44 protein-coding genes and 6 pseudogenes (1 of these 50 only partly in view) are annotated in these 57,671 nt (G+C 42.4%); 38 read left to right on the top strand and 12 right to left on the bottom strand.

What is annotated here, in order from left to right:
* From KVT34_RS26360 to KVT34_RS26315, 10 genes are all read left to right on the top strand, one after another.
* Positions 1-625, top strand: the 3' end of a protein-coding gene (locus KVT34_RS26360) for a non-ribosomal peptide synthetase (RefSeq protein ID WP_217562689.1). Its footprint begins 2,972 nt before the window's first position; 625 of the gene's 3,597 nt are visible here — the last part of the coding sequence; its start codon lies off the left edge, out of view; it ends in the stop codon at positions 623-625.
* Positions 622-2,211 carry an aminotransferase class V-fold PLP-dependent enzyme gene (locus KVT34_RS26355; protein WP_309244135.1) on the top strand — a complete coding sequence of 530 codons (1,590 nt, stop codon included), beginning with the start codon at positions 622-624 and terminating at the stop codon, positions 2,209-2,211. Before KVT34_RS26360 ends, KVT34_RS26355 begins: the two co-directional genes overlap by 4 nt.
* Positions 2,212-2,245: 34 nt before the next feature.
* Positions 2,246-2,437: an MbtH family protein gene (locus KVT34_RS26350; protein WP_217562685.1), complete on the top strand. Its 192-nt coding sequence runs from the start codon at positions 2,246-2,248 to the stop codon at positions 2,435-2,437.
* Between the two features lie 67 nt (positions 2,438-2,504).
* Positions 2,505-2,753: an acyl carrier protein gene (locus KVT34_RS26345; RefSeq protein WP_217562683.1), complete on the top strand. Its 249-nt coding sequence runs from the start codon at positions 2,505-2,507 to the stop codon at positions 2,751-2,753.
* A 177-nt stretch (positions 2,754-2,930) separates the two neighbouring features.
* Positions 2,931-3,731 carry a type III secretion system chaperone family protein gene (locus tag KVT34_RS26340; protein WP_217562681.1) on the top strand — a complete coding sequence of 267 codons (801 nt, stop codon included), beginning with the start codon at positions 2,931-2,933 and terminating at the stop codon, positions 3,729-3,731.
* 44 nt (positions 3,732-3,775) lie between these two features.
* Positions 3,776-9,775: a non-ribosomal peptide synthetase gene (locus KVT34_RS26335; RefSeq protein WP_217562679.1), complete on the top strand. Its 6,000-nt coding sequence runs from the start codon at positions 3,776-3,778 to the stop codon at positions 9,773-9,775.
* Between the two features lie 26 nt (positions 9,776-9,801).
* Positions 9,802-10,854, top strand: a complete 1,053-nt coding sequence (locus KVT34_RS26330) for a MupA/Atu3671 family FMN-dependent luciferase-like monooxygenase (RefSeq protein ID WP_217562677.1) — start codon at positions 9,802-9,804, stop codon at positions 10,852-10,854.
* Positions 10,855-10,888: 34 nt separating this feature from the next.
* Positions 10,889-12,862, top strand: a complete 1,974-nt coding sequence (locus KVT34_RS26325) for a CocE/NonD family hydrolase (RefSeq protein WP_217562675.1) — start codon at positions 10,889-10,891, stop codon at positions 12,860-12,862.
* A gap of 13 nt (positions 12,863-12,875) precedes the next feature.
* Positions 12,876-14,186, top strand: a complete 1,311-nt coding sequence (locus tag KVT34_RS26320) for an ABC transporter substrate-binding protein (RefSeq protein WP_217562672.1) — start codon at positions 12,876-12,878, stop codon at positions 14,184-14,186.
* A 35-nt stretch (positions 14,187-14,221) separates the two neighbouring features.
* Positions 14,222-15,811, top strand: coding sequence for a discoidin domain-containing protein (locus KVT34_RS26315; RefSeq protein ID WP_217562670.1), 1,590 nt, complete (start codon positions 14,222-14,224; stop codon positions 15,809-15,811).
* Between the two features lie 50 nt (positions 15,812-15,861).
* On the opposite strand, the gene KVT34_RS26310 is transcribed toward KVT34_RS26315, so the two are convergent.
* Positions 15,862-16,557: a DNA alkylation repair protein gene (locus KVT34_RS26310; RefSeq protein ID WP_217562665.1), complete on the bottom strand. Its 696-nt coding sequence runs from the start codon at positions 16,555-16,557 to the stop codon at positions 15,862-15,864.
* 349 nt (positions 16,558-16,906) lie between these two features.
* The gene (locus KVT34_RS26305) at positions 16,907-17,770 is read right to left on the bottom strand and encodes a galactosyltransferase-related protein (RefSeq protein ID WP_217562663.1); all 864 of its coding nucleotides are present in this window, start codon (positions 17,768-17,770) and stop codon (positions 16,907-16,909) included.
* Between the two features lie 1,517 nt (positions 17,771-19,287).
* On the opposite strand from KVT34_RS26305, the gene KVT34_RS26300 reads away from it, so the two are divergent.
* The 3 genes and pseudogenes from KVT34_RS26300 to KVT34_RS26295 all read left to right on the top strand — a co-directional run bounded on the left by KVT34_RS26300 (position 19,288) and on the right by KVT34_RS26295 (position 21,009).
* Positions 19,288-20,001, top strand: coding sequence for a thioesterase II family protein (locus KVT34_RS26300; protein WP_217562661.1), 714 nt, complete (start codon positions 19,288-19,290; stop codon positions 19,999-20,001).
* 97 nt (positions 20,002-20,098) lie between these two features.
* A pseudogene (locus KVT34_RS33025) lies at positions 20,099-20,215 on the top strand (transposase); the annotation flags it as partial.
* 68 nt (positions 20,216-20,283) lie between these two features.
* Positions 20,284-21,009: a polysaccharide deacetylase family protein gene (locus KVT34_RS26295; RefSeq protein WP_217562659.1), complete on the top strand. Its 726-nt coding sequence runs from the start codon at positions 20,284-20,286 to the stop codon at positions 21,007-21,009.
* A 636-nt stretch (positions 21,010-21,645) separates the two neighbouring features.
* Here KVT34_RS26295 and KVT34_RS26290 read toward each other — a convergent pair.
* Complete coding sequence (locus KVT34_RS26290) at positions 21,646-22,134, bottom strand: DinB family protein (protein WP_217562657.1); 489 nt, start codon at positions 22,132-22,134, stop codon at positions 21,646-21,648.
* A 188-nt stretch (positions 22,135-22,322) separates the two neighbouring features.
* Positions 22,323-22,604, bottom strand: coding sequence for an IS66 family transposase (locus KVT34_RS26285; protein WP_309244137.1), 282 nt, complete (start codon positions 22,602-22,604; stop codon positions 22,323-22,325).
* Positions 22,605-23,313: 709 nt separating this feature from the next.
* Between KVT34_RS26285 and KVT34_RS26280 the strand changes: the two genes are divergently transcribed.
* The 4 genes from KVT34_RS26280 (at position 23,314) to KVT34_RS26265 (ending at position 28,999) form a co-directional block, all read left to right on the top strand.
* Positions 23,314-23,982, top strand: a complete 669-nt coding sequence (locus KVT34_RS26280; protein WP_217562653.1) for a stalk domain-containing protein — start codon at positions 23,314-23,316, stop codon at positions 23,980-23,982.
* Between the two features lie 37 nt (positions 23,983-24,019).
* Positions 24,020-26,503, top strand: a complete 2,484-nt coding sequence (locus KVT34_RS26275) for an S-layer homology domain-containing protein (RefSeq protein WP_217562651.1) — start codon at positions 24,020-24,022, stop codon at positions 26,501-26,503.
* 26 nt (positions 26,504-26,529) lie between these two features.
* The gene (locus KVT34_RS26270; RefSeq protein ID WP_217562649.1) at positions 26,530-27,363 is read left to right on the top strand and encodes a hypothetical protein; all 834 of its coding nucleotides are present in this window, start codon (positions 26,530-26,532) and stop codon (positions 27,361-27,363) included.
* Positions 27,364-27,460: 97 nt separating this feature from the next.
* A complete protein-coding gene (locus KVT34_RS26265; protein ID WP_217562647.1) occupies positions 27,461-28,999 on the top strand; it encodes a PIN-like domain-containing protein in 1,539 nt (512 codons plus the stop codon).
* Positions 29,000-31,979: 2,980 nt separating this feature from the next.
* Here KVT34_RS26265 and KVT34_RS26260 read toward each other — a convergent pair.
* Both KVT34_RS26260 and KVT34_RS26255 read right to left on the bottom strand, forming a co-directional pair.
* A pseudogene (locus tag KVT34_RS26260) lies at positions 31,980-32,348 on the bottom strand (NADPH-dependent FMN reductase); the annotation flags it as partial.
* A 328-nt stretch (positions 32,349-32,676) separates the two neighbouring features.
* The gene (locus KVT34_RS26255) at positions 32,677-32,865 is read right to left on the bottom strand and encodes a tyrosine-type recombinase/integrase (protein WP_254635168.1); all 189 of its coding nucleotides are present in this window, start codon (positions 32,863-32,865) and stop codon (positions 32,677-32,679) included.
* A 25-nt stretch (positions 32,866-32,890) separates the two neighbouring features.
* Between KVT34_RS26255 and KVT34_RS26250 the strand changes: the two genes are divergently transcribed.
* Positions 32,891-33,031 carry a hypothetical protein gene (locus tag KVT34_RS26250; RefSeq protein ID WP_217562702.1) on the top strand — a complete coding sequence of 47 codons (141 nt, stop codon included), beginning with the start codon at positions 32,891-32,893 and terminating at the stop codon, positions 33,029-33,031.
* Positions 33,032-33,179: 148 nt separating this feature from the next.
* Here KVT34_RS26250 and KVT34_RS26245 read toward each other — a convergent pair whose 3' ends face one another.
* Complete coding sequence (locus KVT34_RS26245) at positions 33,180-33,848, bottom strand: helix-turn-helix transcriptional regulator (RefSeq protein WP_217562643.1); 669 nt, start codon at positions 33,846-33,848, stop codon at positions 33,180-33,182.
* A 160-nt stretch (positions 33,849-34,008) separates the two neighbouring features.
* On the opposite strand from KVT34_RS26245, the gene KVT34_RS26240 reads away from it, so the two are divergent.
* The 5 genes from KVT34_RS26240 to KVT34_RS26220 all read left to right on the top strand — a co-directional run bounded on the left by KVT34_RS26240 (position 34,009) and on the right by KVT34_RS26220 (position 39,868).
* The gene (locus KVT34_RS26240) at positions 34,009-35,403 is read left to right on the top strand and encodes an MFS transporter (RefSeq protein ID WP_483311457.1); all 1,395 of its coding nucleotides are present in this window, start codon (positions 34,009-34,011) and stop codon (positions 35,401-35,403) included.
* 1,087 nt (positions 35,404-36,490) lie between these two features.
* On the top strand, positions 36,491-36,802 hold the full coding sequence (locus KVT34_RS26235) for an ArsR/SmtB family transcription factor (protein ID WP_217562640.1): 312 nt from the start codon (positions 36,491-36,493) through the stop codon (positions 36,800-36,802).
* 59 nt (positions 36,803-36,861) lie between these two features.
* Positions 36,862-38,289, top strand: a complete 1,428-nt coding sequence (locus tag KVT34_RS26230; RefSeq protein ID WP_217562638.1) for an NAD(P)-binding domain-containing protein — start codon at positions 36,862-36,864, stop codon at positions 38,287-38,289.
* A gap of 106 nt (positions 38,290-38,395) precedes the next feature.
* Positions 38,396-39,319, top strand: coding sequence for a thioredoxin-disulfide reductase (gene trxB / locus KVT34_RS26225; protein ID WP_217562636.1), 924 nt, complete (start codon positions 38,396-38,398; stop codon positions 39,317-39,319).
* 66 nt (positions 39,320-39,385) lie between these two features.
* Positions 39,386-39,868, top strand: a complete 483-nt coding sequence (locus KVT34_RS26220; RefSeq protein WP_217562634.1) for a hypothetical protein — start codon at positions 39,386-39,388, stop codon at positions 39,866-39,868.
* 1,328 nt (positions 39,869-41,196) lie between these two features.
* On the opposite strand, the gene KVT34_RS26215 is transcribed toward KVT34_RS26220, so the two are convergent.
* Positions 41,197-41,871, bottom strand: a complete 675-nt coding sequence (locus KVT34_RS26215; protein WP_217562632.1) for a GntR family transcriptional regulator — start codon at positions 41,869-41,871, stop codon at positions 41,197-41,199.
* A gap of 259 nt (positions 41,872-42,130) precedes the next feature.
* On the opposite strand from KVT34_RS26215, the gene KVT34_RS26210 reads away from it, so the two are divergent.
* The 12 genes and pseudogenes from KVT34_RS26210 to KVT34_RS26155 all read left to right on the top strand — a co-directional run bounded on the left by KVT34_RS26210 (position 42,131) and on the right by KVT34_RS26155 (position 50,906).
* Complete coding sequence (locus KVT34_RS26210) at positions 42,131-42,619, top strand: OsmC family protein (protein ID WP_217562630.1); 489 nt, start codon at positions 42,131-42,133, stop codon at positions 42,617-42,619.
* A 99-nt stretch (positions 42,620-42,718) separates the two neighbouring features.
* Complete coding sequence (gene trxA, locus KVT34_RS26205; RefSeq protein ID WP_217562628.1) at positions 42,719-43,036, top strand: thioredoxin; 318 nt, start codon at positions 42,719-42,721, stop codon at positions 43,034-43,036.
* Positions 43,037-43,118: 82 nt separating this feature from the next.
* Positions 43,119-43,241: pseudogene (locus KVT34_RS26200) on the top strand (Rrf2 family transcriptional regulator); the annotation flags it as partial.
* Positions 43,242-43,266: 25 nt separating this feature from the next.
* Entirely contained in the window at positions 43,267-43,584 is a 318-nt protein-coding gene (locus tag KVT34_RS26195) for a thioredoxin family protein (RefSeq protein WP_217562624.1), read from the top strand.
* A gap of 40 nt (positions 43,585-43,624) precedes the next feature.
* Positions 43,625-44,563, top strand: coding sequence for a thioredoxin-disulfide reductase (gene trxB / locus KVT34_RS26190; protein ID WP_217562622.1), 939 nt, complete (start codon positions 43,625-43,627; stop codon positions 44,561-44,563).
* Between the two features lie 110 nt (positions 44,564-44,673).
* Complete coding sequence (gene trxA / locus KVT34_RS26185) at positions 44,674-44,997, top strand: thioredoxin (RefSeq protein WP_254635157.1); 324 nt, start codon at positions 44,674-44,676, stop codon at positions 44,995-44,997.
* Between the two features lie 204 nt (positions 44,998-45,201).
* Positions 45,202-45,351: pseudogene (locus tag KVT34_RS26180) on the top strand (IS1595 family transposase); the annotation flags it as partial.
* A 137-nt stretch (positions 45,352-45,488) separates the two neighbouring features.
* Entirely contained in the window at positions 45,489-46,031 is a 543-nt protein-coding gene (locus KVT34_RS26175) for an NADPH-dependent FMN reductase (RefSeq protein ID WP_217562620.1), read from the top strand.
* Between the two features lie 568 nt (positions 46,032-46,599).
* Positions 46,600-46,839, top strand: a complete 240-nt coding sequence (locus KVT34_RS26170) for a hypothetical protein (RefSeq protein WP_217562618.1) — start codon at positions 46,600-46,602, stop codon at positions 46,837-46,839.
* A 117-nt stretch (positions 46,840-46,956) separates the two neighbouring features.
* On the top strand, positions 46,957-47,349 hold the full coding sequence (locus KVT34_RS26165) for an Rrf2 family transcriptional regulator (protein WP_217562616.1): 393 nt from the start codon (positions 46,957-46,959) through the stop codon (positions 47,347-47,349).
* Positions 47,350-47,880: 531 nt separating this feature from the next.
* Complete coding sequence (locus KVT34_RS26160; protein ID WP_217562614.1) at positions 47,881-48,825, top strand: DMT family transporter; 945 nt, start codon at positions 47,881-47,883, stop codon at positions 48,823-48,825.
* A 389-nt stretch (positions 48,826-49,214) separates the two neighbouring features.
* On the top strand, positions 49,215-50,906 hold the full coding sequence (locus KVT34_RS26155; protein WP_217562612.1) for a TniQ family protein: 1,692 nt from the start codon (positions 49,215-49,217) through the stop codon (positions 50,904-50,906).
* Here KVT34_RS26155 and KVT34_RS26150 read toward each other — a convergent pair.
* The 4 genes and pseudogenes from KVT34_RS26150 to KVT34_RS26135 all read right to left on the bottom strand — a co-directional run.
* Positions 50,809-51,483 (bottom strand): annotated as a pseudogene (locus tag KVT34_RS26150) (IS1595 family transposase); the annotation flags it as partial. The gene KVT34_RS26155 and the pseudogene KVT34_RS26150 sit on opposite strands and share 98 nt — an antisense overlap.
* A gap of 202 nt (positions 51,484-51,685) precedes the next feature.
* Positions 51,686-52,304 (bottom strand): annotated as a pseudogene (locus tag KVT34_RS26145) (IS1595 family transposase); the annotation flags it as partial.
* Positions 52,305-52,486: 182 nt separating this feature from the next.
* Complete coding sequence (locus tag KVT34_RS26140) at positions 52,487-53,770, bottom strand: Dyp-type peroxidase (RefSeq protein ID WP_217562610.1); 1,284 nt, start codon at positions 53,768-53,770, stop codon at positions 52,487-52,489.
* 174 nt (positions 53,771-53,944) lie between these two features.
* Positions 53,945-54,583, bottom strand: coding sequence for a DUF2306 domain-containing protein (locus KVT34_RS26135; protein WP_217562608.1), 639 nt, complete (start codon positions 54,581-54,583; stop codon positions 53,945-53,947).
* 129 nt (positions 54,584-54,712) lie between these two features.
* Here KVT34_RS26135 and KVT34_RS26130 point away from each other — a divergent pair, with 129 nt between their 5' ends.
* The 3 genes from KVT34_RS26130 (at position 54,713) to KVT34_RS26120 (ending at position 57,280) form a co-directional block, all read left to right on the top strand.
* Complete coding sequence (locus KVT34_RS26130) at positions 54,713-55,327, top strand: TetR/AcrR family transcriptional regulator (RefSeq protein ID WP_217562606.1); 615 nt, start codon at positions 54,713-54,715, stop codon at positions 55,325-55,327.
* A gap of 520 nt (positions 55,328-55,847) precedes the next feature.
* Positions 55,848-56,171, top strand: a complete 324-nt coding sequence (gene trxA, locus KVT34_RS26125; protein WP_254635156.1) for a thioredoxin — start codon at positions 55,848-55,850, stop codon at positions 56,169-56,171.
* Between the two features lie 209 nt (positions 56,172-56,380).
* Positions 56,381-57,280: an NAD(P)/FAD-dependent oxidoreductase gene (locus tag KVT34_RS26120; protein ID WP_217562604.1), complete on the top strand. Its 900-nt coding sequence runs from the start codon at positions 56,381-56,383 to the stop codon at positions 57,278-57,280.
* Positions 57,281-57,671: the final 391 nt, after the last annotated feature.

Here is a 57,671-nt window from a genome sequence, read left to right as displayed (position 1 = left end):
CATCGAACAGGCTGTTGTAGATGTGACAGGAAGCGGAGAAGCGAAGGCATTAGCAGCTTATATCCGCTTCACTGAAGGGGCGCCGGATAAAAATACGGAGACGGTTCGGGAGGTACTGAAGCAATCGTTGCCGCCGTATATGGTTCCTGCATTCATCGTGGAGTTAAATCAGTTTCCTCTGACACCGAGCGGCAAAGTGTGGCGCAAAGCCTTGCCGAGCCCGCAACAGGCCAAAGTTAGCAGAAACAAGGTGCACCGGGAAGCGAGTACACCGACGGAGCGCAGACTGCTAGCGTTATGGCAGGACCTTTTCGACCTGCAGCAAATCAGCGTCGATGATCTGTTTTTTGACCTCGGCGGGAATTCATTGATGGCCACTAGTCTTATGACGAGGATCCGGTTCGAATTTAATGCGGATCTGCCAATCCGTGAACTGTATGAACAGCCTACAATCGAGAAGCTTGCTGAAGTTATCGATGGTTATGTCCTCAACAAAGCAGATGACGAGGAACTGAAGCGATTAATCGAAATGATAGCTGAATTGGATGAGGGCGAGGCGGAAGAGATTATAAACGATACAGATCGTATTAACCAGCTAATTCATAACAATAGGATGTCAGTATGAGCAGAGGATATGGGAAGTACGTTTCGGATACGCTTCCAGGTTATGATCCGATAATAAATCGTATGTTTGCACCGGATTGGTCTGATGAGGAACATATGGAAGCTGCTGTTAAGGAGATGATTCACAGGTTTCAGCATACGACCCAAACCCATACGGTAGATTCTTCTGTTATAGCCTCACAGTATATTGATAGTCTAACGCCTGAAAGACCCGTCACTGCCGATGATTTCCTGGAACATTTGATGGAGCATGTTATTCCGTACTCTTCCAAAACCTCTTCACCCAGATTTATCGGCCATATGACATCAGCGTTGCCCTATTTCGTAAAACCGCTCAGCAAGCTTGTCGTAGCGCTGCATCAGAATGTCGTGAAAGTGGAGACTTCTGCGACATTGACCTTCTATGAGAGACAAGCCTTGGGCATGATGCACCGGCTTGTATTCGAGAATTCCGAAGCCTACTATGACAAGCATGTTCAGAACTCGGAGAGCACCTTAGGCGTCGCCGTTTCGGGGGGGACCGTGGCCAATCTGACCGCACTCTGGTGCGCGAGGAACAAAGCGTTGGGGCCATGCGAAGGTTTTGCCGGGATCGGAAAAACGGGCATGCAGGCTGCGATGCGTCATTACGGCTATACGGAGGCTGTTGTCGTAGGGTCTTCATTAATGCACTATTCGTTCGAGAAGGCCGTTGACTTGTTTGGCTTTGGTGAGAACAATTTGATTAAAGTTCCGGTTGATGAGCAGCACCGGATTAATCTGAATGCTTTATACGAAACGCTCTTCCGTTGCCAACAGGAGCGGAAGCTCGTTGTCGCAGTCATCGGTATTGCAGGATCGACGGAGTCCGGCAGCATTGATCCACTTCAGGAGATTTCGGCGCTGTGCCGGAGATTTCAAACCCATTTTCACGTGGATGCGGCGTGGGGAGGACCTTTGTTGTTCTCTTCACGCTACCGGGATAAGCTCATCGGGCTGTCTTCGGCAGATTCCGTCACTATCGATGGACATAAGCAGTTTTATTTGCCGATGGGGCTTGGCATGGTTCTCTTCAAAGATCAGTCGGCAGCCAAAACGATTGAGAAGGACGCCCGCTATATCATCCGCAAAGGCTCCTTGGATCTTGGAAAACGCTCCCTGGAAGGCTCCCGGCCGGGAAATACGCTGCTGCTGCATGCTGCCCTGCAAATGATCGGCAAGCGAGGTTACGAATCGCTGATTGATTACGGGATGTACAACGTGAATTATATGGTGGAATCCATACAGGCGCGTAAAGAATTCGAGCTGCTTATTCAACCGCAGACCAACATTATATTGTACCGGTATATTCCAGTTGCTTATCGTGAAAAAGCAGTGAATAAATCGTTAACGGAAGCGGAAAACAAAATGATCAATGCCTTTAATGAGGAGCTGCAGAGCATGCAGCTGCGGGCAGGTCAAACTTTCGTCTCACGTACGACCGTGCTCAGTAATCAACAAGAGCCAATCGTGGCCCTGAGAGCTGTAATTTCGAATCCGCTGACAACCGGAAATGACATCGATGCCGTGCTGGACGAGCAAGCGAAGATTGCACAATTTCTAACCTAACCAAATCATTCATTCATTTTGAGAGGGGATCTATATGGAAGAACCGATTTTTGCCGTTGTTGTCAACGAAGAGGAACAATACTCGCTCTGGCCTGCAGACAAGGTTGTGCCACTCGGCTGGAAAGTGGTCGGACCAAGCGGCAACAAACAGGAATGCTTGCAATATATTGAATCCGTCTGGACCGATATGCGCCCTATGAGTCTCAGAAATAAAATGCAGGGATAAATCGCCAATAATGCATGTTCCTAAAATCTCAAGTAAATCAAGTTCTAACGAGCGGAGGATTTAAAAAATGGACAGAGATACGATCTCAAGCATATTGAAGAAAATAATTGCGGAAAATGTGGAGCTGGAACAACCGATTGATGATGTGAAGCCTGAGGAGAATTTATTCGCAATTGGCATGGATTCGATGGATTGCGTCAAGCTGATTGTGGCGATCGAATCCGAGTTTCAGATGGAATTCAGTACGGACGATATTGTGGACCATTTTCAATCAATCCAAAGCATCACGAATTATGTCGAGGCTAAAATTGCTTGAGGGGGATGTAGCGATGATCAGGCATGACAGCGCTGTCGGGCTTATGCTCCTATGAATATTTTTGATGAATACTATTTGGAGTGTACCCAATTTCACCTGTTATCTCATTTGGAGAGCCTGGGGTATCCGGTCGAGCATCTGTACTATAAATCATTGGAGAGTACGGATCGTATTTTAATGGAAATGATTGAGAATCAAAAGACGAGGTATGAGTACACCAACAATATTAGCCTGGAGGATATGCGGGTTCTGAATGTTATGCCTCAATTTAAACCTATTCGCCGCTACGATGAGGCCAAATCAACTATCCTGTCTTATCTGGATTCCGGTATTACCGTATTTATTCGGGCAAGTGAATACCATATTCCTCATCGGGATTCTTACTTGCTCAAACATACCAATCATTCCTATATGTTGAGCGGTTATGAAATTAGCTGCTCGGGCGATCTTATCTATCATACGAGAGATAACGTCGGTATTGCCATCATTGAACGGAATTACGAGGAACGTATAGTGAAAGCGGCTTACGACGATTGCACGACGCCGAATTATATATGTACGTTAGCTTATGGTGACAAGACGGTTTCCAATGACTTGCTTCAATGGCTGAAGGACGCTTCGCAAACTTATTTGCATTCGCATGTGGACAGCTTGCAATTGTTCGCTGCGATGGTTCAACGGTTAAAAGATGAGCCGTCTGATTTGGTGTCGGTAACCGACAATATGGCCCATGCGCTAGCCATTATTAGTGGCTCCCGATATGCATTCTTGCAGTATCTTGCACGGATAGAGCATAAGAATCCGGATCTGTCTGCATGTCTGGAGAATAGCTACAAGCTGGCTAGCGGATTAATGTTTATGGCGTATAAAACGAAAATATCCGGAACAATCAACAAAGAACGATTCGAACTCCAATGTGATGAACTGCGGGAGACGGAGCAGAAAATCTACTTGCAAATCAAACAAATTGAATTCTGACCCGCAGACCGTTGAGATAGTACGAACGATTGGAGGGAACTGTTATGGAAACGAGTGAAATGAACAAACAACTGAAGTTACTTTCACCTGCCAAGAGGGCGTTGCTTCTAAAAGCATTAGAGAACAAAACGGATGTCAAACCAGTTTTGATTCAGCGTTGTAATAGAAATGATTCTATTCCTTTATCATCCTCCCAACGTAGGCTGTGGTTCCTGGATCAGCTGGAGCCAGGCAACCCTAGCTATAACATCCCGTTAGTTATCAGACTAAAGGGTGCTCTGGACGTGAACAGCCTGCAAGAAGCATTCTGCCGCATCGTCAACAGACATGATGTACTGCGGACGTCCTATACGCTTCAAGACGAGAAACCCGTACAACAAATCCATGAGCATATGCCAGCAGAGCTTTCCGTCCTGGATTTGCAGGAGCAGCCTGATGGCTCCAGCGTGGAAGAGATTACAGCTCGGCATGCAGGAATATCCTTTCAACTGGACAAAGGACCGCTCTTTGATTCTCTTCTGATCCGTGTAGGCGACGATGAGCATGTGTTGTCGGTCCTGTTCCACCATATCGTATCCGATGGCTGGTCGCGCGGAGTATTCCTGAAGGAGCTTATGTCTTTGTACAGCAGCTTAACTGGGAATAGGACAGCAGATCTGCCTGACTTGAAAGTACAGTATCAAGATTATGCGCAATGGCAAACCGATGGATTGCACGATCATCAGCTTGAAAAGCAGCGTAAATACTGGAAACAAATTTTTGAGGAAGAGGTTCCGGTGCTGCAGCTGCCGTGGGATTATCCACGCCCTTCCAAGTCGAGTTACCGTGGGAACGTCTACCCGGTCAGGATTTCAAATTCGTTGACGCTGCAGCTGGAGTCGTTCCGCAAAGCCAAGGGCGTTTCCTTATTCATGCTACTACTGACAGCGCTTCAAGTGTTGCTTCACCGTTATACGAACAGAGCGGATATTGTGGTCGGTACAGCTGTAGCTGGACGGGAAACGCCGGAAATCGAAGATTTAATCGGTTGCTTCATTAATACCGTAGCCTTGAAAACGGTCATTAATCCGGACGAAACCGTGGATGCCCTGTTAATACGAATTCGCGAAAACGTTCTGGACAGCTATGCCAATCAACGGTTGCCTTTCGAGCAGCTGGTGGATGAGCTGAGGATTGAAAGAAATATAAGCTATCATCCCTTGTTCCAGGTCATGTTCATTCTTCAGAACACCCGGACGCCTTCTGCCAAGCTGAATGGTCTGGAATTTGATGTTCAGCATGTGCATAACGGAACGTCCAAATTCGATCTCATGCTGGATTTAACGGAGCACGATGGAGAAATTCGAGGATGGTTGGAGTATAGTAAGGACTTATTCCAGGAAGAAAAAATTGCCAGATTCACCGGACATTATCTCTCCTTGCTTGCGAGTATCACAGAACAAGCGGATGCCAGAGTGTGGGAGCTTGAGTATCTGACAGACCGAGACAAATTTGAGCTTACGCAATGGAACAAGACATCTGCCGATGTCGATACAGGCCAAAGTGTTCATCACTTGTTCGAGCAGGTCGCCGAAGAATACCCTGACGCGGTTGCGCTTGTTTTTGAGAACGTGGAAATGACTTACGGAGAACTGAACAAAAGAGCTAACCAGCTTGCCCGCCTCCTGAAGCGGGAAGGGGTGGGGATGGAGGTACCCGTTGGCTTGCTGGTTGAGCGTTCCTTTGAAATGATGATCGGTCTGCTCGCCATTCTTAAAGCCGGCGGGGCCTATGTGCCGCTGGATGCCCTTAATCCGGATGAACGGTTGTCCTATATGATCGAGAATGCGGGCATATCCATTGTGATCGCACAGCATCATCTGGTTGGCCGTATGCAAACTTTCCATGGCAAGGTGATTGACTTTGAACGCGACCGGAACGCCATTGCGATGGAGCAGATTCATAATTTGAACGAACCATTCGAAGAGAACCAGCTTATGTATGTCATTTACACCTCCGGCTCCACAGGGAAGCCGAAGGGAGTCATGAATGCGCACAAAGGGGTTATGAATCGCTTATGGTGGATGCATAAAACCTATGGTCTTGATGAGGAAGACAGGGTGCTGCAAAAGACACCACTCAGCTTCGATGTTTCCGTGTGGGAATTATTTTGGCCTTTGATGGTGGGGCAGCGTTTGATCATTGCTAAGCCGGAAGGTCACAAGGATCCCGCCTACCTAGTGGAACTGATCAAGGAGCATAAGGTTACAACGATACATTTTGTGCCTTCCATGCTAAATGTATTTCTGGAACAGGACGTGCTTGCGGCATGTGATTCGCTCCGATACGTATTTTGCAGTGGCGAGGCTCTCCCTTACGAACTGCAACAGCGTTATTTCAGCAAAATGAATGCAAATCTTCACAATTTGTATGGTCCGACGGAAGCTGCGATAGACGTCACTGCCTGGGAATGCCGCCCGGATTACGAGAAGAAAGTGACCCCGATCGGAAAACCGATCGACAATATACAAATTTACATATTGGATGCGAAAATGCAGCGGCTCCCTGCCGGGATTGCCGGAGAATTGTATATTGGCGGCATCGGTCTGGCAAGAGGCTACTATGGCCGGCCAGACTTGACTGCTGCACAATTCGTCCCGAATCCATATTCGGCTGATCCGGGTGAGCGGCTGTACAAGACCGGTGATCTTGCGCGGTATTGGCCGGATGGCACGGTCGAATATATTGGCCGGATGGATTACCAAGTCAAGCTTCGCGGATTCAGGATTGAACTGAGCGAAATTGAACATGCGGTTGCACAATTCCCAGGCGTTAGGGAAAACGTGGCAACCGTCAGAGAAGACATGGGAAGCGGAAAACGGCTGGTCGCTTACGTTGTTCCTCAGGAGGGACGATCGATTCATCCACCTGAGCTCAAACAATACTTGAAGTCAGTCGTTCCAGATTATATGGTGCCTTCGTTAATCGTTATCATGAAGGAATTCCAATATTTATCTAACGGGAAGCTAGATCGCAAGCAACTGCCTGTTCCTCAAGAAGGGGAGTATGAGCGAGAGGGCGCATTTGTTCTCCCGAGGACTGAGACCGAAGCAAAGCTTGCAGTGATATGGTCGCAACTTCTTGGTATTTCGCAAATCAGCGTACACGATAACTTTTTCGAACTTGGCGGAGACTCGATTTTAAGTATTCAATGTGTGTCCAGAGCGAATAAAAACGGCATTCACATGTCGACCAAGCAAATGATGGAACATCAGACCATTGCTGAGCTGGCGCAGGTGGTTAAAGAGACCGCAATCAGAATGAACGAGCAAGGAGTTGTTACAGGTGAAGCGGGATTAACGCCAATCCAAGCGCGATTCTTCCAACTGGATCTGGAAGAGAAGCATCATTACAACCAGGTTGTTCTGCTGAATATACACAAGCCCGTCAGCAAGTTGAGATTTGAAGAAGCGGTCGGTCAGCTAATCAGGCATCACGATGCACTAAGAACCGGATTTTCCTGTCACGATAACAGCTGGAAGCAGTCATTTATGGAACCAGGAACCAGGTATGAAACGGCTTCCTATGTCGATCTAACCAGCGTGGAAGAGGCACAGCAACAGGCAGTTATTCAACAATTGTCTGCAACGATTCAGGGCTCATTGGATATTGAGGGCGGAAATGTCATACGGTTCGTTTATTTTGATTGTGGAACCCCGCAAAGTCACCGGTTGCTGATCGTTGCGCATCATCTCGTCATTGATGGTGTTTCATGGCGAATCCTTATAGAGGATTTGCAAACACTGCTCTGGACGGACGAAGCGCTGCCGCTCAAAACGGCTTCGTATAAGCAATGGGCCGCCATTCTGCCTGAGTGGGCGAATCGGGCAGATCTGAACAGCGCTTTGGCTTATTGGCGCCATCAACGGACGCTTGCATCAGATACTGGATTCCAGGCTTCGGGCAGGGGTCTGAAGGCCGTCACCCGGCATACGGAGACGATTGATTTTCATTTGAGCGAGCAAGAGACAGCATCTTTAATGGAACATGGGCATCGTGCTTACCGGATGCAGCTGGACGAGCTATTGCTGACCGGATTTCTGCATACGGTCAAGAAAGAGTGGGGACAACATCGTATCCAGATTGATCTGGAAGGGCATGGACGCGAGGAACTGTTCGAAGAAATCGATTTGACACGAACGGTAGGCTGGTTTACTTCCATTTATCCGGCATGTCTGGTTCTACCAGAAGAAGGAATGATTGGAGAAGCACTGCTTGCAGTCAAGGAACAACTTAGAGCTGTCCCGCACAACGGGATGTCATTTGGCTTATTGAAATATTTATCAGCAAGCGAAGAGACTTTATCCTCGTTTCCTGCATCACACATTTGCTTTAACTATTTAGGCAACCTCGATTCGATGTTCTCGTCGGGGCCATCGCAATTTGCAGACCTTGCCAACGAGCCTGTTGGTCCTGCAATGAGTCCGAACCAGCGTAAAATATACGCGTTTGAATTGAATTGTTCGATAAAGAATAACGGTTTGATCGGCTCCATTCAATATGATTCAGAGCAATACAGTTCCGCTGAATTACGTGCATTTATTGCCGGCTGGAAACAATCGCTGATCGAGATAAGCGCCCATTGTAAGAGGCAATTCCACCGCAGATATACGCCTTCCGACTTCTCAGCCAAATGGCTGAACCAAACCGTAATCGATCAGTTGACAAGTTCAGTTACGGAGGTAGAGGACATCTATGAATTGACCCCCATGCAGCTGATGATGATATCTCACAATTTAATCTCTCACAAATCAGGCAATAACACGCAGATATTCACATGTCTCCTTCGCGGACAACTTGATCTGACCTGCTTTAGGTCCGCATGGAGAGCTGTCATTCAGCGCCATGCGATCTTGAGAACTTCCTTTCATTGGCGCAATCTAAAGGAACCCGTCCAGATGGTGCACAAAAAAGCGGAGTGCGAGTGGACTGATCTGGATTGGAGTGGAGTACCTGAGAGTCAGTTGGAGGAGAGGCTTCAAAGCTATTTGGATACAGCGTGCAATTCTCCCATGGATATCAACAAGCCGGGGCTGATGCGGTTTGCGCTGATCCGGGTTCAGGACAACCAGCACCGCTTTATTTGGAATTACGCGACCTCTCTATTCGACGGGTGGAGCTGGTCGATCCTGCTACGTGAAGTATTCGAGCTATATTCCGGGTTTGTGAAAGGCGAGCCTGACGGATTGGAGCCGGCAGTTCCATTTTCCACTTACATCAATTGGTTGCGTGAGAACAATGAACGTGATTCCCAAGAACGCTGGAGGCAGCATTTTGAAGGATACGACAATGGGCAGCTCCCCAATATCCCGAAGCGGGCGGAATACTTCCTGAATGCTGATTATAAGGCGGGATATGAAGAGCTGTCCTTAACGAATGCGGAGACTTCAGCCCTGACACTCTATTGCAAGAAAAATGGCATCACGCTAAATACGCTGCTTCTTGGTGTATGGGCGCTGACGCTCAGCTTATACAATCGAAGCGATGATGTCATCGTCGGTGTCTTGAACTCGGGACGCTCCGTTCCTGTCAACGATATCGACAACATAGTCGGGGTATTTGTCAATACGGTTCCATTCAGAGTCCAAGTTAAGCGAGAAATGGAAATTAGCGAATGGCTCAGAAGTATCCAGTCAGAGCAAGCCAAATTGAGTGAAAATATCCTTGCTGATCCGAGAAAGATTGCCAAATGGGCGCAACTGCCCAAGAAGTGGCTCCAGCAGGCTATCTATGATGCGACATTCGTCTTCATCACTGCGGAAGAAGAGTATTATGCATCGCCGGGTACTGCCATTCAGCTAGAAGATACGCAAAATATTCTCTATATGAATATTCCGCTGCGTGTCTATGCCGCCCCCGGCGAATGTTTAACGTTGAGTGTCAAGTACAATCACTACTTGTACGATGCTCTAGACATTAGACAAGTCCTGCAAAAGATGTATGGTCTCTTGTCCCGGCTTTCAGTCACAATCAAAGTAGAGCAGTGGGGTACATATGCGCGATGACATGATCGTAACAGTTGGAGGTTGCTATGGATTTTAGTATATTCTTCTTTTCCAGCTACAAGCAAAGCGCCGCGGATAAATACAAATTGCTCAAGGACTCGGCCCAATTCGGGGATCGTAACGGATTTTCGGCCATATGGACGCCGGAGCGGCATTTTCATGAATTTGGCGGATTGTTCCCGAATCCATCCGTTCTTTCGGCAGGACTTGCGATGATTACTGAACGGATTCAAATCCGTTCAGGAAGTATTGTTTCTCCGCTGCATCATGTAGCTAGGATTGTTGAGGATTGGTCAGTGGTCGATAACCTGTCAGCCGGGAGGGTGGAGTTGTCCTTCGCTCCCGGCTGGCACAGCGATGATTTTATTTTTCACCCTGAACGATTTGACCAGCGCACCACATTCATGTTCGATCAGATTGAGCAGGCCAGGCGCTTGTGGAGAGGGGAATCGGAAGTTTTCACGAACGGATCGGACAAGCAGGTGGAAATCCGTACGTATCCGAGACCGATTCAGGAAGAACTGTCCGTGTGGGTCAGCACCAATGGCAGTGTGGACACCATTCAAAGAGCCGGTGAAATGGGGGCTAATTTGCTTACTAATTTCATCGGACAAGATATTCATGAACTGAACCGGAAGCTTGCCATTTACCGAAAGGCGCTGCACGACAATGGGTATTCCCCCGATTCGCGCAAAGTAAGCGTGATGCTTCATACCTATCTGGGGAAGGACATCGAACAGGTGAAGAGAGTTGCAAAGCAGCCTTTCAAAGACTACCTGTCAACCAGTATGTCGCTGATTAAACAGGTGTATGAAACCAAAAAAATAAGCAATCCAGAACTTGAAAAGCAATTAAAGAATCCGCTCGTGTTTGAAAAATTTCTGGAGATCGCTTATTCCCGCTATTGGAATACAGCCGCATTACTGGGGACGGTAGATTCCTGTTCCGAGCTTGTGCGGAACCTTCAGCAGATTGGCGTCAATGAAATTGCCTGTCTAATCGATTTCGGAATTGAAGATGAGCTAATCATCAGAGGATTGGATACGTTGTTGGAACTGAAAGAGAAATTCCATTCATGATTGACGAGGAATATTTTGAAGGAGACTGACTTTTATGAAACAAAGTAAAATGTTAGCGGCACTATTCATATCCGTAATGATTGCGATAACTTTTTTTCCATCCGGTGCATTGCGCGCAGAAACAACCAAAGTATCCGAATTGAATCGTTATGAAGGGTATTCTCAAGCGGCTTATTCCGGGTGGGTCAAGAGCTCAGAATATGTAGAAGTACGGGATGGCACCAAATTGGCGGTGGATATCTTCAGACCGGCGAATGATGGCGTAGCTACAAATGAGAAGTTGCCTGTCATTTGGACGCACGCCAGATATCATAGAGCTTACGATCAGAATGTTATGCTCGATTATGAGCCGTGGCTCAGAACCACTTTATCGCATGGCTATGTCGTCGCCGCTGTGGATGCACGCGGAACAGGGGCATCGTTCGGATCACGATATGGCGAATTTCCGGAGGAAGAGGCGATGGATGCCTACGATATTACGGAATGGCTCGCCGCCAAAGAATGGTCGAATGGTAATATTGGCATGTATGGACGCTCCTACCTTGGCATTACCCAACTATTGGCAGCGGGCCAGAAGCCTCCGCATCTGAAAGCCATCATTCCGCAGATGTCTATGTTCGATGCGTATGGGTTTATTTATTCAGGCGGCATTTTCAAGAACGGTTTCATGAGAAACTGGGGAGCAAAAGTGAACTTCCTAGATAAAACATCAGACGCGGTCAAAGTCGATGAAGATAAAGATGGCTCCCTTTTTAAAGCTGCACAGCAAGAACACCAAAAAAATATGGATCCCTACAGCATTTGGTCCATTCTGGATACACGTGACGGGTTCGACGAAATTACAAACAAGCAGTTATTTACAACTCGAAGTCCGTCCAGCTATCTAAAGGGAATTGAGGAGTCCGGCGTAGCCATCTACCAGATTTCCGGCTGGTACGATATTTGGACGAAAGACGCGTTTCTCTGGCATTCCAACGTCTCCAATCCCCGCCGGCTGATGATCGGACCTTGGCCCCACGGTGTGAAAGACGACTTGTCTGTTGAGCATATCCGTTGGTTCGATTACTACCTCAAGGGAATCGAGAACAACATTGCCAAAGAAGATCCTATTCAGTATTACACGATGAGCTCTGAAGGGCAGAAAGGTGGTTGGCGTTCGACTGATGTATGGCCCTTAAACAACCAGCAGGTAGTGAATTTTTATTTTGAGCAGGGCGATCCCAACGCCAAAGAATCTGTAAATTCCGGATTGCTTTCGATGAAAGTTCCAAAAGGCAAGGATGCGGTTGATAAATATACCGTTGATTACACAACGACCACGGGGCCGGAATCGCGCTGGAACCACGCAGCAGGCGGTTTGTTCAATTACCCTGACTTGAGCACCAACGATGCCAAGGGACTCACCTATACGACAACTGCCTTGTCTGAGGACGTGGAAGTAACCGGACATCCTGTTGTCAAACTTTCGATATCTTCCTCTAACGAAGATTCGCAAGTGTTCGCTTATCTGGAAGACATTTCGCCTAATGGGGAGTCTAAATACGTCACGGAAGGGGCAATTAAAGCCTCGCACCATAAAGAATCCAAACCCATCTACAACAATCTTGGTTTGCCGTTCCATAGCGGGAATAAGGCAGATATCGAGAATCTCAAGCCGGGTGAAATTGTAAATCTTTCGTTTGATCTGATTCCGACTTCCTACATTTTTGAGAAGGGTCATCGCATTCGACTGACGATAACAGGCTCGGATATCGATAATGCCTTAACGCCCATTATCAAGGATGCGAATTTTTCCATCTTCCGCAATAGCGTTCACTCCTCTTTCATCGAGCTTCCGGTTATTGGCGGAACATTGGCCGCTACTGCTGAAAAAATGGCAAAAGAGGATGATACCGGTCCAACATTCTTTAATACTACCCAGCTTGTCATTGGAGGCAGCATCATATTGATCCTGCTGCTTGCTGCTCTCTATTTCCTTAGTCAAAGAAACAAGAAGAATCCAATGTAAAGGGGAAATACGGATGAAGAAAATGATATGCAATGTGCTAGCCATCGGGCTGGTCGCTGCAAGCTTAACCGGCTGCACACAGAACAATGAACCGAAAACGAACCCGGATAGCAAGCAGGCTGCCCCAGAAACGATTGTACCGCCAACAACAGGTCCGACCAGGCTTGTTCTGGCACATGTCCATGCCGGTAAGTATGGAGAAGCATTAAATAATCTGGTAAGAGAATTTAATAGAAAGCAAGATAAAGTATATGTCACGACAAAGCTCGTCTATGGAGACTATGAAGGCATTATTAATGAAGAGTTGATGAAAACAGAGTTGCCGGATATCTTCCAAGGCGGACACAGCTATTTAAGTTATATTAAGAACAATGTGGATATTGTTCCCGTTCAGCAATTTGTAGAAGCAAAGAAAATGGATTTGTCCGATTTTAATGCTAATCTACTGGAATTCGGTAAGAGCGAAGACGACGGCAAGCTGTACGGAATGCCGTTTGCGATTAGCACCCCGATCATATATTACAACAAAGACTTGTTTAAACAAGCGGGACTTGATCCCGAGAAGCCTCCTACTACTTTCGATGAAGTCAGACAATACGCCAAAAAACTCGCAGACGCAGAAATGCAAGGCGTGTATTATAATTATTCGATTTCAGGAAACTGGATGATGCAGGCTCTGATTGAAGGGTTTGGCGGTAAAATTGCGGATACGGAATTCCGTTTTAACAGTAGTGAAGGAGAACGTGCATTGCAATACCTAGTGGATCTGATCCACAGTGATAAGAGCATGCCTAATATCTCGGAAAGCGAGGCTTACGGGCGGTTCATATACGGTAAACTGGGGATGTTTATCAGCACATCAGCATCGATCAAGTCCATCCTGGATACGAGTACATTCGAAGTAGGCACTGCGCCATTCCCAACAGACGGCAAGAACCCGCGAAAAGTTCCCGGAGGTGGCAATAGCTTGTATATTACCAAATCCACACCTGAGAAGGAAGCAGCGGCATGGGAATTCATCAAATTCGCCACCTCAGCTGAAGGCTCTGTCTTATTCGCACAGAGTACGGGATATATGACGACAAGCAAAAGCGCAGTCGCACAGGGTGGAGGCATGGAACAATACATTGCAGCTAATGAGCAATTCCAAGCGCCATATGACCAATTCGATGATATCGTCCGCTGGTATAATCCGCCTATTGCGCTAGAAACCAAATTCCATACCATCCTTCAGAAAAATGTTCTCTACGCGTTAACAGGAGCGAAATCATCGAAAAAGGCTCTGGATGACTCGCTTGCGGAGATGTCCTCTTACAACAAGTAGTTGAGGTCGCTTAAAGAAGATTGGAGGTAAGCGAAGTGGATCTGTTATCAAACGTTATGTTCTACAACTTCATGGATTGCCGGAGAACACAGGTGCTGCGCGGGTTCGACCGGGCTTTTCCGTCATACTTACTGTTCTTTAATGTGTACGAGCATTCTTATCGGGTATATGACGAAATTGTAAGGCAAGGGAAAAATGGCTGGACGTACCCTTGGTCGCTCGACCTTCGAATGCTAAGTGAAGATCTGGGCATGGATGAGCAGCAACGCAGCTTCATTAACTTTAGCGATGCTAAACCTTATATTGTTAAACAGCTGAATCAAAGGAACGAGGTCTATATTTGGATCCGAAATAAATATATTCCTCATATGCAAATCACCCAAAGCGACCCCGAAGCAATTCATTCCTTGACCTTGATTTCGCATGACAATGACATGTTCACCGTATTCGATTATCCATTCGAGAGAGTGTATTCAACAGAAATATTAAGTGCCGCATTCGATGATGTCATCGATGCCAAGAAAGTTGTAACCACGTACAAGTGGAATCAACTTGAAGTGCAAGGAGAAACGGTACAGAAAATTGACCGATGGTTTCAGAAGCGGATGGTAAGCATTCAGGACGAATTTATACATTATGATACACTCATCGAAGACTTAAGAACGTTGGATATCTATCAATCCATCAATCGTTGTATCCATTTCTTTGGGGTCATTGCTCTGTCCAGGTTGTTGACGGCGATCTATATGCAGAAGAGCGGTTATTCGGAGGCGGCCCTATACAAATGCCAACAATCATCCAGAATTGCCGAATCGACCAAAAATTATTTTATAAAACTTCAAATAAATCCATCGAAGATTTCCCTTGACACTATCAAGGAGAGATGCCAATCCGTCAAGCAGTTGGAAGTTGAATTTCTCCAGTGTATTCAGTTAGAGCTGAGAACAGGGAAGAAGGATGGCATACGGAACAGAAGTCTTCAGAAGGCGGAAGGTATCCACTTTTTCGCAACTGACAGCTCGATCTTGTTGAGATGGGAAGAGAATGCGCATGACCTGGTAGAGTACCACGTATCTATAAACGGTGAACACACAGGCAGCAGTTCAGTAAATTCTTACATGATCGAGAACGTACAGCCAGAACAAAGTTATGAGATCAAAATAATCGCCCGCAACCATTATGGCATGCATAGCGAGGAATCAACCTTGCGAGTTACGACTGAAGCGCTCCGACGTAAGGGGAATTTGTCCGCATTCAAACCTGTCAATTGCTCTTCCGAGGAAATTGATCGTCTTGCAAAGCAAAATGTCGTTGACCAATGTCCGGATACAAGATGGAGCAGCAATTATACCGATCATGAGTGGATTTCTTTGGACTTGGGCATGCAGAAGGAGTTTAACCGTGTCCGCCTGCTGTGGGAGGAAGCTCATGCGCTTGAATACCAGCTAGAAGCCTCTGAAGATGGGAGGCAATGGAGGGTTTTGGATCGGATAACCAATGGCAAGAGTGGAGAGTATGAGTGGACAGGTGGAAGAGAGCAGGCTAGGTTTGTGCGGGTGAATTGCTTCAAACGTTCTGGGATTTTCGGTTATTCATTGTGGGAATTTTCCATTTTCAACGATTAATGGACAGGGGAAAGAATGTTGTCCTGTTAAGTGGGCAACATTCTTATCCTCTAGCCATCACTATTAGCAGAAACTTTACGGTTTAGCACTTTTAACGCTTCCCGTTTGCTTAGATTGGACAGTCTGGTTGATTCCACATAACCGATAACCACTTCAGGGTTATATTTGCTGTATTGGCGGAGGCTCCATCCGATTGCTTTCTGTATGAAGAACTCATTCGACTCCAAGACGTTGTTAATATAGTAGAACAGTCTCTCGGCGTCTGTATGATGCTTGTACTTCAATTGATACAGGATCGCATTACGTTGCAGCCAAATATTATCGGAATGAATCCATCTGTCAGCGATTGCAAGCTGTTCCGGGTAAAGTGAGAAATAATGGCCTGCATGATTAGAAGCTATATGGTCGACTGTGTCCCACCAAGGCTTCACAATCGTTATCTGTTCGATTAATAGAATGTCATCGGGATGGAACTTTCGTTTTCTCATGTCCATGATTTGAAGGGCGGCATTTTGGAGCTCCCGTTCTTTCATGTCCCATAGTGTGGTAATTGTGTCAACAACCTGATCTTCATTTGGGAAACCATTTTCTTTTATGAATTTATGCGTAAGTTCCTTTCTTAATGGGGATTGGATACCGAAAAACTCAAACTTGTTCCGCATATAGTTTTTCATTTTGTGCGCTAAAAATGGATTTTCATGTTGAGCAAAGAGGTTTCTTAATTGATCTAGGCTTTTTAATAACAATACGTTCGCTCCTTCGTTCGAAATGTATTTTCTACCAAATTATATTTATCATATAATAGTTTACACATTTTTCCTAAATCTCATGTCCTTATTATCTAATTTTAACCGAAAGGGAGCATTGCTATGGCGGAAAAAAATGCAATTCAAAACTTCAAACAATTTTACCGATTGGGGGTTACCTTAAAAGATTTGAATGTGAATATGTGGAAGCAGCCCAAGACCAAGACACAATGGAAATGATCGAAGAAACGGTCCAGATAAGAGAAGGGCTGGTCAATCAGCCAAGGGATGAATAAGATGGCTCATTGTTCAAGAGCTATCATCAAATTAATCCCGCCTGATTGACGAATTAGCAGCGAGAAATCTGAATGACGCTACATGAGCTATTCTCCAACTGCTCGCACTTCCATCTATGCGTCTGATTAAGTTGCTCAAAGTAAGGGAGAAAAGGGGACGGGTCTTCTCTTATGATTAGATTGGTCATATGCGCACATCGCAATGCTTCCTCGACGACATTCTTCTTGTGGTCGAAATCGAACGATCTCCAGGCAGGTAAGATGACAGCTAATTCATAGCTGTTATTGTCGAATGGCAAGTAACATCCGCTTAAATGATAGGTATTCTTGCCCTTGCTGCATAGCTGTATGTAAGATTGCCGATTCGTTTCAACTATAGTTGAAACCTGAGGAAGATCGGAGAACGTCTCTCCATGCACAACAAGCACGTTGGAATAATACATTGCCCGAATGAACTGCTTGATCTGTTTTACTTCTTGCTCTGTAAGTTCTTCAACGTTCAAGTGTGTCATTTTATCGTAATAGAACTTCCAAACTTCATAGTATCTGCAATAAAGCTCGCAATCCAGATTGGGGAACTTCTTAATAATGTTTCTTAAATTGTGGTCTGCGGTTTGGGATCTGGAAGACAGATTGATTTCATGAGGATGATGTACACCCCATGCCTTCCGTCCAAGAGCAATTTTGGCATTGCTTTTATAAATCCAATAGCCCCATTCAGTATCTTCACCACCCCAACCTTGGAAGCCCTCGTCTAGACATCCGGCGTTCTGGATCGTCTTGCGGGACAATGAGATGTTGCCTGTCCAGAATACGTTCCAGGGAGCATTCAAGGTCATAATGTCATCATTTGCGTTATGGTAGTGAGTTTCCCGTTCGTCTGGAATACTGTCACTGAAGGCATAAAAGTTCTCCATAAAGGTAGAATAATCCTGTGCCTTTAAAAAATCGTAGTTTTACGTTCGAATGAATCCAAAGCGTAAATATACCCGATCACAATCAAATCCATTGTTATGGAATTTGGTATGTTCCTCGACAAATTCCGGTCCGGTAACTATCTGAGTCTAAGAAAATGAGGATTTCGGCCTGTGTGTGAATAATCCCATAGTTTCGCTTTGCTGAGACGTTCGTATATGCCGGAATATTGAGATAATTGAGGTTCAGTCTTGATGCGAATTGATGATTAACAGTGTCCATATCATGGAATTCTATTGATCAATGAGTGAGACGGAGAAATTCGAATATGTCTGGTTGGCTAAAGCCTCTAGAACCAACGTCAGAATCTCTTGTCTCTTAAAGCGGTACAATAACCGATATCTCCACTGCCAGTCCTCCTAAATCTATATTATTGGGATCCAGTTTGAAACCAAGGGTATTGAAATAGATTAAGCGCATACAAATGATATCATTATTTACATACCAAAGAAACAATTATTTGTACTTCATCCCATAATTATCCTCGAAGTGTACGATATAACTAATGTTTCGAAAAGAATTATTTTACTCATAGAATGGAGATTGAGCGGGCCAATTTAATTTTCCTTTAAATTGAAGCCCTATAATGAATTTGGATGAACTCTGAACGTTGCTTATAGCATAGCCGTAACGATAGAACCAAGTTACAAAAATATAGCGTTAATGAAATATTGCGGATAAACAACTCGTTAATATAAATCTGCAGCAGACAAGCAGTCAACGAACTGTTATTCAAGGCCATGCATGACCTGGGTTTATTAGCGAAATCGCAAATCGTGGACATAAGACTACAAAGCAAAAAATACATCAAGGCTGGAAAGCAATTAGCTAACGACTTATTAGAACTTGAGGAGAATATGTGGTCCTGTGTGTTGGAGTTGAGAGGCAAGGAAATGAGCACAGTAGAGCAGGAGGGCTAAGGATGACAAATGAAGTGGAAGAAATCATTACTAAATATCTTTAGAAAAAACGACGTGAATGTATCCAAGTCAGATTACGAGAAATCACTAGATGCTCTATGAGGAATAGATTTTATTTCGTATGTTCAAATTTTATTCGATATATCGAAGCATTTTCAAATTCAAACTTCAGATGAAGACTTTGTTAATTCCGATTTAAGTACTTTTAATGGCGTGTTAGCTTACATTAATGCCAAGTTTATTTCGGGTTGAAGTCTTGTCTGGACGGTGACCTATCCTCTGCCAAATTTGGCAATCTGGATTTGCTGTGCACTGCCCAAGCCAGAGCTGTGTAATGGATAGGGGAGTTAACCGGGAAGGGTTCAGCGAGGTTTCCTATTTTGTTGCAGTTTTCGCAGCTTTTATGCATCAAAGCAAGGGGAGGGGCTTCTACTCTGCCTATGCCAAGGCAATGATGGACAGTTGATGTCAATGTAACAATATGGAAATAAGGACCTTAAAGGTAAACAATCAAATAGATGACTAGAGGGGGAAATGAAGTGATCTTATTTTGCTTGCCTTATGCTGGTGGGTCGGAAGCGATCTACTGTCATTGGAATAAATTTCTGGACTCTTCGGTGGTATTAGAACCAATTCCACTTAAAGGGAGGGGAAAGAGAATCAAAGAAGAATTTTACGACAGCATAGAGGAAGCTGTTGAAGACATTTTTGAACAGCTTAAAGAAAAGATTGGAAATACGGAGTACGCGATTTTCGGTCATAGTATGGGAGCAATTCTAGCTTACGAGTTGTATTATAAAATAAAACAAGAAAATCTTCGGTTGCCGGACCATATCTTCTTCTCAGGACACCGGCCGCCGAATATGCCGCGAAGAGAAGAACCGATACATTTGCTGCCGGATGACGATTTCATAAAAGAAGTAATTGCATTAGGAGGAACCCCGCAAAATATAGCCGTACATAAAGAATTGCTGCAAATGTTTACGCCCATTCTTAGAAGCGATTTCAAGATGCTGGAAACGTATCATTACAGAAAGAAAAAAGAGAAAATTCAATGTGAAATTTCCGTTTTAAACGGAAAAGAAGATGATATAACGTCAGAAGAGTTAATAGCCTGGCGTCATCATACGGATATGAGCTTCCATGTCTATCCTTTTACCGGAAGCCATTTTTTTATACACCACAATATCGAACAGATAACGAAGCTCATTAATCATATTCTTCTGTCTAAGGTCACAAAAGCGAAAATTTGAATGCAGGTGCGTGTGGGAGGTGCCATCGCACGACAAATGGTCTAGCCGGGAGGCACGATGCTAGCAGCTTAGGAGGATCGCGAACGTGGCCAACTAGATTGTTTCAATGATTAAAGAATGGCATAACCGGTTGCTACAAAGCGTGTAGACGGTCGTCTTTCTAGATGCCATCTATTTGAAAGTAAAGCAGGATGACATTATCGTGAACAAAGTTGGAAGAAACAAGCCAGCTACTGAACTCCACCTTAATTATAAGAATTGAATAATAAGGAGATAATAACTTTGAGCGAAAATATAATTGATTTTCGAGAGCTTTGTAATGATCCTACAATTAAATCAACAATTGATGAGACAGTTATCAGCGATATCTTTTTACCTCCAGCCAATGGTTTATCTGTAAGCTTGACTTTTGACGATGGGCCATACGAAAGCTATACTCCAGCAATACTGGATTTATTAAAAGAATATGGAGCAAAAGCTACTTTCTTCGTATATGGTGAGTTTGTCTCTAAATTCCCTGAAATGGCTCAACGCATTGTAGCTGAAGGGCATGAAATAGGGAATCATACCTTCACTCACCCCGATCTTACAACATTAACGCTGGATGAGTTAATGATAGAGATACAGAAAACCGAGCATGCGATAAAGGAGATTACTCAGTCCACAAGCGTTTTATTCAGGCCGCCATACGGTTGTTTTCCAGAAGCAGCGGTACCATATGTTGAACATCTAGGTTACCGATTTGTTTTATGGTCAAGAGACATGTATTTAAAGGATTGGGAATTGCCAGGAGCTGACGTGCTGGCGAACAGGATCTTGACGAATGTAAGAAGCGGATCCATTATTTTGCTTCATGATGGTGGAGGGAATCGGGAACAAACCGTGGAGGCAGTAAAAAAAATACTCCCGCTTTTAACGCAACAAGGGTATCAATTCGTTACTGTGAGCAAACTAATTACAGAATATAACAAGGTTATTCAAAATAAAGTCGAATTAGAGGTCCCATGAACGGAGAAAGCCAGGAATTATATAATTTCCAGCGTAGGTCAGTGCTACCTTGATCCAGCAGATGGGTATCGAAAATTATTATTCACTTGGAGTAGATAACTCTGACTACTGCGTATACGAATACTCACGGGATTGTTTGGGTGATGGGGTACGCTGTCTGACGAAAAGAACATATAGACATTGAAAACCGCATAAATTGCGGGGGGTTTCAATGTCTATCTAAGCGCAGCTTAATAACTTCGTTGTTTAATTCCAATTATTTTATCGATGAAGGAAGGATTGTCGCAAAGCAAGGTCTGCAAAAATATGTGATTGGACTCAGTGAATGGATAGGTTTTACAGAAGGATTTTTTTAGCGATCCGGTTTCGCTGGAATCTCAACTAGAATTCATTGGGGTGAAGCTTGCGAAGTCCTGATTAACGTTTGACAGCCCACGGTTTTCCCTGAACTGATGGCATTACGGATAGAGATGATAAGTGTCTCGCCCATTTGGGCTGAGACTAAGGAAAAATGGTCGACTTCGTCACATTTACCGGTTCGATTCGAGTGCTAAATAGGTAATCAATGTTATATCCTTCCAACCCAGAGGCAATTCACTGGGTTGGGGATATTCGTATAGTTTACATAAATCATAATCATTTATTTTTATAGACATCCAAGAAATCTACGATTTGTGCCTTATGATGTTCGTCATGATGAATAAATATATGTACAAATTTGTGGAAGGTAAATTCATCATTATCGATTTTAAACTTTGTACTTTCATTATATTTTTCTTCTAAAAGTTCTAACAACTGTAATCGAGCCTTTACTAAGTCATCCAGAAGTGAGTTTAAGGAAGTATAGGACTGGGCAAATATTGCTGCATCATCGTTATGTTTTTGAATATCTACGAAGAACAGACTTGCTCCTTCTACCATATTTGGAACCATTACTTCTAAACTATTTTTATCCCAACTCATAATGTGCGTTAGAATTTCTCTAATCGCCCATTTGCCCGATGCGATTGGTTTCAGCCAAAGCTCATCGTCAATCCCTCTTAGTTCCTCTACCCAAGGTAAGAAGTCTCTAAACTGATTTAAAGTGTTGTTATGGTTTAATGTCTCGTTGTTGTTGATAGCCATTATTAATCCCCCTTAATAATACTTTAATCCTCACTTTAACATTACTATAAAATAGTATAAAATACAATAAATTCTTATTTTAAGCCGTGAAGAGTATTGGTTAGTGAGGAAATTACAGGAAGATGCTGTTTGAGGGGTTTAAGTTTTGTGCCTTTTTATCGAACTGATTTGGCGAGCCGCCAGCTTTCTTACAGCAGTTCTTTCATTTGCGTTGCCCACTGGCCGTTATGTTCCGCGATGCCTCGGCAATCGCGGAACAAATGCGTATTACAAAGCGCATGATCATAGGAATAAACTTCTTTGAAATAGACGGGCAAGCAGTCATGAACAACAGTCCCTGTATAGAGGGGCAGTAAACCCAAATCATCCATTCCCTGACTTTCGCACTTGAGGTGAGCACCTAACAACGTCCAACCGCTGTGGGATACCACATGAATCCATTGTGTTTTTCCTTCGGTCCGACATCCGATTTCGTATACGTGAGTTACAGATTTTTGAAGTCATGGCGTCAAGATCGTCTGTTCAGCATCATCCAGGGAATGAACATCGATTGGAAGAACGAAAGCAGCGTCGATTCGCTGGGTCGATAGCCTGTCGAGTAGGGTTTAGATGTGCTCGGAAAAAGAGGCTTTAATCGCCTGAGAGAAGCCGGTCAGGTTGTCCAATGTCGGATGACAAGAACATTATATGCTTAAAAGTCGCATAGCAGCGGCCTTTTTTATTTTAACGATACAAGTTCTTGTCACAAGTCAGTGACAAGAACTTGTATCGTTTGCCGTATTGGGACAATAACATATATTGTTTCCCGTAATTGAGAATATTCTCAATGCATTGTTATGAAAGCAACCCTAACTGTGACCAAAAGAGAGTACTAATGAACTTTAATTTGATAAGATCGATAAAATAGGCCGAAACAAATTGAAGGAACTAATGGTCTGGATTAAAACCCGGATACGGAAAAGGATGCGCCCATGGACAAACAATCCATCTTCGACATTGTCGTACATCGCAACCCTTGAGCTGAGGAGGTAAGAGGCGCAACGGAGATACAGGACGTCATCAATATTTATTGTACTTTTATGAAACTTTCTCAAAATGTTGTTTTCCGGAGGAATATTTTGTAACTAAATCGAACTCTTTCCTTGTTAAATATATATTTCAGACAGGGGTTTAGAAAAAATGAAAAGAAAATTGGTAACAACTATTGGTGTCAGCGCGATAGCAATTTGTGCTTTTTCAGTTGGTGTATTTGCCGCAACAGATATCAAATTGTTCGTGAATGGCAAACAATCTAAAACAGATATCCAAATCATTAACGATGTGAGCTATGTACCTCTACGCGAGGTTTCAGAAATGCTAGGCGCTGAAGTTAAGTGGGACGATGCAACTAGAAAAATATCCATTAGCAATGGAAAAGAACCGGCAGCTAATGCAGATCCAGAACCAACCTTTAGCTACCAGACTAATGCATCACTTACCTCATGGCCTATGGAAATGAAAATCAACAAAGTGTACATGAAAGAAAATTTTCAATTGTACGAGTATTACACTCCTATTAGGGCATTGGTGATGGAAGTGGAAGTGAAAAACACCTCAAACAAAGAAATAGATTTTTATCCAACCATGTCTAGTATTGTGCTAAATACGGGAGAAACAGCAAAATGTGCAAATATTGACTCAGATTTCATTTCTGGAGCTTTTGCACCCAATGCTGTAAAAAAGGCTAGACTTTCTTTTGAAATTAAAAGCGATTTCTCTTCCATTTCTAAGTTCACCTACAAAACAATGGGCGCATCAGTAGGTTCAATTCAGAATAGCAGTCCCTCAACCACTGTATATCTTAAATAATTCCATATAATAGAGCGAATGAATAGGAGAACATGAAATGAAAGTCAAGTGGATCAGTTTAAGTTTGTCAGCTATGCTTCTCACCGGGATGGGGGGACAGCCTGTCCAAGTCGCAGCAGCAGCGGACAACGAAAAAAACACAACCGTCACTTCACCTATGCTTCCCGCAGCTTTCACCGATTTACAAGGACACTGGGCAAAAGACGTCGTACAAACTTGGCATCAACGCGGAGTAGTAAATGGTGAAGGGGGAGTTTTTGAACCCAACCGCCAGATAAGCAGGGCCGAATGGAGCGCACTTATCAACCGCATCTTTCAGTATGAAAAAGAGGCCCGAAATTCCTTTATAGACGTTAAACCGGAAGAGTGGTACGCCTCCGATATTCAAAAAGGTATTGCTGCCGGCTACGTGAGTGGCTTTGAAGATGGCACCTTCAGACCGGATGCTCTACTTTCCAGGCAGGAAGCGGCCATTACATTATCCCGTATCCTGCATTTAAAAGAGAATTCCGTTGTTACTTTTACAGACCAAGAGCAGTTACCTGAATGGAGCCGCGCCTATGTTGGAGCGGCAGCAGATGCCCGCATCATAGATGGCTACCAAGACGGCTCATTTGGTCCTCTAAACGCTTTAACTCGGGCAGAGGCCGTGCAACTCCTTGACCGCTCGTTTGGTTATTATGGCCAGTGGTATGGAGAATCCGGCACTTATGGCAACGAGCAAACAAGAGAGCAGAAAAAGGGCAGCGTCGTCATTAATTCGCCAGGCGTGACGCTTCAAAATATGGAGATCGCTGGCGATCTTATTATCAGTAAGCAAGTAGGGGACGGCGACGTGTTCCTCAAAAATGTAAATGTTAAGGGACGCACTTTAATCTATGGTGGCGGAGAGAATAGCGTACATATGGAAGACAGTGTCCTACTCACGGTTATCGTCAACAAGAAAACCGGTACCGTTCGTCTTGTAGCTGAAGGTAAAACAACAATCCAGGAAATAACTATACAATCCGCTTCAAATGTCGTTTCAAAAATGGGGGCAAATATCAACCACGTCACACTTGCCAAAGAATTACCTGAAAAATCTCGAGTACATCTTAATGGATCGTTTAATTCTGTTGATATCGACGCAAAAAGTATTTTCGTACAAGTACCTTCCGGAACCATTAATAACCTGACTACGGATAATACAGCTGAGGGAATATCTCTAGAGCTAAGTCATGAAGCTAAGATACTGGAAGCAGTTTTAAATGCAGCAGCTACAGTTCTTGGCGAAGGCAATGTGGGCAAAGTCACGGTGAATACCAAAGGAGTCTCTTTCGCACAAGCTCCGGAAAAAGTTGAGCTGGGCAATGGCGTACCTGCAGATACAACAATAAAAATTGGCCAAACGGATATGCCGGTTACAGGAGAAAAAATTAATCCTGTTCCTTCAAATGGAAGCTCTCAAAATAATGATAGTGGCAGCTCTAATACAGACCATAGTGGAGGAGGAAGTTCCACGCCTGATTCAGGCGGGGGAAGTAGCCCTGGAAGTGGTGATGGTACAAATAATAATGGAAACCTCCCACCACTTTTCGATAATGGGAAATGGTTCTCTATAGCATTAGAAAATGAAGCCGTGACTGTAGGTGAATCAGTTTACGTATATAGTCCGCGTAAAGGCACTGCCTATCTAGCGCCAGCATCAATTGACACTACGAATAGAACCATGTTAGAAGAAGCTGTAAATACCGGAATAGCAAAAAAAGTTCAGATTTCACCTTATACTCGTACTGAAATTTCAACTCAAGGGTTTCACACAAATGGATATATCACCGAATCGAAAAAAGTAGTTGTTTTGGATGAGCAAAACACGGCGTCCTTTTGGGTTATATTAACCTTACTTGACGGATCTGATGTAGATTTAAAATTATACGGCTTAGGTATGAGCGGCGGATCCGCTTCAGATCAAAATGAAACATTTCACTTTTCATTTAATCGCAAAGTGCAATTAATACCGGGTAATGAAATTTACGACTTTATACAATTATCAATAGATTCTGAAACACCCAATTTTAAATCGTTAAAGGATAATGATTTAGTTAAAATTGAAGTAAAAGATCATAGGATACTCATGAAAGCAACAAAGGATTTAGGGAAATCTGTATACTTCCGCCTGCTTCCCGGCGCTGTTGAAACAGTTGATGGCAACTACAAAAATACCGAATACACTTCAGTAAAGATGTCCTCCACTATTAGGCTATATCTTTTAGAAGGAGAGACAACCCTAAAAGTAGGAACAAAAGTAAAATTTAAGGTCTCACGTGAAGCAGATGTTTACTTTGTTTATAAAAACAATGTCCCCCTCACTAAGGATCAATATGACAAAGAAGTAAGCGATGGACATGGATTGCACATTCTAGTTCCTGAAGATGGAATAAATACTATTTATGAATTCGATACTAAGGATCTTCAGCCTGGGGATTATCAGATGATGTCCCTTTATAGCGGTATTGGTTATTTTATTACACTGAAAAAATAAATTTACTCTAGAGATGAATTAGCACCATGGAAGGCGATATGACCATGAATCTCTTCACCCATTACAGACAGCGCGAAAATCACTGCACCAATGTACTATTGAATCTGCTTGCTATGAACGAAGCGATCCTGCTTAAACCGTTTCTGGAGAAACTGATTCCTGGAGCCAAGAAGCTGGTACTCAAAGATGTTCGATTTCTGCTTTTCACCGAGAATCCACCAGCTGAAATTAAGCCGTTTGAGTATGTTATCGGGGTCGCCCCGTTCTTGCGCAAGAAAACACAGGAGGAGACAATCCCGAACCCTGGCTCGATCCCTGATGCCTGGATTTTAGGGCAGAACTTTACGCTCCAGTTCGAATTCAAGGTTACGGGTGCGTTGAACAATGCACAATCCGCGGCACATCGTGAAAAATTGCCAAACGCACAGGAAGTCGAAATCACTTGGAAACAGGTCGGGAAGGCCCTTCGCGGGCTTCAGGCTGAAGGAACGACGAAATGGCTTATCGACCAGTTCTGTGAGGTAATCGCCGATCTGGAGTCTCCGAGACCTGCATCAGGAATGCCGAAGCAAATCATTAGTCATCGCAAGGCGCAACCGAACGAGCCATTCTTTGTCATATCCGGAAACAAGCGACTTGGTAAGTACAACATAGAGAATGTCAGTCCCGGAGCACAAGAACGAAAGCTGCTCACAAACGGCATCGGTATCCAGGAGAGCCGCCGTTGGATTCAGAAGTACATCCAATCGAATGAAGAGCCTGGTATCTATCTTACCGAAGATAATGTTGTTATTGATTGTTGTATCGATCCGGATAGTAGGATAGAGTCGTGGAATCGGTGGCGACTGGGCTCGTACTAAATACTTATTTACTAGGCACAAAATTTATTTTCTTTCAAGAGTTGGACTTTGATTCCAGCTCTTTACTACATCAATCATAGGAAGTGAAAAATAGCTAATGAAAGACAGTTTCGATAATTACAAAAAGTTTATTGAAAGCGATCCGATTTTTGTCTTTGATACGAACGTTTATTTGCAACCATATCGATTTACGCCCCACGCAAGAGATCAAATACTTAAAGCGCTGAAAGATAAAACTGATTCAACTTTTATTCCGCACCAAATTTACGAAGAGTTTTTGCGTCATTGCGATAAGGAAAGGGATAGTGGATTTGGTAAGTACATAAACATCAGAAGAGATATAAACAGTTTGGTTGAGAACACAAAAAACACTACCGATGGTATTTTCGTCAAAGCCCTTGAGTTTAAATATCCGTTGGTAGGAAAGCTCAAAAGTGATCTGGCGGATATTATTGCTAACATGAAGGCTGTGTATGAGCAATACGAAAAAGATATAAAGCCTGAAATTGACAAAGACAAAGAGTCTCTTAGGAAAGATGAGACGAAAGGTTATATCGAACAACTAGCTAGTGAGGGTAAAGTGGGCGCTGTTTTCACTCAAGCTGAACTTCTAAACATATATGCAGAGGGAAAACTTCGCTACGAGCATCTTTTACCCCCTGGCTTTGAGGATTCTGTAAAAGACAGGGATGATCCGACTAGACGGAAAAAGTTTGGAGATTTAATATTATGGAAACAAGTATTGTTACACGCTAAAAGTACGGGGCGAGATGTCATATTTATTACAAGGGATGTGAAAGGTGACTGGTGGGAGCTAGAAGGGAAAGATGAAGTTCCTGTTGAATCAAGACGGGAGTTAATTAAAGAGTTTAAAGAAATTACTGAAAAAGACTTTATGATGGTTACTTTAAATAATTTTATTGCATATAACTCGCGCATTAATAAAGTTGATAACACTTTAGTATTTATTGAAATGAATGCAATTGATTACGCAGACGAAGTGTTTGAGGATTGTAATTGGCTCGAGATATTAGATTCGGAAATGGATTTGACAACACACTTAATCCATAGTGGTGATTTACAGGAATACGTTGATGATCCACTGTCTGATGTTGATGTAAATTCATATGAGGGTCAGCATAAGGTTTTAGAGATTGAATCTGTTGAGATGGTAGAGAATAAAGTTTTCATTCAAGGCGTTTTTGAAAAAAACGTGGACATATCGATTAGTTCAAACTCATATGGTAGAGAAAGCGTTCACTATAGTTCTAGTTCAGGCGTTTGTACGATTCAAGGGTCATTCTCCATTACTTTCTTAGTTGTATCCACAGAGGAGAATGGGGATGAAGGAATTGAAGGCATTGAATATGATGATTCAAGTGTCGAAATAGATGTTGGTGGTTTCAGCGTTGTTGATTGTCATGTTGAGTGTGACGACGATGATGACTATGATGATGGATACAGTGGTTATCACGAGGTATGTATACATTGTAGTAACAGCGCAGTTTATCAGACTAATAGTGGTGAGGGTGTTTGTGATAGCCACTTCTCACTTTATGACTATTGTTCCGGTTGTGGATGTTTATTCCCGCTTCATACGTTAAGAGGCGCTAAATGCAGTAATTGCGATGATTAAGATTTAGTTGTTATTTAAAAAAACGTATAACGGGTGAGGCGAAATATTAAAAGCGACGGGGCATTACTCCCGCGCTTCTTACTCTTTTTGGAAGGAGTCCACAATAGATGTAAGTGTTCTTGTCCTCTAACGATATATGTTCTTGTCAACTATACGTTGCTGGTTTATGAAATTGTCGGATGACAAGAACATATATGCTTAAAAGTCGCGAAGTAACGGCTTTTTTTATTTTAACGATATAAGTTCTTGTCACTGACTTGTGACAAGAACTTATATCGTTTACCGTATTGGGACAAGAACATATATTGTTTCAAGTAATTGAGGATCTTTCTCAATTACTATGCTTAATTTGTAGAAAAGTGGGATATCTAATATTTAGACGTGACGGGAAACACAGTTACGTTGAAAGTAGATTTAAATAATCTCACGATGCGATATTAACAGAATGAGAAAACAGCGGCGCATACGCATACGGCAAACGATATATTTTCTTCTCATCCGACAGATTATGTTAGGCTCAAATACATAGACAACAAATAATACATACAGATCAGATCGCCGGTCTGCTGATATCAAGCGGCATATAAATGAAAAATTACGTAAAATAATGATTTGACGAATAAATTCCAACAGGTCCAATGTTGGCAGCGAAAGATGGCTCGCATGGACTGAACTGATGTATAAAAGATGGAATTTATGTCCATAATGATTTATATCAGGACCTCGTAATTCCCCCGATACAACCGCCAAAGGTTTGATAAATGAAGTTGTAAGCTCGTTGAATGGATATCTAAATTAGCTAGAGTTTCAAAAGATTACATGTTCTACTAGAAGGATTATATATGAGTAGACTGAGATACTATCGTTTGCGTAAAAGTAATAACTTCGGCTACAGACAAAGTTGGGTCACAGGGAAGGGGCGATTGGGTAGAGATTCAGTTCTATTGCTAGTTCTAGCAATAGTTGTTGTAATTCTAGTAATATGGAGATCGCACAATTCTTCGATGCATTACCGGTTGGTTGAGAGTATTGTTGTAATCGTCCTCTTTGGATTTGGACTCAAAGTAGTTCGAGGGTTTAAAGAATTATAGATTTTCTCTAACTTCTAATTTAATCAATGGGATCTTATAAAAGCTTTTTTCTGGCTGGATCTAATGTCGATTTTTAATAAATATGCTTACCGTTGGATTTCAATGGTAAGCATTTTTTTGTTTGTTTAAACGGAAAGAGGTACTTAGAATGGTGTATTTATGATCATACATCTCGTGAATAAATATACATTTTGTCTTTGGCGGATATTCTCATCAATTGTGAAAATCAGGCTAATACAGCACCGTTCAGGGGAATGTCGTTCTCACTAACTCTGAAAATGGCCCTTGATAAATCAAGGTTTTCCGCAGCTATTTTCTCACTAATTATGACGCTACACAAGGTGTGTGGCGTCATAAATACTGAGAATTTTTTTCAAGTAAATGAGAAGGAATTTTCGTATTTAATGATAAATGTATAATTATACATTGTTATACATCATTTTTGGCCTAGACCTATTTACCTTCCCTAATTGAACCGAAAAAAGTCTATTGCTTAGAAAAAGGTACAGTTCTTCAAGAAAGTTGAAGAGGCTGTACCTTTTTTGTCGTAAAATGGAGGTATCATGAAAAGCGGGTAAGCGCGAAGATTCGGGAACAATCATTGTGCAATCTTCAACAGCCATTTCCTATCATCAAGATAAAAGAGGGCAACTTGCCTTTTTATTATAGAACGCTTTGCTTTCAGCGAACAACGAATATACGACCGCTAAATGTAAAAGATCATGGCGACTTCGGCCATGATCTTTTACAAAATGATTAATTTGGGTGTACAAAAATTCCCACCATCTTTCTATATGTTAACGAACTTCCAATATCGCCCACTTTTGAAATGGAGTCCAATTCAATGGCCCGGTATAACAAATATCTTTAATCTTGTATTCCTTGCCGTTAATCTCAACCCGATTCCAATTTGGGGTCCCAATATTTATTTGCTCCGGATTGCTTTCTTTAATGATTATCTCAGGAGGCTTTGTAGCGTTTGTAATATCGGTACGAACATGGAGACCATAGAGGTATACAACACCCGTATGCCTTTTTTGCGCTCTCCATTTTTTGTACCAAAAATCAGGAGGGATAGAGATGGTTCATTTGCAAAAGCCAAAAAAATAAGATGCAACTATTCAAGTATTTGAAAGCACACATTGGTACGGAACTGCTTCACATTCTTTCTTCCAGCTGCGAACGTGTCCATCCGGATAGTTCGCGTCTTCTCATTAGCCAAAGTTGCCTCGATCCGGAGATCCTTAAAGTGCATTCTGTGAAATCGAATGCTTTCGGATTAATCGAGCTGGATCGTTCCACAAGTAATCGTCTTCGCTGGACTTGGCTTACTCCACACCACATGGTGGAGTATACGGATGATTACTTTGCAATTTCTCATAAACACCAGTGGCTTAGCAATGATGGAAAATGTGAGAGCACTGTTCGTTTGGAGTATCGATACCTAAACGCATAAATAGACATTAGGAGTTATTTTTGTGAGTAGAATTGCTTTAATCACGGAATCTTCTTCACGGCCTGCTGAAGCTAAACCCGCTTATCTTTACTATCAAGGGAAGTAGAGTCGCTGGATTAACGCGGTTATCGCATATATGGATGCAAGAGAATTCCCTAAAAAAGATATCTATTTTTTGTCTTTTCATCGCCAGCAGATTATTGGATATGAAGATATCGTAACTCCGTACCCAAAACAGAAGTATCATCCTCGATCATCTGAAGCTGAATCACTGGCCCATAAAATAGTTAACTTTATCCTTGAGATGAACCCACTTCCCTTTGTCGAAATACATGCGGGCCGCACCATAGCGGATCCGTTGAAGCGGCTATTTGAAACCCACAACATCATGTATCGCATCTATGGAGATGGGGTTCCACTTGGAACCAAACCTTGCTTTATCACCGCCCATTGGAGATGGTGAGGCACTGATTACCGCTGTAGGTTTATTTATGAACTCGCCTGAAGATACGAGCCAATCCAAGGCGTTTTTTAACACACCAGGCACTCCATTCCCATATTCCGGTGTACATATAAGCACACCATCTGCCTCCTTAATATGTGTCCTTAATTCTCTGACCGGAACAGGTTCTTCGACAGCATCGATGTCTTGATTAAAATGCGGCAGGTCGCCCAGCCCGCCATAGATGGTAAATTTAACGTTCTCCTTAGCTAATCCGATGATGGTATTCATTAGTGCTTTATTCGTAGAGTTTTGACGAAGACTTCCCGAAATAGCCAAGATTTTAATTTCTTTATCCATTTAACATCATCCCATTTCTTCTGTGATTTGATTATTCGCTAAGGAATCGTTAGTGTCTTCGGTAAAGGAATTAAACCACTTAGTACCACTTCACAATATTTAATTATTACCTAATTTCAACATAAGAAGGGTGTTTTTTCACTTCCGTCCCAGGCAGTTTAGAAGGGAAAAGTTGTTCTGGGAAGATCGGTGTTCGTTTCATATACAGTAAACAGGCAAGAGGCAACCAGCATATTCTTCTTATTCGACGTTCCTGTGCTTTTTTACTATTAGGGTAGTACCAGCGAAGCTGTCACCAAATGCCAACCCTACATCTTATTCGTAATTCCTAGAAATACTGGCGATACAATTCCCTGCGCCGCACACCTTGTATCTGGGCATATATTTGAGTGGTGGATGTTTTTTCGTGTCCAAGCATCCCCTGGATAAAATCCAAGGAAGCACTATTATCTAATAACTGGCATGCGTAGGTATGGCGAAACCGATGTGAGTAAACATTTACATTTAAATGGCGCAAAGCGGTCGAGGGAAATATGCATGCGATGACTAAGCCGCTCAATGAGATCAGGGCGCTTAAAACAGAAAATGCCGAGAAGCCGCCGATACTGGCTATTCTAGAAGGCGATGAAGCGAAGATCGTTCAGGGCCATGGACTACTACCGTTGGCTGCTGAAGCTGATTGAGGCGCTGGAAACGGGTACAATATATGAGCTCGTTCCTAAAGTAGTAGCAGAAAAATAAAGCGGCGAAACTATCCGAGTAAATAAACAAGCCAAAACGCCAGGGCTCCCGGACCCTGGCTTTGCTATGCTAAGTCGTCAATTTGTAAATTCATTTCGAGTTATCTTCCGGTTTAATCCAGTACACACAGCGTTTGTCGCCTTTTAAAATATGCTCGCCCCTTTCGATCTCGACACCGTCGCCGATGACTTGTTCGAACATTTCCAATTCATTCTTGCAAAGGTTGCTGCATGTTTTCGCAGCCTCGCAAATCGGGCAATGCTTCTCCACATAGCAATAGGTTCCATCAGAGTTCTCTATGACCTCCGCCATATACCCCTCACCTGTCCGCGAATCTGCGAAAGCCTGCAATTGTTCCTTCAGCGGGAGGCTCGCAGGCGCTTTACTCTGATAATCCTGGACTTGATTGCGTTTGCGAATCTCCAGCAGCTTCTCCAAGCCTTCATCTCCGAACGCTTCTTTCATCGAATCGATCAAACTGATTGTAAGCTCGGCGTACCCGTCCGGAAACAGCCGATTTGCCTCGGGCGTAAGCGTCCACATCTTTGCGGGCCGTCCCATCGTTCTTGATTCTTCCGTAAATGTGACCAGCCGTTCCTCTTGCAAATTATATAGATGCTGCCGCACTGCCATTGCGGTTACCCCAAGCTGGTTCGCCAAGTGAAGAGCATCCATTGAGTCATTCTGCTTAAGCAGATTTACAATGGCTCTTCTTGTTTTTTCAGCTCCTTCGCTTGCATGCGATTTCTTTATTCTCATCTCATTCACCTTCAACTTTGGTTCTGATTGTTGCAAAAACAGTTATGTATATATTCTAAAGAATAATATTGACAAAGTCAAAGAGGCAGTATATCTTATTTGTAAAGATCTTTCTTTATAAAGTATCCGGATACTGCATGTACATAAAAAATGATAGAAGGTGATCAGCTTGTCTTCTGGGCAAAGCATTTTTGGACCGCGTTATCTAGCGTTATCGATCGGCATCATTCTGGCTTCGATGACGATCGGATTTGAAGGGCTGGCCGTAACGACGGTTGCTCCAGTCATTGCCGGTGATCTGCAAGGACTTCATCTCTTCGGCTGGATCTTCAGCGCTTATTTGCTCGCACAAATTATCGGCACTATGGTGGTCGGCCGCCAAATTGACAAGAAAGGCCCCGCGTTTCCTTTTACGATCGCCATTCTATTATTTGCAGTCGGTTTAATCGTGGCGGCTGTTGCAAACGATATGTATGTCTTGATCGGCTCGCGCGCCTTGCAAGGATTTGGCGCAGGCGCCATGTACACTTGCATCTACACAGCTATCTCTTTAAGTTACCCGGATGAGCTGCGCGCCAAAATTTTGGGCGCTCTGGGTACAGCCTATGTTTTGCCTTCAATGCTCGGTCCTTACGTGGCTGGCGTTATTGCCCAGCAATGGTCATGGCGGTTCGTTTTCTGGGGGGTTCTCCCCTTCCTGCTTCTGGCGGTGCTTCTCAGCCTGCCTGTCTTCCGCAAATTGAAAATGCCTAGCCTTCAAGGGAAGGGTGAAACTGGAGTCATCGGGCTGTCAATGCTGCTCGCCATCGGCACCGGGCTTTTCTTGACCGGTCTCGGCATGCTTCCAAAACTGCTGGGAGTCGTGCTTCTGCTTGTCGGCTTGGGTCTTATGGCGCAGCCGCTTCGCAAGCTGCTGCCGGCAGGCACGCTGACCTTTCGATCTGGCTTGCCGTCTCTGATCGCTTCCCGCGGATTATTTTTCGCCAGTTATGTCTTCACCCAGAATTTTCTCGTGCTTGCCATGACGGATACGAAAGGAATGGCCGCTGACAGAGCCGGGCTCATAGTGGCCAGTGCGGCGCTTAGCTGGTGCATCATCGCTATTTCGCAGGCTCGCTGGGATGCGGCGGATCAAGGGCGCGGCCGGCAGAAACGGATCATTGCCGGTATAGTGCTGATGATCGTCGGTATCGCATTCATGGTTTGGGTTCCAGCGGTAAATATCGTGTTGGCGGTACTTGGGGAAATCATTGCGGGCATCGGGATCGGCTTGGCCCATACCGTAAGCGGTACAGTTGCATTCTCTCTTGCCAAGGAGGGTGAAGCGGGGAAGGTTTCCGGAAGCTTGCAATTTGCCGACTCATTTACGCCTGGCGTGGCGATTGGAATCGGCGGCGCCATCGTCGCGCTGAGCCAAACGGGGGGCATGTCGCTGGAGACCGGAATTACGATAGCTATGGTGTTCAATCTTGCACTCGTTTTGCTGAGCTTGGTTGCCAGTACGCGAACCAAACAAGGCCAATCGGCAAGTCAGTCAGCAGGCCAATCGTCCTAATGATGCTTTGAGGGTTTAGCCCATTCCAAACAGGGATGAGAGAGACCTGTACGGCTGTGCATGACCTGTATGAAGCGCAAGACCTGCACACTTGCATGATCAGCACGACCTGCATGGCCTACATAATCTATACGACCTGCATGACAAATAAGGGCAAGCCGCCTGCGGCTTGCCCTTTCGGCTGCTATGAAATCAGTTTTGTCTTCTCCGCCTTCTCAGCCACCCGTTTCGTGTAGTTGCTAAGCGTTTTTTCAATGCCAGCGCGACGATGAAACAGATGCCGATAAAAACGAGCAGGAATAAAGCATCCTCGAATTCAATTCGTCTAGTATATCTGATCATTTTATGCATGCTTGATAAGTCATTTCCAGGCAATGTTCCACAACGGGGATTATATGAAAAGTTGGGCTATGAAATTACGAATATAACGATGGCAAAATCGATTTAAAAAAGCTATTGCATAAAGGTAACTTCATAAACTACGGATGGCTGTTGTTGTATAACTTGACCCTAAAAATGACCAATCTTTTTTCAAACCAAACTCTTTCTTATTGTTCGATTATCAATTGTGAATGAAGTACTTCAAAAAGTGAAAGGGACGATACGTCCCGAAGTGGATATTAAACTTCAAATGAGAAATGCTCTTAAGGAACTTTATAATTCTTGAAATTTATTGGGAGAGCATTATTGTGGCGGTCCCATTTTTTTGCTTTGTGCACGAACATATGATCCTATATAATATAGGTATTAGAATTCGCTAAGGAAGCAAAAACTACAACGAGGTGGAATAACGGTGCTGTCTGATCACGAACGTATAGTCCTCCGCATTTTGTTCGATTTTTCAATTCTTCATAAAAGAATGCCTGATTTAAATGAATTGGAAACAATATCAGAATTATCGTGGGATCACTTACATAAGGCATTAAATGGCCTTCGAGAAAAAAAGGACGTATTTAAAGAAATAAGCTGCTAAAGCTTGTGAGCGGGGAAAACAAATCAAAAAAAGTTGATGGTTGACGAATTCTAAATGAACTGATAATATTAACCCATCAAGAAAATTTGATGTGATAACGGAGTAGGTGAAAACATGACGTGTCCCACTATAGATAATGAAACCTTATCTGTGTATGAAGAGAAATTCAAAGCTTTATCTGACAAAAATCGACTGAAAATCATCTTTGAATTAAACCAAAGAGGTAAGGTTTGTGTATGTGATTTAACTGAACTTCTGGGTCTACCTCAATCCAAACTGTCTTATCACTTAAAATTATTGCTAGATGTAAATTTGATTACGATGGAGCGTATTGGTAAGTGGAACTATTATGAGTTAAATGAAGTGGAAATTAAGGGTCTACTATCGGAGCAATTGTGCTGTATCTTTTATCCCAATTCTAAATAAAATTTTTTTAGCTAACATATCAAAAAAAATTGATTTATAAATTTAAGGAGGACGTGAAAATGAAGAACATCGAACTGAAAGTTGTTGCTAAGCAATGCTGTGGTCCAAAGGATTGCTCGGTTGAGCCTGCTGAAACGACTAAACACGAGGCCGAGATAGCAAACGCTGAACTCCCAGTAGCAATTATTGGAGCTGGACCAATTGGTTTAGCCGCGGCAGCTCACTTAGTTAACCGCAAACAAAAGTTTATTCTTATTGAAGCCGGCTCTCAAATCGCTCACAGTATCCGGAAATGGGGGCATGTACGCTTATTCTCGCCTTGGCAATACAACATTGATAAAACAGCTCGAACTTTGCTGCTTAAACATGGCTGGAATGCTCCGTCATCTGATGTATTTTCACTTGGTAAAGAACTTGTAGAACAGTATTTGAAGCCCCTGGCCGAACTGCCTAAAATAAAGCCTCACATTATGCTGGATTCCCAGGTTATAGCCGTTAGTAGAGAAAATATCGATAAAATGAAGTCCACTGATCGTGAACAGTCTCCATTTGTTCTCTATATTGAATCGGAAGGTAGTACAAAACGTATTTTGGCAAGAGCGGTTATTGATTCATCCGGGACTTGGAGCAATCCAAATCCTTTGTATGCAAGTGGTGTTTGGACTAAAGAAGAACGTTCTCTCCAAAAACATATTGTTTATGGCATACCGGAGTTTACTGAAGAAAATAAATCCAGATATGAAGGCAAGCGAGTTGCCGTCGTCGGGAGTGGCCATTCTGCGATAAATACTTTACTAGATCTGGTTAAGCTTAAAGAATCCAATTCAAAGACTGAATTGTTGTGGATTATGAGAAAAAGAAAAGTAGATGAAGCTTACGGGGGAGAAGAAAACGATCAATTGGAAGCCCGAGGAGAATTGGGTAGCCGGATACATCGATTAGTTAATTCGGGACAGATCAAAGTAGTCACACCATTAAAAATTGAAAAGCTATCGAAAATAGGAGAACAACTTCAAATCGTTGGAACGGTAGCTGGAGAAAATCTAGAGATTGAGGGAATTGACCAAATTATTGTGAATACCGGAAGCCGTCCTGATTTTTCTTTCCTACGCGAAATTAGGCTAAGTATAGATTCGGCTACCGAGAGTGTTGAGACGCTTGCACCACTTATTGATCCCAATATTCACAGCTGCGGGACAGTTAGGCCGCATGGTGCGAAAGAACTTCAGCATCATGAGAAAGACTTCTACATTGTAGGAATGAAGAGTTACGGACGTGCACCATCCTTCTTAATGGCTACTGGATACGAACAGGTTAGATCTGTAGTTGCTTATCTCACTGGTGATTTTGAGGCAGCTGCCAAGGTTGAGCTCGAACTGCCAGAAACAGGTGTATGCAGTGTTAATGCCAGACCGGTTCAAGCAGGTGCAGGTGAAAGTTGCTGCTCAACTACTTCTGAGACAGCATCGTCATCTTGCTGCAATTGAAGCGATAAGGGTAAATGATGAAGAAATGAGCGGTAAGGTAAGAAGGTGGACCTCTTTGGGGCTTCCTTCTCTTGCCCCAAAGCAATTGATATAAGGAGGTAGGAAGATGTATAAATCCATCATAATTGGAACAGGACCGGCTGGGCTAACCGCGGCGATATACTTAGCAAGAGCAAATTTAAATCCCTTGGTAATTGAAGGCCAACCAGGAGGTCAATTGACATTAACAACGGAAGTTGAGAACTTTCCGGGGTTTATTGATGGAATAATGGGACCTGATCTAATGGATAACATGAGAAAGCAAGCGGAACGCTTTGGAGCTAAATTTATTAGAGGCTGGGTTACAGAGACAGATTTGTCTAAGCGCCCCTTTATGTTAACGGTTGATGGAGTCGGAAGATTAGAAACGGAATCACTTATATTATCAACCGGAGCTTCCGCAAACTTGCTTGGCGGTGTACCGGGGGAGAAGGATTACATCGGTCGTGGGGTAAGCACTTGTGCAACGTGTGATGGATTCTTTTTCCGTAATAAAGAAGTTCTTGTTGTAGGTGGTGGAGATTCGGCTATGGAGGAAGCAAATTTCCTTACAAAGTTTGCTTCTAAAGTAACTGTTGTTCATCGGCGCGCTGAGTTGCGAGCTTCGAAAATTATGCAGAGCAAGGCACAGCAAAACAAGAAAATTAGCTGGGCGCTTAGAAATGAACCTACTGAAGTTATAGCTGGTGATCGGGGAGTAACTGGTCTGCGAGTCAGAAATGTGGATACCGGGGCGGAAGAAATCATAAAAACGGATGGTATTTTTATAGCCACTGGACATACGCCGAATACTTCCTTTTTGAATGGACAAATTAGGACTGACCATACCGGATATATTGAAGTTGTTCCGGGTACGACCGAAACTAATATCCCAGGTGTGTTTGCTTGCGGAGATGTTCAGGACTCCAGATATCGACAGGCTATTACTGCAGCTGGTAGTGGGGGAATGGCTGCTATTGATTGTGAGAAGTTTCTCGAAAGCGTACACTAACAGGAGTCTAGCTTTTAATATGAAATAAATATCTGAATGCGCATTTCAAACTTGTACACGGAGTCTGTGTTTACAAAATCAGCTTTTAAAGATGCTATAAATCCCCCTGAATTTATGAAAAAAAGACTTAGAGAAATGCTAAGTCTAATGAGGTTTTTTTTTGAGGGTCTAGTAAAATATAAATTAATTGCGTATCAGAAGAAAAAAGAGCAACGCTACTTTGAGATGAACTCTCTTATTGAAACACTAAATAGCATAAAGGGCAAAGTCAGTGTAATTGGTAATAAAGAAAAGAGTTTTGTCCCATATTCACAATTAATGCATCGGGTAAAATACAATTATCGATCAGGCGGGTTACTTATCAAATCGATACTAGAAAATAAAATAATTCCTCGTGGATGTTCAACACCGTTTAAAATTAACTCGCTTTTATTTGACATAGAAGAAGTAAATTATTACTATAATACTTTGATAAAGGATGATATGTTGTATAATTATACATTGTTATACATCATTTTTGACCTAGACCTATTTGCCTTCCCTAATTGAACCGAAAAAAGTCTATTGCTTAGAAAAAGGTACAGTTCTTCAAGAAAGTTGAAGAGGCTGTACCTTTTTTGTCGTAAAATGGAGGGATCATGAAAAGCGGGTAAGCGTGAAGATTCGGGAACAATCATTGTGCAATCTTCAACAGCCATTTCCTATCATGAAGATAAAAGAGGGTAACTTGCCTTTTTATTATAGAACGCTTTGCTTTCAGCGAACAACGAATATACGACCGCTAAATGTAAAAGATCATGGCGACTTCGGCCATGATCTTTTTAACAAATGATTAATTTGGGTGTACAAAAATTCCCCACCATCTTTCTATATGTTAACGAACTTCCAATATCGTCCACTTTTGAAATGGAGTCCAATTCAATGGCCCGGTATAACAAATATCTTTAATCTTGTATTCCTTGCCGTTAATCTCAACCCGATTCCAATTTGCGGTCCCAATATTTATTTGCTCCGGATTGCTTTCTTTAATGATTATCTCAGGAGGCTTTGTAGCGTTTGTAATATCCTGAACAATACTTTTATCCGATGAGCTGTTAAGGAACGTGACCACAATTATGGAGAAACTTACGACTACCCGAATCCTGATTTTCACTTTTACAAAAATACAAAAAAGGAAAATTAGAGCTAAACCGACCAAATAAAACAAGCTCGTTAACGTAGCAGGACTCATAACTCACCCCTTTTAAAAGGAAAAACCCCGATGGATGGGTACCCGAAGCCTTTTATCCATTTAATAAACTGATTTTAGTACAGGAGAACAAATCCAATGATCAAAGTAACCATTGATTACAATAATGATGCAGGACCTTGATGGTTTCAAATTAAAGAACGGGTGAGTGGTTGAAATCTTTTGAGGGACGCGACGAGGAAATCTAATAAAGGGAAATATTTACATATTTTAGGAGTGATTTTTGTGAGTAGAATTGCTTTAATCCCGGAATCTGATATCTGCTTTAATTTAGTTCTATATCACTAATGATTTCAAGGTTGAGCACGCATGACAACGAGCTGCATCCGCGACGCTGCTCCCTGTTTCATTGAAATTCTGGAGAGATAGCCGGTTGATTGCGCTACACCCTTGCACGTTAGCATCGGAGAAAAAAAGGGGGGGCACTGCCCTTCCTGAAAGAAAAGTTTCTAAAAAAGCTGCAAGAGGAGTAAATCCCAAAACTGAAAAATCTGAACCCGAAGAATTTATTGTTGTTGATACATATCGGGTGCTAAGATCATTGTCCCATAACAGAGCGGCTGCCCCCAATGCAGTGACGCTGACTGGGCAGAAGCAGATAGACAGAATTACGAACACAAAGCCATCTTTAAGGTCTCAACATGTTAAGCAATAGTGAGACATCTTTTGTGGAACCGACGGAGATGACTGTTTTTTGTTCGATGTCTGTCAGCATTTTCACGTTCTCCGCCAGATCCGCTCTGGTCACAATCACATCCGCATTGCGAATAGCTTCTTTTAAGATATCTTCTGGCGAGGACATATCGATTGTATGAACGTTTGGGGCAGCCATCCGTTTGATTTCATCGAGATAAAAAACGCACGATTGTGTCTTGCATTCGATAAAGAGATAGTTCAGTTTCTTCTCAAGAGGTTGGCCAAATAGCTGTACATATGCAAGTCCAGACAACAGGACGTTCTCCGCATCGTAACCCATCTCGTAAACCTGCTTAATGGTTTGTTCCACAAACGTAAAATGGGGATTTTGCCTTTTGAACGTTTCGATTTTGTCTTTATCGGCAACCCGAGTTCCGCGTCCTTTTTGAATCGTTAGAAGACCCTCGTCTTTCAGTTGCGAGTAGGTCCACTGAATTGTATTTCTATTAATGGAAAGCTGATCCGCTAACTTATTGGTCGAAGGTAAGGAGTCCCCTGGTTTCAGATACTCTTTGCCGATTAACCATTTGATCTGTTCTTTAATCTGCACATTGATTGGCAGAGAAGAACGGGAATCAATCTTAAACAACAAGCTGGAATGTACCACAACGACACACCGACTTTCTTACTTTACTAGTGTTCTGGATAACTTCTAGCTTAATATTACGGAGGTGAAAAATCAAGTGGCGGAGCTTTAGATTGGCAGAATTTCAGGTGCAACGAATATTTTTTTCTGTTTTTTGTTGTTTACGAAGATATGGATTTAGTGAAATACGATGTTGACAAATTTAAAAAAGCAAACTATCATAAATACCAGGTTAACCAGTGAACTATGTAATAAGATATTTAAAAAGGAGTGAAATCAAGTGGCTGGCTTGAAAACGAACGTCAATACGGTTTGGTATGGGAATATCAAAGGTAACGGAAGGATCAAAGCTGACCATCTTCAAACCCAAATTGCTATTCCCGAATTATTCGGCGGCAGCGGGGAAGGCGCAAACCCAATGGAAATACTTGTTTCTGCTGCGGTAGCCTGTTATACCTCAACGCTTACTTCTACACTCGAAACTCATCAATTACCTGTTGCCGGATTGATTATGGATTCGGAGGCAACCAAATCAGAAGAAGGAATGAGAATCGTTCATTTTCCACAAGTCGTTTTGACTGCAGATGCAACAGAAGAACAGGTTCAATCTGCTAAGGAAGCAATTGTCACTGCAGACCAAAATTGTTTTGTTGGAAATATGTTAATAAAAGGAGGCGTTCAGATCGAGGTAAAAGGGAAAGCATCATTGAACTCTGAGGCAGATGTCATTCGTCAGTACGTGAAAGAGCACGGATTGGACTCGGTTTAGAACGAATGAGGTTATGGAGGAAGGGGTATTTTCGTCTCCTTCGTACATCCTCCCATTAGATAGTTGACTGAAATTTAAAGAAAAAGGAGAAGGATTTTAATGGCGATTTATCATGCAACGGATGCGTCTTTTAAGAACGATCTGCAAAACGAGGGACTGACCCTTGTGAATTTCTGGGCGACATGGTGCGGTCCTTGTCGTATGTTCGCGCCAATTATTGAGGCATATGATGCTGAGGGAATCAATGCTGCGAAAATACTCAAGGTGAATGTGGATGAATGTCCAGAAACGGCAAGCGAGTTTGGAATCATGAGCATTCCCACGACAATCTTGTTTAAAAATGGTCAGCCTGTTGACAAGAAAGTAGGCCCCATGTCCCAAACGCAATTGAAACAATTTGTTGAAAACCATTTGTAATACGGACATTTGTAGATCAGGCGAGTAGACGAAGATCTACAAAGGACTTCCTTGCGTTCTACAAGCGAGGGAGTCTTTTTACAGATTAACAAAAATAGGGGTATTATTGCGGATGATAGAATCAGCATCTGGGGCCAACGGAGACTATCGTTTGGCTCGCAAATTAGATGATATTACTTATTTGGATATTATCCACGCTATTGAAAGCTTCACTAGGGAGGAAATTAAGAATGGCAATCTATAATGTTACAGACGCTACGTTAAAAAACGAACTGCAAAGCGAAGGATTAACCATCGTCAATTTTTGGGCATCTTGGTGTTCAGATTGCCTGATATTTTCGCCTATTCTTGAAGCTTATGACGCCGAAGCGAACAAAGAAGCCAAGATTCTCAAAGCCAATTTGGACGATAATGTCCAATCCGCTGCTTTCTTTGGCATTATGAGCATCCCGGCTACAATAATTTTTAAAGATGGCGAAGCAGTCGATAAAGAAATTGGCGTCATGTCCGTAGAGAGATTGAAGCAATTCATCGCCAGAGATCGATAAGCACTTCAAACTCGGGTTGACACGATAAAGGAGATAAGTGATGAAGGATACCTACAAAGCTATTGTCATCGGAACAGGACCGGCAGGATTGACAGCGGCGATCTATCTAGCCCGTGCCAATATGGATCCGCTTGTTATAGAAGGTCCGGAGCCAGGCGGACAATTAACAACGACGACCGAGGTTGAAAATTTTCCGGGCTTCCCTCAAGGCATTATGGGGCCCGAATTGATGGATAACATGCGTAAGCAAGCCGAGCGCTTCGGTGCAGTTTTCCACAGGGGATGGGTCAGCCAAGTAGATTTATCGAAGCGGCCATTTACACTGAAGGTGGAAGGTCAAAAAGACCTCATGACGGAATCCTTAATCATTTCTACAGGAGCTTCTGCAAAATTACTTGGCATTCCGCACGAAAAGGCAAACATAGGCCGTGGAGTCAGTACATGCGCAACTTGTGACGGATTTTTCTTTCGCGGCAAGAAGCTTATTGTGGTGGGCGGAGGAGATTCAGCCATGGAGGAGGCACACTTCCTGACCCGATTTGCCAGTGAGGTACATGTTGTGCATCGGCGCACGGAGCTACGAGCCTCCAAAATTATGCAAGACCGTGCTCATGCGAACAGCAAGATTACGTGGGGACTTGGGCTTGCCCCAGTCGAAGTCGTATCTCATGACAACCGTGTAGTGGGGCTTAAGGTTAAGGATCAACAAACTAATGATGAAAGGACTATAGAGGCGGACGGTATTTTCGTTGCTATCGGTCATCATCCGAACACGGGCTTTCTACAGGGACAACTGGAAACCGATGAAAAGGGCTATCTAGTTGTACAGCCAGGATCGTCACGAACGAATGTTGAAGGTGTGTTCGCTTGCGGCGATGTACAAGATCGCCATTATCGTCAGGCCATAACAGCAGCAGGCAGCGGATGTATGGCTGCTCTAGATTGTGAACGGTTTTTGGATCAATTGGAAAGTTGTTAAGAGGAACGAACTGCAATAAATCCTTTTTTGCGTCAAATAACGGATATAAAATATCTATAAAGTATAAGATGGACGGATTTCAAAATTGGGCGAAAAATACAGAAAGGAAGATGATTCCTATGATTTGTAATTCAACAAACAGTACATTTAAACACGATTTGCGCAGCGAGGGGGTTACGCTGGTCAACTTCTGGGCAACTTGGTGCTCGCCTTGCCGCAGTTTCGCTTCCATACTCGAAAATTATGACGTGACTCGGCAGGATGACGTGAGAATTTTAAAGTTAGATGCGGATGAAAACGTGGAAACCGCATCCATCTTCGGCGTGATGTCCCTTCCGACAACAATCCTGTTCAAGGATGGGAAACCCGTCGACAAAAAAATCGGGTTTATGCCTAAAGAAGCTTTGGAGAAATGGGTTTCGGCCAATGTTTAAAGCCGGATTATGGAACTGGTAACTACTAATGGAAAACCCTTCTCTCACTGCTAGGTCAAGGGCTAATGGTCCAACACCAGCCGCGGGAGGGGGGCCTATGTGCTTCTTGCAAGGCATCGGAGCGGCGTTCACGGCACCAGCCCTCATGACGGTACTTTGAACGCTGTTTCCCGATCCGTTGGTCAACTTGACCGAGAAAAAAATTTATCTGATTCAAACGTGCTCTGTACCGATTCGTGCAGGGCATTCAGTTCTTATACGAATACGAAGTGCTTGGCTCATTACCGTTTCAAATCTGACGGAAAACAACGTATTAAAGGCGTGTACCATATCCTAAACGTCAACAGTTACCACAGCAATTCTTCTTATGTTGAAATTAGGCAATAATTAAATATTGTGAAGTGGTACTAAGTGGTTTTAACTCCTTTACCGAAGACACCAACGATTCCTTAGCGAATAATCAATTCACGAAAGAAATGGGATGATGGCAAATGGATAAAGAAATTAAAATCTTGGCTATTTCGGGAAGTCTTCGTCAAAACTCTACGAATAAAGCACTAATGAATACCATCATCGGATTAGCAAAAGAGAACGTTAAATTTACCATCTTTGGCGGGTTGGGCGACCTGCCGCATTTTAATCAAGACATCAATGCTGTCGAAGAACCTGTTCCGGTTAGAGAATTAAGGACACATATTAAGGAGGCACATGGTGTGCTTATATGTACACCGGAATATGGGAATGGAGTGCCTGGTGTGTTAAAAAACGCCTTGGATTGGCTCGTATCTTCAGGCGAGTTCATAAATAAACCTACAGCTGTAATCAGTGCCTCACCATCTCCAATGGGAGGGGATAAAGCTAATGCTTCACTTCTGCTTACACTTAAAATGATGAATGCTGAGTTTGTAGAAAGAGGAACATTGATAATACCGCACATCACTTTGAAACTAAATAAAGAAGGTATTATAACAGATCCAGAACTAAAGCAGGAGTTATTATCCGTGCTCCAGACACTTGAGCAGGCTTGTCATTAAGGCGAGATAATACAAACCATGAAATGAAAATTGTCCAACTACGAAAACGATAAACCCACCTCTTCAGGGGGGGATTTTCTTTTGGTCGAAAATCAACAATTACCGAAAACAGAGCCTAACAAATAAGCATGAAAGAAGGTATATCCGATGAATGATTTTGTAATTGTTGGCGGAGGACCGGCGGAATTAAGCGTAGCCCTGGTACTCGGAAGAGCCCGAAGAAATGTGATGGTGATTGACGACAACCGTCCTCGCAATGCGGTGACGCACGCTTCTCACAGATTTCTGACCCGTGATGGCACCGAGCCGACAGAGTTCAGGCGCTAGCATATGATGAGATATTGAAGGATCCGTCGGTCGAGTTTCGGCCAGCAGAGGTGGCCGATATAATCAGACAGGCCGGTGGGTTCGAAATCGTCATGAAGACGGGAGAGCGGGTGCGAGTGAAAAAACTGATTGTGGCAACCGGTCTGAAAGAAGTATTTCCCGAGATTGACGGTTTGCACGATTTTTACGGAAAAAGCTTGCTCAACTGCCCATACTGCGACGGCTGGTAATGGTGGGATTGGTGGATTTTTCTACTTGCGGAAAAACCAGTCATTCTCCATATGGCCAAACCGCTCTACAATTGGAGCCAGGATTTAATAGTATGCACAATGGCAAGCCACTGTTGTCGGCGGAAGAACGAAAAATGCTGGAATCTAAACATATTCAGGTCATCGAGACCCCTGTTGTCGCATTTATTGTTCTCTTTTTATTTGATTTGGTATTTTTTGTAGAGATTGTCATGATTCAATCACGGATATAGGCGTTCTCTCTGTTGCCTCACCTTCGATTTCCCCTGAACGGTACGCGATTCCCGTCCATCTCCAATTCGTTGAAACTTTTATTATAGATGCAATAAGTTTTGGAATAAGGTGAGGTAGTGAAATTTACAAAAGCGACGAACTATGCTCTTCATACCATGCTAGCACTCATTGAAGCTTCTTCGGATAAATCGATTGGCGTACAGCAATTGGCGGAATCTCAAAGGGTTTCACCAACCTATCTTTCCAAAGTTTTATCAAGGCTCGTGAAAGCAGGGATGATACAATCAGTATCCGGGGTTAACGGAGGCTACCAATTATCCTGTAAAAAAAACGACATTACTTTTTTGGATATTATCCAAGCTATCGAGGGCAGCGCATCTTTATTCGTATGTGATTTTGTCCATGGCGAGGAATGTCTAATTCAAGCTGTAATGAAGGAAGCTGAAGAGGAAATGGGGTCGCATCTCAAAATAATTAAATTGGTAGATCTGGTTCGAAATCAAACGTGAGTATAGGACGGGTCGTTTTTTGCGGCAAACGCGAATGATTCCTATGTATGGAATGTTTTATTTTTATTATAGATATAGGAAATCTTTAATATCTATTTCCAGTAAATAAAAGTCGTGATTTAGGAGGAGGATGATGGAAGCCAAACATTTTTAGATCACCGATACAGCTGTTGATACATTTGAAGGACAGAAAAGCCTGCTCAAACAAATTGTTCTAGCAAATGGCCGCCAAATCAGTGGAACGCAGGGATTCGTCATTCCAAAATGAGGACCCAAGACTGACTTCTCTAAACAGCTTGGTTATGCCGTAATGAAATAATAGATTACGTGCATATGAAAGATTTAGAAAGCTGTCGATTATCCAGAATTAGCAAGAACCATTGTCTCAAAATAAGAAGGGTCCTAACGTCTCAGGTAAAAACCGTGTGCTGGGTACCTGTAAGAGCAATTGTTATTCTATTTCGTATAGCAAAATATCAAATTTTATTGGGCTAATTTTTTTATCAATTTTAAAACAATAGAGGAGAACTTATGCAAATTATTTTTTACTTACTTATGGGGATAACTATAGGAATGTTGTTTCCAATTCAGGCATCTATAAGCGCTCGTTTAAGCTCTTATTCAAAAACACCTTTCACAGCTTCGTTTATCGCATTTTCTTTGGGATCGGTGATACTTCTCATTATTAATTTAATAGTAGATCCTAAAGGGATCAGTATTGGGATTGATTTTTCATATCCGTTGTATGTTTTTATCGGTGGAGCAATTGCTGGTATTGGCTTTCATGTATCTAATGTCATTCTTTTTTCAAAACTAGGTGCATCAGTTACAACAATAATAACTGTAACTGGGCAAATGATTATAGGAATTTTAATCGATCACTTTGAGTGGTTTGGTGTAACAGCTAATCCTATTAGTACTACTAGAATAATAGGAACTATCATTATGATTTTAGCTATTTCATTGGTTCAACCTAAAAAGAAAAGAGATTTAATTGCAGCGTCAGAAAATAAGAAAAAGGATAGTAAAGCTGCATGGATAATTATGGGTGTTTTAGCTGGGTTTTTACCTCCATTGCAAACCGCTATTAATGGAAAACTACGCGTTGCAACGGACTCTCTTTTAGGAGCTACTTTTATTTCATTTTTTGTTGGCGCGATTATTTTGCTTATTTTGATATTGATTACTAGACGTCGCTTAGAGATTCCTTTGTATGACATTCAAAAAAAACGTATTCCTGTTTGGGTATATATGGCGGGTATATTCGGCATATTTATTGTAACAGGTAACATTGTCTTATTACCTGAACTTGGATCGGTTCTAACTACCATGATTTTTCTATTGGGACAAATGATTATGGCAATAATAATCGATCAGTTTGGATTATTTAATTTACAAAAAAGGAAAATTGATAGTAGAAGAATTGCCGCTTTAGTATTAACTGTTATTGGAATATTGTTTGTTAAATTATTTTAGTTTTCAATATAAAACTAAGGTGCATAAAGGCTGGCTTTTCGACGGTATGTGAAGCCTAGCCTTTGCAAGATCATAAAAGCTAGATTGCCACCAGTTATCAGAGAACTCGATAAAACTCTTGAATAATTCTAGAGATTTAGCAGGGTGGTATAAAGTAGAAGAACTGCAACGCTAATTATAGCGGCCTCATTTGAGGCTTTATTTTTTTGTCTTCATCGACCGGACAATATCTCCAATAAATCAACGAACTCGTGGACTTCACCTTTACAATAAGAAGTATATATAGCTGATTATTTGGGAAAATAGGTAATTAGCAAAAGTGCTAATTAAATATAATTAACACTTTTGCTATTTTAGTATAATTTGAACATAAAGGTGAAGTGGTTTATATGTTTAAACTTCTCAGTCGCCCGAGCCCAAAATTAGATGAGAGCATAAGCAGTTATCTTATAAGATCCGCGCAAAGCAACCGAATTAACCCAAAATATATTTATAAATTATTGAGTGTTTACGAAGATTCAAGAATGCATAGTTTTTTTCTTGATACTACTGTAATATCCGAAAAAGATTTAAACTTATTGGAAAGCATTTTGGGTTTTGAAGGAGAATTGCTTCAACAGCTTTTCATAGTCTCGTTTGATGAATCGAAAATTTATTATAGATACTTCAATGCTAATGTTAATATGAATTCGATTTGCACTAGAAAATTAAAAGTATGTTCACTTTGCTTGCAAGAAAAGAATTATATCAGAAAAATATGGAGCTTAATTAACTTAACCTCCTGTCCTATACATTCATGTATGCTTATTGATAAATGCCAAAAATGCTCGAAATCAATGACATGGTGGAATTCTGATATATTTCGTTGTAGTTGCGGTCATGAGTATAAGAATTCCAATTTAGCAGCAGCAAATGAGGAAAGCTTGTATTTGTCAATGAGAATCTTCACTATTTGTGGAATTAGTACGAATCATCTATTGAATACTAAGTATAATGAACAATTTAGTGTAGTAATAAATGAGATGGATTTTGTTTCGTTAAATAATAGTATTTTGTTAGTATCGAAATTTATGTGTGAATGCAAAAATATCTCTCATTTTTCTGGTGTTAATTACAACTTAGAAGAATTTTCAACTTTACAAAGAGAGGCTATTAAAGTATTTTCTGATTGGCCAAATAACTTTTATAAATTTTTAGAGGAAGTGAAGGTGTCTACTTCAAATAAAAAATTCAATAATATCATGGGGGATTTCGGGAATTTTTACAGCGACTTATTCGATGCAAGGTACGACAGTTTAGTACTTTTGCGTAAAGGATTTATAAATTATCTTTTAGATAATTTTAATTCCTACTCTTGTTCAAATCTGATAAGAATTATAAATATGCACGAGGAATTGGTCATATCTGGAATTCGAGCTGCGCGATATTTAAATGTGAGTAAAGAAAAACTAATTCGATTAATAGTAAATCATGAAATTGAAGGTCAAATTTCAAAAAAAGCACTAGGTATTAACATAATTACAATTAAAAAGAGTCTAGAAGAGTATAAGTCTAAACAAGATGCAGAGAATCAGCAAATCCTTAGCTACTTAGAAGCTCAAAGTTATTTGGATGTAGGGTTTGGGATAGATGACATCGTGAAATATGGATATCTTGAATATTCATATAAAGAGTATGATTTTTCTAACGCAAAATATATAAAAAAACAATCAGTTGATGTATTTATTGACAATCTTAGAAGTAGGGTTACCAATCAAGTTACAGAGGAAAGCTTAATTATAAATTTTCAAAAAGTGGTTAACATCGGACAGGCTCATAAACATTGTTCTTCAGGAAGACTTGTTCAGATGATTTTAAATGAAGAACTTCTACCATGTGGTGTTGGTGCAGGAATTGGTTTAAATGTACTATTGTTCAATAGAATGCAGGTTAAAGATTTTTTTAGACGTAAATTCAATGAAAGTCAGGGAAACAACCTAAGAACAATTTCGTTTTTCGAATGCGACCACGCCCAAGAACGCCAGAGTAGGTCGTCTTCTGACGGTCACGGGCGACGAGGACACATACTTGGTCCTTGCTGATGCCACGATATTTGGCTTTTCCGCCTCGTTTACGAGGTTTCCGCTCAGCAATGTTACGCTTTCCTTTCTCCGAATACAGAAAGTAGGTCTCGTCCATTTCGACGATACCTTGGAATGCTTCGGTTGGCATCTGTTTCAAGGCAGCAAGAATCTTATGTCGCCAGTAAAACAAGGTGACATGGGTGACTTCACCAAGCAACTCCTCAGCACATTTCCTTAGCGAATAACCCTCAATCATGCATTCAATAAAACGTACCCACACGTGAGGTCTTCTGGTTCGCCCAAGAGGGGTATTTGTAAGGTCATTAAAGGTTTGGTGGCAGGACTTGCAGCGGTAACGCTGACGTTTAACCTCGCCAGCACGTGTTTTTACGATGTACTTCCCAAAACGAACGACAGAATGGGTTTTGCAATGCGGACAAACAAGCCCATCTTTGTGTTTCTGCTCTTGAATTTCATCAATTGCACGAACGGGTGACGACACACCCGTAGTTCGGGACTGCAAAAAGAGGATAAGCTCCTGCTTTCCTCTATCGTCCAATGTATCAGCAAGCTTTTTTAGCTCCCTTAAATCCATAGACAAATCATCTCCGAACCGAATTGTTATCTTCATTATAGAACATTTGTTCGTAATCATCAATTATCAACATTAAGGTTTAACATAGCCTTTCTGTAAAGAGAAAAACGCAGTGGCGCATATATGTTCTTGTCATCCGACAGGGGATGGGGGGAATGGGACAACGCGCGAACAAACATTATTGGCATAGAAAAAGGTTATTTTTTTGACGGATGTGGTAACTGTTGACGTTTTGGATATGGTACACGTCTTTAACACGCTGTTTCCCGTCAGATTTGAAACGCTAATGAGCCAAGCCCTTCGTATTCGCATAAGAACTGAATGCCCTCCACGAATTGGTACAAAGCACGTTTGAATCAGATAAATGACTGCCAATAGCTTCATCCAACTTGGTCATCCGAATACGCCCTCGCCCAAAAATGCTAGAGTAAGTCATCTTCTGACGTTTACGGGCGACTAATACACAAACTTGGTCGTTGCTGATGCCACGATATTTGGCTTTTCCGCCACGTTTTACGAGACTTGCGTTCGGAGATATTTCTTTTGCCCTATTCGGAGAACAAGAAATATGTTTCGTCCATTTCGACGTTGCCTTGGAAAGCTTCGGTTGGAATCTGTTTCAGAGCGAAAAGAAGCTTATGCCGCCAATAAAACAAGGTCACGTGTGCTACCTCTCCATGCATCTGCTCAGCACATTTCCTAAGCGAATAGCCCTCAATCATGCATTCTATGAATCGTACCCAAATGTGTGGTCTGCAAGTCCGTTGTAAAGGGGGATTCGTGAAGTCTTTGAACGTTTGAAGGCAGGACTTACAACGGTAATTTAACATAGCCTAAGAAAAAACGATAACTCATAAAGAACAGAGAGTAATATGAACATATATTTGGGGCGATTCTTCCAACAGCTACATAATCTTGTGAAATCTCACTGCACGGCAAACAATTGATCGTTTGCCGTAATTGAAGATCCTTTTATAAGGAGATTTAGATTCGAATTTCAGGTTTAGTTCCCCTTAAAAAGTTGTTCGCCGATAAATCCTCCTTTACTTGAACCAGGCGGGCAGGCAAAAACCGAACTTGATAAAGTTGAAATAAAGGGATTAAGCGCATCAGATTTCGCGAGTAAGGATAACATCGGAACTAACTGTTTACGAACACTTTTCTGGAAGCTAATAAAGAAAAGACCAGCGTCCAGATTTCCAGTCACTGGATCAATGCCTTCAAAGTAAGAGTATGATCTTCGCAAAATTTTAGTCCCAGCGCTACGTGCAAGCCAGACATGGGAGTTAGACGGGATTTGGCGCATCGAAACGGCATCAAATTCATCATGCATCCCAAAGGGGGCCCCGCTGTTTTTCGATCGACCGAATATAGCTTCCTGCTTTATATCGAACGTTTGCTCCCATTTTTCCATATCCATCCGAATTTTACGCGCTACCAAATAAGTTCCGTTGGTCATCCATGCAGGACCTTTCGACGAGTCAACCCAAACATAGTTCTCTTTGCCTTGTTCACTTTCCAGCTCAATATTGGCCGTTCCGTCTTTAAACCCAAACAGGTTTCTTGGTGTATGACCATCGGAATCATCAATAAATCCAGTTTGAACCCAACGAATAACGGCCATCTCAATGGCTGCAGCAGCTAAATTGCGAATCACATGAAAAGCCACAGTCGGATCACTCGAACAAACCTGAATACAAATATCACCGCCCGATATTTGTGAATTTATTGTTTCTCCGGGCATAGATGGGACAACTCTTAGCTCGTCTGGACATTGTGAACCCAATCCAAATCTGTCAATCCCGTTTCTTGTGAATAGAGTCGATCCAAATCCAAACGTAATAGTAAGCTTCGCTGACGAATCAATGGTACTTTCCTCGGAGCTATTTACCTGCTGCTGACCATTCGTTTCTCTAAGTGCCCTGCCCGCGGTCATGTCAGCACTCTTATCGGTCCATATTTTGAGTAATTGTTTTAGCTTATCGACATTATCGAAAATGATGTCAAAAGCGGCAAAACACATATACATTTGCTGAGGGGTTCCGATACCCGCTTGCCTTTCTCCATAAAAAGGGATTGCATCATTATTCACTTTTTTTGATGGAGAGTCTTTGGGACCAGAAATAGCTTTTAGTCTGTTGTTGATAGTGAATAAAGAAGCCATCCCGCTGCTTCCGACTACAATTCCTGTTCCCGCCAAAGTCACCATTTTCAATACATCTCTTCGACTGTAGCTAGATTCATCACGATTAGCGTTATTCAATTCATCAGCTTGTGTATGCTTCATATTGAGCTCCTTCATCTTTCTAAAAAGAGAGCCACTGGCTTCTTTTTGGTGATATGTAAAATACTCATTTTTGTTAAAAGCAAGTTGCGTTTTTTAAACGCATGTTTGAGCGTGGTAATGAATTTGGTAATTTAACTGCTACTCAAATAGGTTAATCAGCCTTAACAGCTAATTTTAATTTAAAACGGACGGCATTCGCTTCAGCTTCATTATTAGCTCTACAATCACTATATTGATGATCCAAGATGTCCACACGGCAATTGTATAAGACGATACATAATCCACATCAAATAGCTTTAATAATGCAAGCTGAATGAAATGAAGCGATGTATTAGCCAGTGTCAGAGCATAACTTCGCATCATCCAGATCCGATGCTTAATGATCTGTTTCAAACGAATAGTCCACCAAGCATACAAAGTAGTAAAGATCCACAATCCGTTCAATAGGAGAAAGCCAATCGTGCTAAATGTCCCTCCGGTTGCATCCTTCGCTAAATATAGCGTTACAACGGAGCTGAATAATATGCTCAGAACATAAACTTTCCCATTCAACCGGTGCAGCGCGGGTTTTTTTCGCAATATTTTTACAGATAAACCGAGGGGACCTGTTATTAAACTAATACAAGCGTTAATAATATGAAGGCGCAGGAATACAAGCCATATTGTCTCATTGAAATTTTCGTCGAGTTCTTTAAGCTTAAGATGTTTCACTGCCCCTGGATCAACAATAAAATAGCCGGCCAGCATATGAAAGGCCCAGCCGATTGAGAAGATGCTAAGAATGATATAAAGGCTTTTCCCAAATTGTTTCATGATTCACCTCTCTTATTTTTTTGTTACAAAAGAGCACGATCGGTCTCTTTCACAATAAGGTATAAAAACTCCTTTCTCAACAGGCATATGTTACAATTTTAAAACAGCGACTACTCGATGGAGGTTATCATGAGAAAAGGCGAGCAAACACGAATGATCATTATTCAAAAGTCTGCTGAGCTATTTAATGTTAGAGGTTATGCAGGTTCTAGCATTAAGGACATCATGCAGGTAACTGGTTTAAAAAAAGGTGGAATATACCGTCACTTTACTGGTAAGGATCAGTTAGCTGCTGAAGCTTTTGATTATGCGACGGCTATATTGTCAGAACGATTTTCTGCGGCGATAGAAAGTACCGATACTGCGATTGAGAAGGCGTTGGTGATATTTGACGTATACAAGGATGCTGTGAATGATCCACCTGTTATTGGAGGCTGTCCGCTATTGAATACAGCGATTGAAAGTGACGATACCCATCCAGTACTACGCGAGCAAGCCCTCCAGGTTATGAAGCAATTTCTATCCACCATTCAGGAGTTTATTCAGGATGGGATTCAAACTGGGGAGCTCCGTTCGGATACTGAAGTCGTTTCGTTGTCTTCGTTAATACTATCCACACTGGAGGGCGCCATTATGGCGAGTAAGCTTACGCACGACAACAGCCATATTGCGTATTGTAAAGAGCATCTACGCCGCTACCTGCTTTCCTATCGAACTGAGTGTGCACGAATAAATAAACAATGACGCAAAATCCAAATAAAGTGTGTGAAGTCTGACTCATAGACTATCGATAAATGATACTTTTGGGAGCACAGATCAAAATCTGTGCTTCTTTCATTTTGAAGTCAAGTAGCCGCAAATAACCATCAGCGGTGGTTTGTACGCTTATCCTGTAAGCAATTTCTGGCTGTATTTTCAACCTTGGGCCGGTGCATCAGGAGAATTGTTATTAGAGTAGCAACGTTCCTTCATCTAACCTTCCCTCAATTTTATCCTGACGAACATTTCGTTTCGACCGATGAAAAAACTGAGCATCCGTTAAAGTATTTGCGACGTTAAGCTTGACGCACAAGAAATAAGTCGCTATTATGGATGCATGATGTCCTTAATTATTTTCAACAATAACGATATAAGATATCTTTATTATCTTGATTGTTGAAGCGATGGGAGGTGTGTTATGAAATAAACATTATTTTATTGCTGCCTATTGTAGATATAAAATATCTCTAAAGTATTTATTTAATTCTAATTACCAGAAGGGAAGATGAACTCCATGATTTGTCACTCGACAGATAACACATTCAAACAAGATTTGCATAGCGAAGGGATTACGCTGGTCAACTTCTGGGCACCTTGGTGCTCGCCTTGCCGTATGTTCGGCTCCGTGCTCGAAGATTATGACGCGACCCTCCAAGACGGTGTAAGAATACTAAAAATTAATGTGGATGAGAACGCGGAGATCTCTTCCAGATACGGTGTAATGTCTCTTCCGACAACGATTTTGTTCAAGGACGGAAAGCCCATCGATAAAAAAATTGGCATGATGCCAAAAGAAGTTTTGGCAGGATGGGTCGCATCTTTTTATTGATAGCATCGATTAATGAAGAGTGATGCCAAGTTAAAATGATTTCTTTTGCTGCCAAAGGGGCTTCGACTCATAAAGCCCTTTTGGCAGAAGAAAGGATTCCATTTGATTTGAGACAATTATAGGGATGCTCGTCCCTGACCATACTATGGACTATGTAGCAACGGCAATTTGGATAGAAAATAGTTATGAAAGGAAGGAGTACATTTTTTATGAAAGATTGCGTAATTGTCGGCGGAGGGCCGGGAGGGTTAAGTGCCGCACTGGTTCTTGGAAGAGCCAGAAGAAGTGTAACGATAATTGACAACAATCAACCCCGTAATGCCGTGACGCACGCCTCCCACGGATTTCTGACCCGCGACGGCATCGAGCCGGCAGAATTTAGACGCATAGCCTATGAAGAGGTATTGGCCTATCCGTCAGTCGATCATCGGCAAGCAGATGTCGTTGATATATGCAGACAGCTAGATGGGTTCGAAATCATCCTGAAGACGGGTGAGCGGGTACGGGCGAGAAAACTGATTATAGCAACGGGACTAAAGGAAAAATTCCCCGAAATCGACGGCTTGCACAATTTTTATGGAAAAAGCTTGTTTAACTGTCCGTATTGTGACGGTTGGGAATGGAGGGATCGACCGATTTTTCTGCTTTCGGAAGAGCCTGTTCTTCTCCATATGGCCAAGTTGCTCTACAACTGGAGTCAGGATCTGGTTGTATGTACGAATGGCAAGCCGCTGCTGACGGCGGAAGAACGCAATATGCTGGAAACCAAACATATTCAGGTCATCGAAACCCCTGTTGTTGCGTTTGAAGGGCGGAACGGCCTGCTCGAACAAATTGTTCTGGCAGATGGGCGCCGGATCAAGCGAAGCGCAGGATTCGTCATTCCGAATTGGCAACCCAAGGCTGATTTCTCTAAACAGCTTGGATATGCGGTGACGGAACGTGGTGGGATTGCGACCGATGCAATGGGCAGAAGCACGATTTCTGGCCTGTACGCAGCCGGAGATGCGGCTAATGTTTGGCCTTCACAACTGATTTATGCTGCTTCTGATGGTTACAAAACGGCGGTAACGGTTAACCATGACTTGTCGGAAGAACGGTTTGTTTAAATGTAAAAGAATTACTCGATACAGCTTGTGTTTTGATTCTTTTTTCAAAATGCGAGCTGTTTTATATTCTAGGTCCAAGGTTTTCTACTGCTACCTTCAAAGATTTGAGGTTCACACCGTGTGAGGCTTTATAATGCGGTAATAAACCCCTTAAGATTTTTTTAGTTTGAAAGCCCCGAATGGGGCTGCAAGGAGGCAGTGAAATGGATAGATACATAGATGCCAGATGAAAAAAGTGAACTTGAAGGCAATTGGTTACAATAGCCCCATGTTTATATGTATGGGGAAAAATAAAAAAGGGATCGAGCACATTTGGATCAAGATGGCTACCCATAAAGCGAAAGCCATACGAACCAAGGCATCAACATGATTGATTTCATTATTGTTCCTA

The sequence above is a fragment of the Paenibacillus sp. GbtcB18 genome, from assembly GCF_019091125.1.
Lineage (GTDB): Bacteria > Bacillota > Bacilli > Paenibacillales > NBRC-103111 > Paenibacillus_F > Paenibacillus_F chitinolyticus.
The sequence above is the reverse complement of the archived record's forward strand: the minus strand, read 5'-3'. Positions and strand labels throughout refer to the sequence as shown.

What these genes read in the sequence shown, in the direction of transcription:
- KVT34_RS26195 (WP_217562624.1), top strand. Translation starts at nt 43,267, where the DNA reads ATGGCAATCTATAATGTTACAGACGCTACGTTAAAAAACGAACTGCAA.
- KVT34_RS26250 (WP_217562702.1), top strand. Translation starts at nt 32,891, where the DNA reads ATGACTAAGCCGCTCAATGAGATCAGGGCGCTTAAAACAGAAAATGCC.
- KVT34_RS26275 (WP_217562651.1), top strand. Translation starts at nt 24,020, where the DNA reads ATGAAAGTCAAGTGGATCAGTTTAAGTTTGTCAGCTATGCTTCTCACC.
- trxB (WP_217562636.1), top strand. Translation starts at nt 38,396, where the DNA reads ATGTATAAATCCATCATAATTGGAACAGGACCGGCTGGGCTAACCGCG.
- KVT34_RS26345 (WP_217562683.1), top strand. Translation starts at nt 2,505, where the DNA reads ATGGACAGAGATACGATCTCAAGCATATTGAAGAAAATAATTGCGGAA.
- KVT34_RS26290 (WP_217562657.1), bottom strand. Translation starts at nt 22,134, where the DNA reads ATGGCTATCAACAACAACGAGACATTAAACCATAACAACACTTTAAAT.
- KVT34_RS26330 (WP_217562677.1), top strand. Translation starts at nt 9,802, where the DNA reads ATGGATTTTAGTATATTCTTCTTTTCCAGCTACAAGCAAAGCGCCGCG.
- KVT34_RS26140 (WP_217562610.1), bottom strand. Translation starts at nt 53,770, where the DNA reads ATGAAGCATACACAAGCTGATGAATTGAATAACGCTAATCGTGATGAA.
- trxA (WP_217562628.1), top strand. Translation starts at nt 42,719, where the DNA reads ATGGCGATTTATCATGCAACGGATGCGTCTTTTAAGAACGATCTGCAA.
- KVT34_RS26235 (WP_217562640.1), top strand. Translation starts at nt 36,491, where the DNA reads ATGACGTGTCCCACTATAGATAATGAAACCTTATCTGTGTATGAAGAG.
- KVT34_RS26320 (WP_217562672.1), top strand. Translation starts at nt 12,876, where the DNA reads ATGAAGAAAATGATATGCAATGTGCTAGCCATCGGGCTGGTCGCTGCA.
- KVT34_RS26335 (WP_217562679.1), top strand. Translation starts at nt 3,776, where the DNA reads ATGGAAACGAGTGAAATGAACAAACAACTGAAGTTACTTTCACCTGCC.
- trxA (WP_254635157.1), top strand. Translation starts at nt 44,674, where the DNA reads ATGATTCCTATGATTTGTAATTCAACAAACAGTACATTTAAACACGAT.
- trxA (WP_254635156.1), top strand. Translation starts at nt 55,848, where the DNA reads ATGAACTCCATGATTTGTCACTCGACAGATAACACATTCAAACAAGAT.
- trxB (WP_217562622.1), top strand. Translation starts at nt 43,625, where the DNA reads ATGAAGGATACCTACAAAGCTATTGTCATCGGAACAGGACCGGCAGGA.
- KVT34_RS26270 (WP_217562649.1), top strand. Translation starts at nt 26,530, where the DNA reads ATGGAAGGCGATATGACCATGAATCTCTTCACCCATTACAGACAGCGC.
- KVT34_RS26155 (WP_217562612.1), top strand. Translation starts at nt 49,215, where the DNA reads ATGTTTAAACTTCTCAGTCGCCCGAGCCCAAAATTAGATGAGAGCATA.
- KVT34_RS26245 (WP_217562643.1), bottom strand. Translation starts at nt 33,848, where the DNA reads ATGAGAATAAAGAAATCGCATGCAAGCGAAGGAGCTGAAAAAACAAGA.
- KVT34_RS26280 (WP_217562653.1), top strand. Translation starts at nt 23,314, where the DNA reads ATGAAAAGAAAATTGGTAACAACTATTGGTGTCAGCGCGATAGCAATT.
- KVT34_RS26135 (WP_217562608.1), bottom strand. Translation starts at nt 54,583, where the DNA reads ATGAAACAATTTGGGAAAAGCCTTTATATCATTCTTAGCATCTTCTCA.
- KVT34_RS26120 (WP_217562604.1), top strand. Translation starts at nt 56,381, where the DNA reads ATGAAAGATTGCGTAATTGTCGGCGGAGGGCCGGGAGGGTTAAGTGCC.
- KVT34_RS26340 (WP_217562681.1), top strand. Translation starts at nt 2,931, where the DNA reads ATGGAAATGATTGAGAATCAAAAGACGAGGTATGAGTACACCAACAAT.
- KVT34_RS26355 (WP_309244135.1), top strand. Translation starts at nt 622, where the DNA reads ATGAGCAGAGGATATGGGAAGTACGTTTCGGATACGCTTCCAGGTTAT.
- KVT34_RS26325 (WP_217562675.1), top strand. Translation starts at nt 10,889, where the DNA reads ATGAAACAAAGTAAAATGTTAGCGGCACTATTCATATCCGTAATGATT.
- KVT34_RS26305 (WP_217562663.1), bottom strand. Translation starts at nt 17,770, where the DNA reads ATGGAGAACTTTTATGCCTTCAGTGACAGTATTCCAGACGAACGGGAA.
- KVT34_RS26160 (WP_217562614.1), top strand. Translation starts at nt 47,881, where the DNA reads ATGCAAATTATTTTTTACTTACTTATGGGGATAACTATAGGAATGTTG.
- KVT34_RS26230 (WP_217562638.1), top strand. Translation starts at nt 36,862, where the DNA reads ATGAAGAACATCGAACTGAAAGTTGTTGCTAAGCAATGCTGTGGTCCA.
- KVT34_RS26265 (WP_217562647.1), top strand. Translation starts at nt 27,461, where the DNA reads ATGAAAGACAGTTTCGATAATTACAAAAAGTTTATTGAAAGCGATCCG.
- KVT34_RS26130 (WP_217562606.1), top strand. Translation starts at nt 54,713, where the DNA reads ATGAGAAAAGGCGAGCAAACACGAATGATCATTATTCAAAAGTCTGCT.
- KVT34_RS26350 (WP_217562685.1), top strand. Translation starts at nt 2,246, where the DNA reads ATGGAAGAACCGATTTTTGCCGTTGTTGTCAACGAAGAGGAACAATAC.
- KVT34_RS26175 (WP_217562620.1), top strand. Translation starts at nt 45,489, where the DNA reads ATGGATAAAGAAATTAAAATCTTGGCTATTTCGGGAAGTCTTCGTCAA.